The 56902-nt window shown below is 69.5% G+C and carries 49 protein-coding genes and 1 tRNA gene (2 of these 50 running past the window's edge); 21 read left to right on the top strand and 29 right to left on the bottom strand.

All coding sequences use genetic code 11. The annotated features are described in order from the left end of the window. From V7Z98_RS10275 to V7Z98_RS10220, 12 genes are all read right to left on the bottom strand, one after another. Positions 1-963: the 5' portion of a hypothetical protein gene (locus V7Z98_RS10275; protein ID WP_334157880.1), read on the bottom strand. 246 nt of this gene lie to the left of the window's left edge; 963 of the gene's 1209 nt are visible here — the first part of the coding sequence; its start codon is at positions 961-963; its stop codon lies off the left edge, out of view. Then, on the bottom strand, positions 960-1874 hold the full coding sequence (hybE, locus tag V7Z98_RS10270) for a [NiFe]-hydrogenase assembly chaperone HybE (RefSeq protein WP_334157879.1): 915 nt from the start codon (positions 1872-1874) through the stop codon (positions 960-962). The genes V7Z98_RS10275 and hybE overlap by 4 nt, the downstream gene beginning before the upstream one ends. 7 nt (positions 1875-1881) lie before the next feature. Next, entirely contained in the window at positions 1882-2091 is a 210-nt protein-coding gene (locus V7Z98_RS10265) for a rubredoxin (RefSeq protein ID WP_334157878.1), read from the bottom strand. After that, positions 2084-3112, bottom strand: coding sequence for a hydrogenase expression/formation protein (locus V7Z98_RS10260; RefSeq protein ID WP_334157877.1), 1029 nt, complete (start codon positions 3110-3112; stop codon positions 2084-2086). Before V7Z98_RS10260 ends, V7Z98_RS10265 begins: the two co-directional genes overlap by 8 nt. Before the next feature lie 51 nt (positions 3113-3163). Next, positions 3164-3664, bottom strand: coding sequence for a hypothetical protein (locus V7Z98_RS10255; RefSeq protein WP_293266309.1), 501 nt, complete (start codon positions 3662-3664; stop codon positions 3164-3166). Next, on the bottom strand, positions 3661-4035 hold the full coding sequence (hypC, locus tag V7Z98_RS10250; protein WP_334157876.1) for a HypC/HybG/HupF family hydrogenase formation chaperone: 375 nt from the start codon (positions 4033-4035) through the stop codon (positions 3661-3663). The genes V7Z98_RS10255 and hypC overlap by 4 nt, the downstream gene beginning before the upstream one ends. Further along, entirely contained in the window at positions 4035-4769 is a 735-nt protein-coding gene (locus V7Z98_RS10245) for a HyaD/HybD family hydrogenase maturation endopeptidase (protein ID WP_334157875.1), read from the bottom strand. The genes hypC and V7Z98_RS10245 overlap by 1 nt, the downstream gene beginning before the upstream one ends. A gap of 188 nt (positions 4770-4957) precedes the next feature. Next, on the bottom strand, positions 4958-5338 hold the full coding sequence (locus tag V7Z98_RS10240) for a HigA family addiction module antitoxin (RefSeq protein WP_293266303.1): 381 nt from the start codon (positions 5336-5338) through the stop codon (positions 4958-4960). A 2-nt stretch (positions 5339-5340) separates the two neighbouring features. Then, positions 5341-6048, bottom strand: coding sequence for a Ni/Fe-hydrogenase, b-type cytochrome subunit (gene cybH / locus V7Z98_RS10235; RefSeq protein WP_293266301.1), 708 nt, complete (start codon positions 6046-6048; stop codon positions 5341-5343). Between the two features lie 45 nt (positions 6049-6093). Beyond that, the gene (locus V7Z98_RS10230; RefSeq protein ID WP_293266299.1) at positions 6094-7887 is read right to left on the bottom strand and encodes a nickel-dependent hydrogenase large subunit; all 1794 of its coding nucleotides are present in this window, start codon (positions 7885-7887) and stop codon (positions 6094-6096) included. 3 nt (positions 7888-7890) lie between these two features. Then, a complete protein-coding gene (locus V7Z98_RS10225; RefSeq protein ID WP_293266297.1) occupies positions 7891-8985 on the bottom strand; it encodes a hydrogenase small subunit in 1095 nt (364 codons plus the stop codon). A gap of 315 nt (positions 8986-9300) precedes the next feature. Further along, a tRNA-Thr gene (locus tag V7Z98_RS10220) sits at positions 9301-9376 on the bottom strand. Positions 9377-9515: 139 nt separating this feature from the next. On the opposite strand from V7Z98_RS10220, the gene V7Z98_RS10215 reads away from it, so the two are divergent. Together V7Z98_RS10215 and V7Z98_RS10210 are read left to right on the top strand one after the other, a co-directional pair. Beyond that, entirely contained in the window at positions 9516-11360 is a 1845-nt protein-coding gene (locus tag V7Z98_RS10215) for a diguanylate cyclase (RefSeq protein ID WP_334157874.1), read from the top strand. A 121-nt stretch (positions 11361-11481) separates the two neighbouring features. Further along, on the top strand, positions 11482-13044 hold the full coding sequence (locus V7Z98_RS10210; RefSeq protein WP_334157873.1) for an MFS transporter: 1563 nt from the start codon (positions 11482-11484) through the stop codon (positions 13042-13044). Here V7Z98_RS10210 and V7Z98_RS10205 read toward each other — a convergent pair. Then, the gene (locus V7Z98_RS10205; protein WP_334157872.1) at positions 13041-13610 is read right to left on the bottom strand and encodes a pseudouridine synthase; all 570 of its coding nucleotides are present in this window, start codon (positions 13608-13610) and stop codon (positions 13041-13043) included. The two genes, V7Z98_RS10210 and V7Z98_RS10205, sit on opposite strands and share 4 nt — an antisense overlap. 71 nt (positions 13611-13681) lie before the next feature. After that, the gene (gene aceK / locus V7Z98_RS10200) at positions 13682-15475 is read right to left on the bottom strand and encodes a bifunctional isocitrate dehydrogenase kinase/phosphatase (RefSeq protein WP_334157871.1); all 1794 of its coding nucleotides are present in this window, start codon (positions 15473-15475) and stop codon (positions 13682-13684) included. A gap of 207 nt (positions 15476-15682) precedes the next feature. Between aceK and V7Z98_RS10195 the strand changes: the two genes are divergently transcribed. Together V7Z98_RS10195 and icd are read left to right on the top strand one after the other, a co-directional pair. After that, positions 15683-17920 carry an NADP-dependent isocitrate dehydrogenase gene (locus V7Z98_RS10195; protein ID WP_334157870.1) on the top strand — a complete coding sequence of 746 codons (2238 nt, stop codon included), beginning with the start codon at positions 15683-15685 and terminating at the stop codon, positions 17918-17920. A gap of 335 nt (positions 17921-18255) precedes the next feature. After that, a complete protein-coding gene (gene icd / locus V7Z98_RS10190) occupies positions 18256-19482 on the top strand; it encodes an NADP-dependent isocitrate dehydrogenase (RefSeq protein ID WP_293265525.1) in 1227 nt (408 codons plus the stop codon). A gap of 119 nt (positions 19483-19601) precedes the next feature. On the opposite strand, the gene V7Z98_RS10185 is transcribed toward icd, so the two are convergent. The 4 genes from V7Z98_RS10185 to V7Z98_RS10170 all read right to left on the bottom strand — a co-directional run bounded on the left by V7Z98_RS10185 (position 19602) and on the right by V7Z98_RS10170 (position 23121). Further along, entirely contained in the window at positions 19602-20189 is a 588-nt protein-coding gene (locus tag V7Z98_RS10185) for a rhodanese-like domain-containing protein (RefSeq protein WP_293265523.1), read from the bottom strand. A 581-nt stretch (positions 20190-20770) separates the two neighbouring features. Then, positions 20771-21862, bottom strand: a complete 1092-nt coding sequence (gene mnmA / locus V7Z98_RS10180; protein WP_334157869.1) for a tRNA 2-thiouridine(34) synthase MnmA — start codon at positions 21860-21862, stop codon at positions 20771-20773. Continuing rightward, complete coding sequence (locus V7Z98_RS10175; protein WP_293265519.1) at positions 21852-22541, bottom strand: hypothetical protein; 690 nt, start codon at positions 22539-22541, stop codon at positions 21852-21854. Before V7Z98_RS10175 ends, mnmA begins: the two co-directional genes overlap by 11 nt. A 124-nt stretch (positions 22542-22665) precedes the next feature. Then, complete coding sequence (locus V7Z98_RS10170; RefSeq protein WP_334157868.1) at positions 22666-23121, bottom strand: NUDIX hydrolase; 456 nt, start codon at positions 23119-23121, stop codon at positions 22666-22668. A gap of 146 nt (positions 23122-23267) precedes the next feature. Between V7Z98_RS10170 and V7Z98_RS10165 the strand changes: the two genes are divergently transcribed. From V7Z98_RS10165 to V7Z98_RS10130, 8 genes are all read left to right on the top strand, one after another. Next, on the top strand, positions 23268-24188 hold the full coding sequence (locus V7Z98_RS10165) for a branched-chain amino acid transaminase (RefSeq protein WP_293265515.1): 921 nt from the start codon (positions 23268-23270) through the stop codon (positions 24186-24188). A gap of 50 nt (positions 24189-24238) precedes the next feature. Continuing rightward, the gene (locus tag V7Z98_RS10160) at positions 24239-24451 is read left to right on the top strand and encodes a zinc-finger domain-containing protein (RefSeq protein WP_293265513.1); all 213 of its coding nucleotides are present in this window, start codon (positions 24239-24241) and stop codon (positions 24449-24451) included. 99 nt (positions 24452-24550) lie between these two features. Further along, entirely contained in the window at positions 24551-25645 is a 1095-nt protein-coding gene (waaF, locus tag V7Z98_RS10155) for a lipopolysaccharide heptosyltransferase II (protein ID WP_334157867.1), read from the top strand. Beyond that, complete coding sequence (locus tag V7Z98_RS10150; RefSeq protein WP_334157866.1) at positions 25642-26094, top strand: YybH family protein; 453 nt, start codon at positions 25642-25644, stop codon at positions 26092-26094. The genes waaF and V7Z98_RS10150 overlap by 4 nt, the downstream gene beginning before the upstream one ends. Further along, positions 26091-27113, top strand: coding sequence for a YheT family hydrolase (locus V7Z98_RS10145; RefSeq protein WP_334157865.1), 1023 nt, complete (start codon positions 26091-26093; stop codon positions 27111-27113). Before V7Z98_RS10150 ends, V7Z98_RS10145 begins: the two co-directional genes overlap by 4 nt. Positions 27114-27136: 23 nt before the next feature. Then, entirely contained in the window at positions 27137-28540 is a 1404-nt protein-coding gene (locus V7Z98_RS10140; protein WP_442951830.1) for a phosphomannomutase/phosphoglucomutase, read from the top strand. Between the two features lie 43 nt (positions 28541-28583). Next, complete coding sequence (locus tag V7Z98_RS10135; protein WP_334157864.1) at positions 28584-29831, top strand: EAL and HDOD domain-containing protein; 1248 nt, start codon at positions 28584-28586, stop codon at positions 29829-29831. Positions 29832-30003: 172 nt separating this feature from the next. After that, positions 30004-30978, top strand: a complete 975-nt coding sequence (locus V7Z98_RS10130) for a C-GCAxxG-C-C family (seleno)protein (protein ID WP_334157863.1) — start codon at positions 30004-30006, stop codon at positions 30976-30978. Positions 30979-31021: 43 nt separating this feature from the next. On the opposite strand, the gene V7Z98_RS10125 is transcribed toward V7Z98_RS10130, so the two are convergent. After that, the gene (locus V7Z98_RS10125; RefSeq protein WP_293265500.1) at positions 31022-31549 is read right to left on the bottom strand and encodes an NUDIX domain-containing protein; all 528 of its coding nucleotides are present in this window, start codon (positions 31547-31549) and stop codon (positions 31022-31024) included. A gap of 422 nt (positions 31550-31971) precedes the next feature. On the opposite strand from V7Z98_RS10125, the gene V7Z98_RS10120 reads away from it, so the two are divergent. Further along, positions 31972-32307, top strand: a complete 336-nt coding sequence (locus V7Z98_RS10120) for an STAS domain-containing protein (protein WP_293265498.1) — start codon at positions 31972-31974, stop codon at positions 32305-32307. 30 nt (positions 32308-32337) lie between these two features. On the opposite strand, the gene V7Z98_RS10115 is transcribed toward V7Z98_RS10120, so the two are convergent. Continuing rightward, a complete protein-coding gene (locus V7Z98_RS10115) occupies positions 32338-32676 on the bottom strand; it encodes a hypothetical protein (RefSeq protein ID WP_334157862.1) in 339 nt (112 codons plus the stop codon). Further along, a complete protein-coding gene (gene alaS, locus V7Z98_RS10110) occupies positions 32676-35294 on the bottom strand; it encodes an alanine--tRNA ligase (protein WP_293265494.1) in 2619 nt (872 codons plus the stop codon). Before alaS ends, V7Z98_RS10115 begins: the two co-directional genes overlap by 1 nt. A gap of 207 nt (positions 35295-35501) precedes the next feature. Here alaS and murI point away from each other — a divergent pair, with 207 nt between their 5' ends. The 4 genes from murI (at position 35502) to V7Z98_RS10090 (ending at position 39210) form a co-directional block, all read left to right on the top strand. After that, positions 35502-36386: a glutamate racemase gene (gene murI, locus V7Z98_RS10105; RefSeq protein ID WP_334157861.1), complete on the top strand. Its 885-nt coding sequence runs from the start codon at positions 35502-35504 to the stop codon at positions 36384-36386. A 109-nt stretch (positions 36387-36495) separates the two neighbouring features. Further along, the gene (locus V7Z98_RS10100; protein ID WP_293265490.1) at positions 36496-37758 is read left to right on the top strand and encodes an extracellular solute-binding protein; all 1263 of its coding nucleotides are present in this window, start codon (positions 36496-36498) and stop codon (positions 37756-37758) included. Between the two features lie 7 nt (positions 37759-37765). Then, complete coding sequence (ugpQ, locus tag V7Z98_RS10095; RefSeq protein WP_334157860.1) at positions 37766-38704, top strand: glycerophosphodiester phosphodiesterase; 939 nt, start codon at positions 37766-37768, stop codon at positions 38702-38704. A gap of 86 nt (positions 38705-38790) precedes the next feature. Further along, a complete protein-coding gene (locus V7Z98_RS10090; protein ID WP_334157859.1) occupies positions 38791-39210 on the top strand; it encodes a hypothetical protein in 420 nt (139 codons plus the stop codon). Between the two features lie 134 nt (positions 39211-39344). Here the strand turns inward: V7Z98_RS10090 and V7Z98_RS10085 are convergent, their stop codons facing one another. After that, positions 39345-40403, bottom strand: coding sequence for an aldo/keto reductase (locus tag V7Z98_RS10085; RefSeq protein ID WP_442951829.1), 1059 nt, complete (start codon positions 40401-40403; stop codon positions 39345-39347). 117 nt (positions 40404-40520) lie between these two features. On the opposite strand from V7Z98_RS10085, the gene rlmM reads away from it, so the two are divergent. The 4 genes from rlmM (at position 40521) to V7Z98_RS10065 (ending at position 49104) form a co-directional block, all read left to right on the top strand. Then, positions 40521-42419, top strand: a complete 1899-nt coding sequence (gene rlmM / locus V7Z98_RS10080) for a 23S rRNA (cytidine(2498)-2'-O)-methyltransferase RlmM (protein WP_334157858.1) — start codon at positions 40521-40523, stop codon at positions 42417-42419. 50 nt (positions 42420-42469) lie between these two features. Beyond that, complete coding sequence (locus V7Z98_RS10075; protein WP_293265482.1) at positions 42470-43783, top strand: hemolysin family protein; 1314 nt, start codon at positions 42470-42472, stop codon at positions 43781-43783. A gap of 90 nt (positions 43784-43873) precedes the next feature. Beyond that, the gene (locus V7Z98_RS10070) at positions 43874-45403 is read left to right on the top strand and encodes a DEAD/DEAH box helicase (protein WP_293265480.1); all 1530 of its coding nucleotides are present in this window, start codon (positions 43874-43876) and stop codon (positions 45401-45403) included. Positions 45404-45711: 308 nt separating this feature from the next. Continuing rightward, on the top strand, positions 45712-49104 hold the full coding sequence (locus V7Z98_RS10065; RefSeq protein WP_334157857.1) for an EAL domain-containing protein: 3393 nt from the start codon (positions 45712-45714) through the stop codon (positions 49102-49104). A 151-nt stretch (positions 49105-49255) separates the two neighbouring features. Here V7Z98_RS10065 and V7Z98_RS10060 read toward each other — a convergent pair whose 3' ends face one another. The 7 genes from V7Z98_RS10060 to V7Z98_RS10030 all read right to left on the bottom strand — a co-directional run. After that, complete coding sequence (locus V7Z98_RS10060) at positions 49256-50068, bottom strand: PP2C family protein-serine/threonine phosphatase (RefSeq protein WP_293265476.1); 813 nt, start codon at positions 50066-50068, stop codon at positions 49256-49258. 238 nt (positions 50069-50306) lie between these two features. Beyond that, positions 50307-51575: a glycolate oxidase subunit GlcF gene (gene glcF / locus V7Z98_RS10055; RefSeq protein ID WP_334157856.1), complete on the bottom strand. Its 1269-nt coding sequence runs from the start codon at positions 51573-51575 to the stop codon at positions 50307-50309. A 42-nt stretch (positions 51576-51617) separates the two neighbouring features. Then, on the bottom strand, positions 51618-52757 hold the full coding sequence (gene glcE, locus V7Z98_RS10050) for a glycolate oxidase subunit GlcE (protein ID WP_334157855.1): 1140 nt from the start codon (positions 52755-52757) through the stop codon (positions 51618-51620). A 32-nt stretch (positions 52758-52789) separates the two neighbouring features. Beyond that, positions 52790-54325 (bottom strand): FAD-linked oxidase C-terminal domain-containing protein, encoded by a 1536-nt coding sequence (locus tag V7Z98_RS10045; protein WP_334157854.1) that lies wholly within the window; start codon positions 54323-54325, stop codon positions 52790-52792. Positions 54326-54387: 62 nt separating this feature from the next. Beyond that, positions 54388-55176, bottom strand: a complete 789-nt coding sequence (locus V7Z98_RS10040; protein ID WP_334157853.1) for a FadR/GntR family transcriptional regulator — start codon at positions 55174-55176, stop codon at positions 54388-54390. A gap of 196 nt (positions 55177-55372) precedes the next feature. Beyond that, entirely contained in the window at positions 55373-56464 is a 1092-nt protein-coding gene (locus V7Z98_RS10035) for a YeeE/YedE family protein (RefSeq protein ID WP_293265466.1), read from the bottom strand. Positions 56465-56831: 367 nt separating this feature from the next. Beyond that, positions 56832-56902 carry the end of a glycerate kinase type-2 family protein gene (locus V7Z98_RS10030; RefSeq protein WP_334157852.1) on the bottom strand. 1243 nt of this gene lie beyond the right edge of the window, so 71 of the gene's 1314 nt are visible here — the last part of the coding sequence; the start codon falls outside the window, past its right edge — the gene reads right to left on this strand; it ends in the stop codon at positions 56832-56834.

Raw genomic sequence — 56902 nt, 5'->3', positions numbered from 1 at the left:
GTCGATTCTATACCCGGCCACCCGCTCTTCCCCATTGTCCCGGCTGCCCAGGCGGGCGGTATGGCGCAGCACGCCCCGGGCCGTGCTCACCTGCCCCACGCCCGGTGCCGGGCAGGCGAAACCCGCCTCCCAGACCAGGGTCGAGGCTTCGGCGGGAAAGGCGGAATCGGCCCGGGCCATTTCGTCCGCCTCGGCCAGGGCCAGGGCGGCGCGCAGCAGGGCGCGCCAGCGGCCGGCCAGGGCGTCGGCCACCGGCGTGGCAGGCGTGGCCGGCGTAACGAGCGCAGAACCGCCGCCCCAGGCCCGGTCCACACTGGCGGCCCAGGCCAGCTGGTGGCCGGCGAAGGAATCGGGCGATGCCGCCCGGGTGCCCCAGCTAGCTCCCTCTTCGGCCGCTCGCCAGGCCAGGGCGGGCAGCTCGCCTACGGAACAGCCCAGGCGGGCGGCCAAGGCCGCCGGCAGGCAGGCCGGTTCGGTGGCGGACGCCCGCACCAGGGCGGCGAAGCCGGCCCGGTCGGGGGCCGCTCCGGCCCGGGCCGGCCAGTCGAGAAAGAGGCGCCAAGCGTGCTCGCGCAGCATCTCCCGCACCACCGGCGCCGGGTCCAGGTCTTCGGGACCGGCCAGCCCCAGGGCCAGGCGGGCCGCCGCCCCCTGGGCCTCGCCACACAGGGCGTAGAGGCGCGGCAGGCGGGCGGCCACCGCCAGGGGCGGCAGTCCGGCGAAGAGGCGGGCCAGGTCGGGGCGCTCGACCCGGCAGGCGATGGCCGCCAGGCGGCCGCCGTCGGCTGTGCCGCGCCACTGGGCGCTCACGGTGATGCGCCCGGCGAGGAGACCGGCGGTGGTGGCTACAGAATTGGCCACAGTGCTGGCGGCAGTATCGATGGCAGCGTCGGTGGCGGGGGTGGCGGGGTCGGTGGCAACAGCGGCCCCGGCCGGGATGACCATGTTTTCGGCCGCGTTCATGGCCGGCCTCCGGCGGTGCCGGTCAGACGGCGGAAGAAGCCCCGGCGGGCGGCGTCCGCCGGAGCAGCGGCAAGGGCCGAGGCGCTTGCGGCGCTGGCCGGCTGGACGGCCGCCACGGCATCGGCGGAACCAGTGAAAACAGGCCCGCCCCCATTGCCCGTCGCCGCAGCCGTTTTTGCCGATGGAGCGAAACCCCGCGCCAGTGCTTGTTCTCCAACCATGCCCTGCGCAGACTGGCTTGCAGCGCCGGTTTCCGAGACACCATCGCCAAGGTCCGCGCCAGTCGCGGGGTTTGACGAGGTGGCTGAACCAGGGCCCGCCCCGCTGGCCGGGCTTGCGGCCGGCAGTTCCTCGGGCGCGGCGATGCCGCCCGGGGTGAACAGGGCGGCCAGGGTGGCCAGGGCGAAGCAGCGGGCGTCGGCCTGGGTGGCCAGGCCCTCCACCGGGGAGAGCAGGGAGACGGTGTGGTAGGGGCCGGTTTCCGGCGCTTCGCCGCCCATGGCGGCGAAGTCCCCGGCGGGGAAGGCCCACACCCGGGTGCGGTCCGGGCCGAGGGGGGCGAAGCCAGCGGCCGCAGCCGCCGCCTCGCCGGCGGCCAGGGGCAGCAGCATCAGGTTGATCGCCCAGGGGGTGACCAGCACGCCCACGGCCAAGCCCTGCCAGGGGCGAAAGCCGATGGCCTCCACGGTCAGGGCCGGGTGGTTGATCGGCAGGCCGGCCATGGCGGTGGCAGCGATACGAGCGAAGGCCCGGGCCAGGTCGTTGCCCCGGGCCTCGGCGGCCTCGGCGGCTTCGGCGCCCGATGCCTGCGCCGGCGCCAAGGCGTCCCGAACCGCCGCTCCGGCGTGGGCGGCATCGCCCTGCGCAGCGGACTGACGGGGAAAACTGGGGAAGCGGGGGTTGCGGCTCACCGGGGGCTCATCCGGCCAGCACCATGAACTGGGTCTTGGCCGCGTCGCACTCGGGGCAGCGCCAGTGGTCGGGCAGGGCGGCAAAGGGGGTGCCGGGCGGGATCTGCCATACCGGGTCCCCGGCCGCCGGGTCGTAGACGTGCCAGCAGATGCCGCATTCGAGCTTGGTGTCCGGGGCGAGGCGGGCGTCGTTGCCCAGGTAGGAGCCTTCAAACACCGCTGCTCTCCTGTTCCTCCTGCTGCTCCGGCTCATCCAGCCCGGCCTGGCCCAGGCGCGCCTCGGCGAGCAGGGCCTCCAGGGTGGCCGCCGGAATGCGGTCTGGGCCGTCGGCCGCCGGAGCCTCGTCGCCGTCGAGCACGCCGAGCAGTTCGCGCAGGCGCTCGGCGGTGTCCTCGAAGTCTTCCCGGGCGGCCAGGGCGGCCTCGGGCATGTCCACCACTTCCAGGGTGTTGAGGATCAGGGTATCCATGGCGTTGAAGTACTGCACCCACCAGACGTGGGGCAGGCCGGTGGCGGTGAGGCGGCAGTTGCCGTAGCCCCGGGAGAGCAGGCTGACCCGGCCCCGGCCCAGGCCCTCGTCCAAGTAGGACAGGTCGTCCGGGGTTACCGGCAGCAGGGTCAGGTTCATCACGTGGGCCGGCTGGCCGGGCCGGTAGCGGCGGGAGCGCTCCACCAGTTCCCGGTACAGGGCTTCGCCGTTCATCAGCCCGGGGCGCGGCGCCGGGGCCGGTGGAGGGGCCTCGGGAAAGGCGTCCACCAGGTCGGCGGGGATCGCCGCCACTTCCAGGCGGTGGCTGCGCATGGCGCCGGTTTCGTCGGCGTGGAGCACCTTCCACAGGCCGGCGAAGGCGGTTTCCTGGACGCGGAGACTGTCACCGCCACGGCCGCTGACCTCCCCCTCCCCCAGGGTCTCGTCGAGGAGCCGGGTGAGGTCCGCCGACAGGGGGGCCAGGTCGAGGCAGGGGGCCGGGGCCGATCCGGGGGCCGCCGAAGAAGCGGCCAGCCAAGCCTCCAGCCCGTCGGCCAACTCGGCGATGCAGGCCTTCAGCTGGCCGGCCAGGGCCGGCGCCAGGGCGTCGGGCTCGGGGGGCAGGGGCAGACGGAATACCCGCATGTCGCCCGGGCTGGGCATCACTTCGGGGCTGCCGCCCTCCTCCTGGCTGCCGGGGCCGATGGCGCCGCCGGCGACCACGGGAATGGGAAAGGGGGTGACGGTCTTGTCGGTGAAGAGGGCCATGGTCGCTTCCGTGCTTGCGTTCTTGTCGCGTGATCGAATGTTCGTGCGGGCTCAGGCGCCGCAGGAGGGGGCGGCGGAGGCCACCGGGATGGCGAAGCCCGGGGCCCGGCGCGTTTCGCCGTCCACCAGGGCGCCCAGTTCGCGCTGGTACACCGCCCAGTCGCGCATGCCCTCGATGGCCCCCAGGTAGGCGCCGTCGCGCAGGGCCACCACCGCCGGCCAGACGCGCACGCCGTAGCGGCCGGCCAGGGCGCGGGCCAGTTCCAGGGGCAGCACCGCCAAGCGCACCGGCCGGGGCAGGTGCTTGACCGCCTCGGGCAGCACCACCGCCACGTCGTGGCTTTCCGGCACCCGGTCCGGGGCCTCGGCGAACAGCACCAGGGCCTCCCCCGGAGCGGCGGCGAAGGCGTCGAAGGCCTCGGCGGTGGCGGGCACGGCAAAGCCGTGGCGGCTTTCCAGGCGGCGGATCAGCTCGGCCAGGGGATCGGCGGCCACCAGGCCGGGGATGGCCTGGCCGACGGCGTGAGGATCGAGGGTTTCGGTGGCGGTCATGGGCGTTTCAGGTGGTCGGGGAGTTCGGGTTCCCGGTTGGCCAGGTCGGGGAAGAAGGCGTCGAAGGCGGCCGGATCGATGGGCGCCCCGGAACCGGCGGCGTCCTGAGCGGCTTGCAGGGCCACGTCCAGGGCGGCGAGGGCGGCGGCGATCTGGGTGGCCTCGGCGGCGGAGATGCGCTCCCGGGCGGCGCCGAGGAAGGTGAGCAGCCACTCGCCCTCTTCCACCGGGCCGAGCAGCAGGGTGTCGATGGTTTCACTGCCGGCGCTGCCGTCGCCGGGCCAGGGGGCGCAGCAGGCGAGCAGGCGCTCACCCTCGCCGGCGCTTTCCGGGGCGATGGCCAGCACGCGCATGGGGATGCCGACGCACATCAGGCGGCTCCCTGGGCGTTCGTGCCGCCGATGTCGCCGGCGGCCCCCGCGATTTCATCGCGGCGGTTGAGGAAGCGCGGGTCGCCGAGGCGCCAGGCCAGAGTCTCGTCGGGGCGGCCGGCTTCGTAGATGGACTGGTCGAGGCTGGCGTCGGCCAGGGTCTCGGCCAGGGGTTCGGGGCGCCGTTCCGGGGCAAAACCCCAGGCGGCGAGTTGGGCCACGGCAGCGTCGATGGCCGCCGGGATGCGTGCCTGGATCAGGGGGCGCAGACTGCCGCCGTAGTCGGCCAGGTCCTCGGGCTGCACGCCGATCAGCACCATGGTGTCGGGCAACTGGCCGGTGAAGGCGGCGGCGGCCAGCACTTCCTGGAAGCCGGTCTGGTGCAGGCTCATCTTCTTGGCGCCCATGAAGCGGGGCACCTCGTCGTCGCGCACCACTTTCACCTCGCCGGGTTGCAGGCCGTAGTCCACCGCGTCGAACACCAGCAAGCGGCGGGCGCCCTGGATGTAGGGCAGCAGGTACATACCCTGGGTGCCGCCGTCCATCACCGCCACGCCGGGGGGCAGGCGCCAGTCCCGGTGCAGGGTTTCGGCGCAGCGCACGCCGAAGCCCTCGTCGGCCCAGAGCAGGTTGCCGATGCCGAGGACCAGCACCTGGGAATCGGTGCCCGCGGCAGGGTCGAGGTCGAAAGGGGTCAGGGCTGACGTGGCGGACATGGTGGATAGGGCAGACATGGCGGTGGTCGGGACCTTGGCAGGGGCGCGGCGCGCCCGTTGTAACGGTTAGCGTTACATATCAAGGTCCGTGCCACCCCGGCCTTGCGGGATGAAAGGCCGTGAAAACAGCAGGTTGCGCAAATCAGCAGGGATAAGCGCGGCAACAGGCCGTCAGGCCGGCTGCCAACCCGGCGGACAATTGGAAATCAGCTTTCCACCACCGGGCGGTGGCGGTGCTTCCAGGCCTGATAGAGATCCCATTCCAGTTGTAGATGCAGCCAGAAGCGGGCGTCCTGGCCGAAGTGCAGGGCCAGGCGCAGGGCGGTGTCGGCGCTGATGGCGCGGCGGCCGACGATGATCTCGTTGAGGCGGCGGCGGGAGATGCCCAGGGTGCGGGCGAGGGAATCCTGGGAGAGCCCCAGGGGCCGCATGAAGCGGGTATGGAGAAAATGGCCGGGGTGGGCAGGCGCCCGCCCCGGCGAAAAGGGGCGCCGGAGGAGGAGTGGCGTCCCAGTCGACCGGCCCGGGCGCGCCAATCCGGGAGCGGGGTCGCCGCTGGATTGTCGCGCCGGGGACGGTCGCACCATCGTCAATCCTTGAACATGCGGTGGCCGGAGACCATGGTCGAGATCAGGCTCTGCCGGCTCATGATGTCTTCGCGGATGGCCGCATAAACGTGGATCATGACGAACACCACGAAGGCCCACATGGCCAGCCGGTGCCAGGTGTGCACGTCCTGGCTCTGGCCGAACAGGGGGATCACCCAGCTGGTGAACAGGGTGTGGGTCCAGTGCCCGGCCTGGGCGCCCTCGCCGTACAGGGCCAGCCCGGTGACGATGAGGAAGGTGGCCCCCAGGGTGAAGGCGAAGAACATGGACAGCTGGGCCAGGGGGTTGTGGCCGATGTACTTCTTGGGCTTCGGTTCGAGGAACAGGTACCAGCGCAGCTCGAAGAACACCTCGCCCCACCAAGCCTTGTCCCAGAAGGGCAGGATGAACAGCTGGCGGGCATGGTGGTTGCCGACGAAGGCCCAGTAGATGCGCCCGATGAAGCCGAAGACGAAGACATAGGCGGCGGCGAAATGGGCGAAGCGGATGGTGCCCATGACGTAGTGGTCGCTGGCCTCGCCGCCCATGGAGGGCAGGGGCTTGCCGATGAAGTAGCCGGTGACGGCCAGCACCACGATGGCCAGGGCGTTCACCCAGTGCCACAGGCGCACCGGGGCTTCGTACACGTAGTACGAGAGCACCTGGCGCCCGCCGGGACCTTCGCCCCGGAATTCACGCTCGATATGCATGACGGACTCCTTTGCCGTATGAACCGGAACGCGCGACCGGGACGGTCAGCGCACCTTGACCGAGGTCATTTCCTGACCGTCGGGGCTCATCACGTGGGTGGAACAGGCCAGGCACGGGTCGAAGCTGTGCAGGGTGCGCAGAATCTCCAGGGGCTGGTCGGCCTTGGCCAGGGGCGTGCCGAGCAGGGAGGCCTCGAAGGCGCCGATGTTGCCGGCCGGGTCCCGGGGGCTGCCGTTCCAGGTGGTGGGCACGATGCACTGGTAGTTGTCGATCTTGCCGTCCTTGATCTGGATCCAGTGGCCCAGGGCGCCCCGGGGCGCCTCGGTGAAGCCGACGCCCTTGCTGGCCTGGGGCCAGGTGGACGGGTCCCACTTCTCGACGTTGGCGGTGGTGGAATCGCCGGCCTTGAGGTTGGCGATCAGCCGGTCCTGGAAGTAGCGCATCTTTTCGGCGGCCCACTGGCATTCCAGGCCCCGGGCAGCGGTGCGGCCTAGGGTGGAGAACAGGGCGGTGAGGGGCACGTCGAGCTTCTTCAGCACCATGTCCACCGGGTCCTTGAACTCCGGGTTCTTCTGCACGTAGCCGATGATGTAGCGCGCCAGGGGGCCCACTTCCATGGCGTGGCCGCGCCAGCGCGGGGCCTTCAGCCAGGAGTACTTGCCGCCCTCGTCCAGGTTCTCGATGTTGGTCTTGGTGCCCTTGGCATTCTTGCCCAGGACGAAATTGGGCTCGGTGACGCCGTCGAAGGGGTGCAGGCCCTTGGATTCGTCGGCGTACTTGTACCAGGAGTGGGAGACGAATTCCTGGATCTGGGCCGGGTCCACCAGGTCCACTTCATGGACCTTGGTCAGGTCGCCGTTGATGATGGCGCCCCGGGGCAGCAACAGGCTCTTGGCCGAGTAGTCGTTGGCGATGTCCGGCACGTCGCCGTAGGACAGCACGCTCTGGCTCGACAGGCCGCCGCCGTGCAGCCAGCCCTTGTAGAAGGAGGCGATGGCGAGCAGGTCGGGCACATAGACCTTCTCGACGAACTCGATGGTGCGGTCGATGATCGAGCTGACCAGGTTGAGCCGCTCCATGTTGATCGCGCCGACCCCGCCCACGTCGTTGATGTTGATGGCGCAGGGCATGCCGCCGACGATCCAGTTGGGGTGCGGATTCTTGCCGCCGTAGATGGCGTGGATCTTGACGATCTCCTTCTGGAAGTCGAGGGCTTCCAGGTAGTGGGCCACCGCCATCAGGTTGGCTTCCGGCGGCAGCTTGTAGGCCGGGCTGCCCCAGTAGCCGTTGGAGAAGGGGCCGAGCTGGCCCGATTCGACGAACTTCTTCAGCCGGTTCTGCAGGTCGCGGAAGTAGCCCGGGGAGGACATCGGCCAGTCGGAGATGCTCTGGGCCAGCTCCGAGGTGCGCTTGGGATCGGCCTTGAGCGCCGAAACCACGTCCACCCAGTCCAGGGCGTGCAGGTGGTAGAAGTGCACCAGGTGGTCGTGCACGTACAGCGCCATCTGCATGATGTTGCGGATACTGTTGGCGTTGTCGGGAATCTGGATGCCCAGGGCGTTTTCCACCGAGCGCACCGAGGTCAGGGCGTGGGTGCCGGTGCACACGCCGCAGATGCGCTGGGTGAAAGCCCAGGCGTCGCGCGGGTCGCGGCCCTTGAGGATGACCTCCAGGCCGCGCCACATGGTGCCGGTGGAAACGGCGTTGCGGATGACGTTCTTGTCGTCCACGTTCACTTCCACCCGCAGGTGGCCCTCGATGCGGCAGACCGGGTCGACCACGACCCGCTTGCCGGAGTTGTCCAGGCTGAAGCCGTTGGCGGTTTGTTGTGCGGCCATTGTTTACTCTCCCTGCTTCTGTTCTTGGCTGGCGTTGCCTTGCTTGACCTTGGCCCGGGACAGGGCGGTCACCGCAGCGTGGGCGGCGATCGCCGCGCCAACGCCGCCGGCCACGGCCATGCCCACCTTGTCGGCGTTGCTCTCGATGCCGAACTGCTTGATGTCGGTGATGCGGTCGTAGAACGAGCCCTTGTCCCAGAAGCCGTCCTCGGAGCAGCCGATGCAGCCGTGGCCGGACTGGATGGGGAAGGACACGCCGCCGTTCCAGCGCGTGGTGGAACAGGCGTTGTAGGTGGTGGGGCCCTTGCAGCCCATCTTGTAGAGGCAGTAGCCGCGGCGCGCCGCCTCGTCGTCCCAGCCCTCGACGAACTGGCCGGCGTCGAAGTGGGGCCGGCGGTAGCACTTGTCGTGGATGCGCTGGCCGTAGAACATCTTCGGCCGACCCTGGCGGTCCAGCTCGGGCAGGCGCTCGAAGGTGAGCATGTAGGTCACCACCCCGGTCATCACCTCGGCGATGGGCGGGCAACCCGGCACCTTGATCACCGGCTTGTCGGTGATCACCTTGTGCACCGGCGTGGCCCGGGTCGGATTGGGCTTGGCGGCCTGGACGCAGCCCCAGGAGGCGCAGGAGCCCCAGGCGATGATGGCCTTGCAGTCGGCGGCCATGTACTTGAGCTTTTCGACGAAGGGCTTACCGCCCTGGAAGCAGAACATGCCGTCCTCGTTGAGGGGCGGGTTGCCTTCCACGGCCAGGATGTAGTTGCCCTTGTACTTCTTCTTGATCTCGTCGAGGATCGCCTCGGCCTGGTGGCCGGCGGCGGCCATCAGGGTGTCGTCGTAGTCCAGGGACAGCATCGACAGCACCACGTCCTTGGCCAGGGGGTGGGCGGAACGGATGAAGGATTCGGAGCAGCAGGTGCACTCCAGGCCGTGCAGCCAGATCACCGGGGTGCGCGGCTTGTTCTCCAGGGCGTGGGCAATCTTCGGCGCGAAGGCCGGGGCCAGCCCCAGGGAGGTGGCGGTGAGGCTACAGAACTTCATGAAGCTGCGCCGGCTGATGCCCTGGCGGCGCAGGACGTCGTAAAAGGTTTCGGTCACGGACGGTCTCCCCTCTCTTGTTCGATTCGGATGAAACACCTCTATCGAACCCGAGGGCGCAAGACCTGTGCCACCGTCCGGCACGGCAATATTTCGCTTTTATATCAATCGGATGAAAATCCGCGCCGGCCATCCCGCCCGCAACACCTGCCGCCAGCTTTGCACTGGCGGCACACAGCCGGAAACCTGCTAACCACCCCACCAAACCAGTGTCGGCCCGGTGCCCTGCCCCGGCCACGGGGCGAAAAAAAACGTCCAGGCCAGGGCTGGACGTTTTTCGCGGGCCGCGCCAAAACAAACCGGCAGTGGCGGGGGTGGTGCCGGCATCAGGAATCGAACCCGAGACCCCCTGCTTACAAGGCAGGTGCTCTACCAACTGAGCTATACCGGCAAAACCGCAGGCGCGGATTATAGCCCAACCCGTCCGCATGGCGTTCCCCCCTCCACGGAAACCCCCACTCGCCCTTACAATCAGAGTCCATATACGTCGTCGGCGAGCGTTTCGCCGTACCCTGCGGTGACCATCCATCATGGCGAACGCCGAACCAACCCCACTCGACATTGCCCGCGAGGCCTTGCTGCGCCTGGCCACCCGGCGCATCCCCCCCACTCCCGCCAACTACCGCGCCCTCTATCACGAGATCGCCGGCACCCAGGACGACGGCAGCGACGCTCTGCCCGACAGCGCCCTGAAAAACCTGGCGACTGCCCTGCCCCGGGCCACCCCGGCCCAGTTGCGGCTGGCCCGGGCGCTCGAGGACAACATGCAGAAGGGCGGCTGGAACGGCCTGCGCGACGCCCTGGTCCAGCACGCCAAGGAGCTGGAGGACCGGGCCGGCTGGGGTACCCTGATCAGCGAGCTGCTGCGCCAATGGGAACTGCGCCAGCCCGGCCTGACCGCGGCCCGCAAGCGCGAAGGCCTGCAACGGGTGCTGGCCAGCCAGGACGACGACGCCCTCTACACCCGCCTGCAAGGCCTGGTCCGGGGTTGGAGCGAGGCCGGCGCCGGCATGGCTGCCGAACCTGCCGACGCCGAGCCCCTGGCCGACCTGACCCCGGCCGAGGCGCCGCCCGACCCGGCCACCACCAGCAAGAGCGGACTGACCGGCTCCCAGTTCCTGGGCGGCTTCGCCGGCATCTCCCAGTTCTTCGCCGGCGGCGACGAGGGGGACGTGGAAGCCTTCGCCGACCTGCGCGAACTGCTCGCCACCGCCCTGGACATGGCCCTGGCGCCGGTGGTGCGCGACAACCCGGCAATGGCCGCCCAAGTCGCCGAACTGGCCACGGCGATGCGCACCGCCCGCTCGGTCAAGGCCCTGCGCGGCCTGACCGCCAAGGTCAAGCAACTGGCCTTCAAGATCGAGGTGTTCACCGGCGAACAGGCCGAGATCCGCACCGAACTGCTGCACCTGTTCGGCCTGCTGGTGGAGAACGTCGGCGAACTGGTGCTCGACGACCAATGGCTGCACGGCCAGGTGGAAATCGTCCGGGAGCTGGTGTCCCGCCCCCTGGACATCCGCAACCTGGAAGACGCGGAACGGCGCCTCAAGGAAGTCATCTTCAAGCAGAGCCAGCTCAAGCAAAGCCTGCAAGAAGCCCGGGAAGCCCTGAAGCAGATGCTGGCCGGCTTCGTGGACCACCTGGCGGATTTCTCCGAAAGCACCTCGGAGTACCACGACAAGCTGGAAACCTTTGCCACCAAGATTTCGTCGACCAACAGCCTGGCCGAGCTGGGGTCGGTGCTCGACGAGGTGATGCACCAGACCCGGGTGGCCCAGCTCAACACCCAGCGCACCCGGGACGAGCTGCGCGTCGCCCGGACCCGGGTGGAACAGGCCGAGGCCCGCATCAACGAACTCCAGGCCGAACTGGAACGTACCAGCGCCATGGTGCGCCACGACCAGCTCACCGGCACCCTCAACCGGCGCGGCCTGGAAGAGGCCCTGGAAAAGGAACTGGCGCGCAGCCGCCGCTACCAGTCGCCCCTGTGCATCGGCCTGCTCGACGTGGACAACTTCAAGAAGCTCAACGATTCCCTGGGCCACCAGGCCGGCGACGCGGCCCTGATCCACATGACCCAGGTGATCCGCGACGGCCTGCGCCCCCAGGACGCGGTGGCCCGCTACGGCGGCGAGGAATTCCTGCTGCTGCTGCCCAACACCCCCCGGGACGAGGGCGTGCTGGCCATGCAGCGCTTGCAGCGGGAGCTGACCCGGCGCTTCTTCCTGCACAACAACCAGAAGCTGCTCATCACCTTCAGCGCCGGGGTCACCGAGGTTACCGACCTGGACAACGAGGAAAGCGCGGTGGCCCGGGCCGACGCCGCCATGTACGCGGCCAAGCAGGCGGGCAAGAACCGGGTGTTCGCCGCCTGAACCGGCGGGGCGCCATGGCCGGGAAGGCTCACCCCAGGGATGGCCGGCGCCCGCCGCTTCGGCCGTCCGGGCCGGGTGTTCGCAGCCGACTTCCAGCGCCCCCCGCCGCGGGGGCCGCGCCGTGATCGATCCGGCCCCTGCCGACCCCGCCCCCGGCCACCATCTGGCCGGCTGGCACGAGCGCAAGAAGCGCCTGCTGATGCTGCTCCTGCCGGCCATCGCCGGCGTGGAATTCCTCGAAAGCGGCATGTTCGTCTTTGCCGCCAGCCACATCGCCGGCGGGGTGGACGCCGCCCCCCGGGAATTCGCCCAGGTGCTGGCCGCCTACGCCATCGGCAGCATGATGATGATCGCCATGCAGCAGTGGCTTGCCCGCCACTTCGGCTACCGCCGCTACCTGGCCGCCGCCTTCGCCCTGTTCGTTGCCGGGGCCGTGGCCAGCGCCCTGGCCGAGGGCCTCCAGGCCCTGACCCTGGCACGGCTGGTGGAAGGCTTCGGCGGCGGCGCCCTGTTCACCAGCAGCCGCATCCTGGTGATGCTGCTCTTTGCCCCTGCCGAGCGCCCCCGGGCGCTGCGCCACTTCATCGTCGTGCTGTTCGGCCTGAGCGCCCTGGGGCCGGCCCTATCGGGCTGGCTGGTGGAAAGCTGGGGCTGGCGCTGGGTGTTCGCCGCCCCCGTGCCCCTGATGGCCCTGGCGGCGGCGGGCGCCTGGATGCTGCTGCCCGACGCCGTGGGGCGCAGCGGCGAGCCGGTGCGCTGGGCCGCCGGCCCCCTGCTGCTGTTCGCCGCAGCCATCACCCTGGTCCAGCTCGGTCTGTCGGAAGCCCGCTACGACGTCTTCCTCAACCCCCTGCACCTGATCGCCCTGGCCCTGGCCGGGCTGCTGCTCCTGGGCTGGTTCGCCGCCCACCAGTGGGGCCACGACGAGCCCCTGCTGCGGCTGCGCGAGCTGCGCCACCCGGCCTACCTGCTCGGTCTGGGCTTCTACTTCATGCACTACTGCATGTCCAACGCCAGCAGCTACGTCTTCCCTATTCTGGCGGAACGGGGGCTGGGCATGCCCCTCTCCACCGTGGGCCTGCTCAACAGCTTCGCCGCCGCGGTGACCTGGGCCGCGGCCTTCGCCTACGTCCGGTTCGGCTCCAAACTCCCCGCCAAGCGGCCCCTGATGGCCGCCGGCGCCGCCGCCCTGGCCCTGTCGGCCTGGCTGCTGGCGTCCCAGCCGCCGGACGTCAACGTCGCCGCCCTGCTGCCCGCCCTGGCGGCCAAGGGCGTGTTCGGCGCCTTGTTCGTGCTGCCGGTGGCCGGCCTGACCTTCCGCGAACTGGGGGAGGAACGCTTCGCCCCGGGCTACCAGGGCAAGAACCTGATGCGCCAGTTGGCCGGCTCGTTCGGCACCTCCCTGGCGGCCATTGCCCTCACCGACCTGCAATTTTCCGCCCACACCCAACTCGCCGGGGGCATGGAGCACACCGTGTCGGCCGGCTGGATCGCCGCCCTGGAGGCCGGCTTTGCTGCCCGGGGCTTTTCCCCAGGCGAGGCCCACGCCGCCGCCCTGGCGGAAGTGGCCCGCCTGATCGGCCAGCAGACCCTGCTGCTGGCCTGCGACGAGTTTTACCGGCTGCTGGCGGTCCTGGCCGCCCTGGTGCTGGTCGCCGTGCTGGCCCAGCGCCGCTTCCGCTAACGGCCCGCCAGCAGGGCCGACCCGTCGCCCTCGCGCAGCGCCCACTCCCCCGGGGCCAGCCCGTCCACCGAGAAGGGGCCGACGGCGGCCCGCACCAGGCGCAGGGTGGGATGGCCCACCGCCGCCGTCATGCGCCGCACCTGGCGGTTCTTGCCCTCCTTGATGGTCAGCTCGATCCAGGCCGTGGGGATCGCCGCCCGGTAGCGGATCGGCGGGGTACGCGGCCACAGCCCGGCGGGCTCGTCGATCAGCCGGGCCTGGGCCGGCCGGGTGCGGCCGTCCTTGAGGTCCACGCCGTGGCGCAGGGCGTCCAGGGCGGCGGCATCCGGCACGCCCTCGACCTGGGCCCAGTAGGTCTTGGCCAGCTTGAAGCGGGGATCGGCGATGCGCGCTTGCAGCGCCCCATCATCGGTGAGCAACAGCAGCCCCTCGCTGTCGGCGTCGAGCCGGCCGGCGGGATAGACGCCGGGCACGGAAATGAATTCGGCCAGGGAGCGCCAGCGCCCTTCCGGGGTGAATTGGGAGAGGACCCCGTAGGGCTTGTTGAGCAGCAGCAGGCGGGACATCGGGTGGAATCTGGATGGTCGGATGAAACTGACGGCGGCGGGGAATCCTGGAGAAACCCCGGGAGCGGACGTCAGGCGGTAGCGGGAGTGCCGGAAAAGCGCTGCGAAAAGCGCAGTTCCTCGGGATAGGGGAAGAAATCTTCGATGCGCCCCTCCCGGATCTTCTGCTGGGTGGCCTGCCAGAAGGCCGGGGCGAGCAGGTCCCGGTGGTACTTGAGGAAGGCGGCGCGGACGATGGGCGAGGAGCCGAGCAGGAAGGTGGCGAATTCCTCGGGGAAGACGTCGTTGCGCGCCACGGAATACCAGACTTCGCCGGACATTTCCATTTCCGGATAGGGGGCCTCGGGAATGGCGCGGAAGTTCACGTCGGTCATGTGCTCGATCTCGTCGTAGTCGTAGAACACGACGCGGCCGTAGCGGGTCAGGCCGAAGTTCTTCCACAGCATGTCGCCGGGGAAGATGTTGGCGGCGGCCAGTTCGCGGATGGCGTTGCCGTACTCGCGCACGGCGTGGTCCACCTGCTCCGGGGTGGCCCGGTCCAGGTGCATGTTGAGGGGGATCATGCGCCGCTCGATGTAGAGGTGCTTGATCACCAGCTGCTCGCCGTCGTCCGCCTCGATCTGGGAGGGGGCCAGGCGCCGCAGCTCGTCGATCAGCTCGTCCGAGAAGCGCTGCCGCGGCAGGGCGGCGTGGGAGAACTCCAGGGTATCGGCCATGCGCCCCACCCGGTCCACCTGCTTGACCAGTTGGTACTTGTACTTGACCGTGGCGTGGTCCACCTCCTTGGTGGCGCCGAACACGTCCTTGATCACCTTGAACACGTAGGGGTAGGACGGCAGGGTGAACACCAGCATCACCAGGCCGCGGATGCCCGGGGCGACGATGAAGCGGTCCTGGGAGTGGCGCATGTGGTGGATCAGGTCGCGGAAGAACATGGTCTTGCCCTGCTTGCCCAGGCCGAGCATGGTGTACAGCTCGGAGCGGGGCTTGTTGGGCATGATCGAGCGCAGGAACTGGACGTAGCCCGAGGGCACTTCCATATCCACCATGAAGTAGGCCCGGGACAGGGAAAAGAGGATCGAGATGCGCCAGGCGTCGAGCAGCACCGTGTCCAGGTAGAGCTGGCCTTCGGCGCTGTGCAGCACGGGAATGGCGAAAGGGTATTCCTGGTGGCCGTTGATGGCCTTGCCGATGATGTAGGCGCCCTTGTTGCGGTAGAAGGCCGAGGCCAGCACCTGGATCTGGAAATTGGCCTCCCGGTTCGGCCAGGCGCCCCCCAGGTAATCGAGGACGGCCCGGCAGACGTAATCCACGTCCCGGTCCAGGTCCTGCCACTCGCGCCGCCAGCCGAAATCCCGGACCACCTGGCGGATGGCGCCGTGCAGCCCGGTCAGGTGCGGGTAGTAGCTGCGGTAGTTGGGCGGATCGGACTCGATGAACTCGGTGGAGATGGCCGGCCGGGCGAAGATGAAGTCGTTGTGGAAGTAGGTGCGGTGCAGGATCTTGCAGCACACCGAGTTGAAGAAGGTCTCGGCCAGCTCCGGCTGCTTGTGGTTGAGCAGGAGGCCGATGTAGAGCAGCTTGACCTGCTGCCAGGTGGCATCGTCCAGGGTCTCGGCCTTGAACTCGTGGCGCAGGCGCTCGACGCACTCTTCCACCCGGTCGTCGTAGAAGCGGATGCGCTCCTTCACTGCCGCGTGCACCGCCGGCCAGTCGGCCCCCTCGAAACGCGCCTTGGCCTCCCGGCTGGTCTGGCGGAACAGCCGGTAGTGCTTGTCGAAACCGTCGATCAGGGCCTGGGCGATGCACGGAGCGATCGCCGCCGTGGCGCCGGCGAGGGGGTTCGGGACAGGAGACACATCCATGGCGGTGAGGAAGAGCGGAAGGAAAAAAAAGGGGAGCAAACCGGAGGCAGCGGAAATCTTAGCACCGGCCCGGCCCGCCCTTCGGCGCGCCTGTCCGGCCGGGGCGTCTCAAGGGCTGCGTTGCATACGGCGGGATATTGTTTCGGTGGGTGAGATATAATTCATAAGACTTCTGTCGCACCGACCAAACCTGTTCGAGGAATTAGCATGACTGCTGGGAAATCGAAAATCATCTACACGCTCACGGACGAAGCTCCCCTGCTGGCGACCTGTGCGTTCTTGCCGGTCATCCGGACCTTCACCGCGCCGGCCGGCATCGACGTCGCCGAAAGCGACATCTCCGTGGCCGCCCGCGTCCTGGCCGAGTTTTCCGATTACCTGACCGAAGAGCAGCGCGTCCCCGACAATCTGGCCGAGTTGGGCAAGCTGACCCTCCAGCCCGACGCCAACATCATCAAGCTGCCCAACATCAGCGCCTCCGTAGGCCAGCTGATGGCCTGCATCAAGGAATTGCAGGGCAAGGGGTACGCCCTCCCCGACTACCCGGAAAACCCCACCAACGAGGAAGAGAAGACCCTCAAGGCCCGCTACGGCAAGTGCCTGGGCTCGGCGGTGAACCCGGTGCTGCGCGAGGGCAACTCCGACCGCCGTGCTCCCGCCGCGGTCAAGAACTACGCCAAGAAGCACCCCCACTCCATGGGCGAATGGAAGCAGTGGTCCCAGACCCACGTGTCCCACATGGAACACGGCGACTTCTACCACGGTGAAAAGTCCCTGACCCTGGACAAGGCCCGGGACGTGAAGATGGAGCTCACCACCAAGAGCGGCAAGACCATCGTGCTCAAGCCGAAGGTCGCCCTCCAGGCCGGCGAGATCATCGACTCGATGTTCATGAGCAAGAAGGCCCTGTGCGAGTTCTACGAGAAGGAACTGGAAGACTGCCGCCAGGCCGGTATCCTCTTCTCGCTGCACGTCAAGGCCACCATGATGAAGGTCTCGCACCCCATCGTCTTCGGCCACTGCGTCAAGATCTACTACAAGGAAGCCTTCGAGAAGCACGGCAAGCTGTTCGACGAACTGGGCATCAACGTCAACAACGGCATGGCCAACCTGTACGAGAAGATCGACACCCTGCCCGAATCCAAGCGCGACGAGATCATCCGCGACCTGCACGCCTGCCAGGAGCACCGTCCCCGCCTGGCCATGGTGGATTCCGCCAAGGGCATCACCAACTTCCACTCCCCCAACGACATCATCGTCGACGCCTCCATGCCGGCCATGATCCGCGGCGGCGGCAAGATGTGGGGCGCCGACGGCAAGCCCTACGACGCCAAGGCCGTGATGCCCGAATCCACCTTCGCGCGCATCTACCAAGAGATGATCAACTTCTGTAAGTGGCACGGCAACTTCGACCCGCGCACCATGGGCACCGTGCCCAACGTCGGCCTGATGGCCCAGAAGGCCGAGGAATACGGCTCCCACGACAAGACCTTCGAGATCGCCGAAGACGGCGTCGCCAACATTGTCGATCTGGCTACCGGCGAAGTGCTGCTGACCCAGAACGTGGAACAGGGCGACATCTGGCGCATGTGCCAGGTGAAGGACGCCCCCATCCGCGACTGGGTCAAGCTGGCCGTCACCCGCGCCCGCAACTCCGGCATGCCCGCCGTCTTCTGGCTGGACCCCTACCGCCCCCACGAAGCCGAGCTGATCAAGAAGGTGGAAACCTACCTGAAGGATCACGACACCAGCGGCCTGGAAATCCACATCATGTCCCAGGTGCGCGCCATGCGTTTCACCCTGGAACGTGTCGCCCGCGGTCTGGACACCATCTCCGTCACCGGCAACATCCTGCGCGACTACCTGACCGACCTGTTCCCCATCATGGAACTGGGCACCTCGGCCAAGATGCTGTCCATCGTTCCCCTGATGGCCGGCGGCGGCATGTACGAAACCGGTGCCGGCGGCTCCGCCCCCAAGCACGTGCAGCAGCTGGTGGAAGAAAACCACCTGCGCTGGGATTCCCTGGGCGAGTTCCTGGCCCTGGCCGTGTCCCTGGAAGACCTGGGCATCAAGACCGGCAACACCCGCGCCAAGCTGCTGGCCAAGACCCTGGACGAAGCCACCGGCAAGCTGCTGGACGAGAACAAGTCCCCGTCCCGCCGCACCGGCGAGCTGGACAACCGGGGCAGCCAGTTCTACCTGTCCCTGTACTGGGCCCAGGCCCTGGCCGCCCAGTCCGAGGACAAGGAGCTGGCCGCCAAGTTCGCCCCCCTGGCCAAGACCCTGGCCGAGAACGAGGAAAAGATCGTCGGCGAGTTCAAGGCCGTCCAGGGCAAGCCGGTGGACATCGGCGGCTACTACCTGGCCGACCCGGCCAAGCGCGACGCGGTGATGCGCCCCAGCGCCACCTTCAACGCCGCGCTGCAAGCCGCCCTGGCCTAAGCGCCATCTAAGTACCACGCAGCGCAGCATCCGGCCCTGGCAGGCTCCGCCCGCCAGGGCCTTTTTCTTTGCCCGCCGCCCGCCGCGGCGCAGCATGGCGGTGCCGCCAAGCCCCGGATTTTTCATCCATAATGCCTCGCAGCCGGCGCTGGGCACGCCCCCGCCGGCAAGCGCATGCGGGTTCGCAATCGGGGCAGACGCAGAAGGCGGAGCGTCAAAACGTCGAAACGTCGGAACGTCGAATCATCGCCCGGAGTGTGGAGCCGCATCCGCCAGGATCTCAGCGCAATGTCCTGGCATTCCATTACAAAGCCTCTACTCGCGAGGAGATGGAAATGAGCTCTCACATCAAGGTTCCCCAAGGCGGCCAGAAGATCGTTGCGGGCCAGCCGATCCCCGACCAGCCGATCATTCCCTTCATCGAAGGCGACGGCATCGGCGTGGACATCACCCCGGTGATGATCAGGGTGGTGGACGCGGCGGTGGCCAAGGCCTACGGCGGCAGGAAGAAAATCCACTGGATGGAGGTCTATGCGGGCGAAAAATCCACCCGGCTATACGGTTCCGACCAGTGGCTGCCCAAGGAGACCTTCGACGCCCTCAAGGAATACTCGGTCTCCATCAAGGGCCCCATGACCACGCCCGTGGGCGGCGGCATCCGCTCCCTCAACGTGGCCCTGCGCCAGGAGCTGGACCTGTACCAGTGCGTGCGCCCGGTGCGCTACTTCAAGGGCGTGCCCTCGCCCCTGAAACAGCCGGAACTGACCGACATGGTGATCTTCCGCGAGAACACCGAGGACATCTACGCCGGCATCGAGTGGGCCAACGGCAGCGAGCAGGTGAGGAAGGTGATCAAGTTCCTCCAGGAGGAGATGGGGGTGAAGAAGATCCGCTTCCCCGAAACCTCCGGCATCGGCATCAAGCCCATCTCCGTGGAAGGCACCGAACGCCTGGTGCGCGCCGCCATCAAGTACGCCATCGACAACGGCCGCAAGTCGGTGACCATCGTGCACAAGGGCAACATCATGAAGTTCACGGAGGGCAACTTCCGCGACACGGCCTACGCCCTGGCCAAGCGCGAGTTCGGCGGCGTGGAGATCGACGGCGGGCCGTGGCTCAAACTCCCCAACGGCATCGTCGTCAAGGACGCCATCGCCGACGCCTTCCTGCAACAGATCCTGCTGCGCCCGGCCGAATACGACGTGATCGCCACCACCAACCTCAACGGCGACTACATCTCCGACGCCCTGGCGGCCCAGGTGGGCGGCATCGGCATCGCCCCGGGGGCCAACATCTCCGACCAGTACGCCTGCTTCGAGGCCACCCACGGCACGGCCCCCAAGTACGCCGGCCTGGACAAGGTGAACCCGGGCTCCCTGATCCTGTCCGCCGAGATGATGCTGCGCCACCTGGGCTGGAAGGAAGCGGCGGACCTGATCATCAAGTCCATGGAAGCGGCCATCGGCGACAAGGTGGTGACCTACGACTTTGCCCGTCTCATGGACGGCGCCAAGGAGGTTTCCTGCTCCGAGTTCGGCGAGGCCATGATTGCCCGCATGTAAGCCCATATGTAAGCCCGCAGGCCCCAACGCAAAACGCCCCGCAGCGGCAGCGCTGCGGGGCGTTTTCATTCAATGCCGAAAATAGCCGGAAAGCTGCCGGCCGGAGCTGGGGGTGCGGCTTACAGCTCCCCTTCCACCGTGGTCAGCCCCAGGGCCTCCCAATCGAGCATGCCGCCCCGGTAGTAGTGGATGCGCCCGGCGGGAAAGCCCTCCCGCACCATGGCGGCGATGGCCGTCGGGCTCTGGGGGCACATTGGCCCGTTGCAGAAAGCCACCACCTTACGGGCCTTGGCGCAGTCCCAGCCCTTGCCGGCCTTGGCGCACCCCAGTTCGCCGAGGCGGGTGGCCACCTCGGTGTAGGGGATGTTCACTGCCCCGGGGATGGTGGCCTTCACGTACCACTCCGGCTCGCGCATATCCACCAGCACCGCCTCCGGGTCATTGTAGAAGCCAAGCAGTTCCACCTCGCCGATCGGCACCACCCCGGGCACCGGCACCAGGGGTTGCAGCCAGCCCTTGACCTTGGCGCTGGGGGTCAGCACCCGGGTGATGGCGATCTTGCCCTGGGCCGTCTGGACCACGAATTCGGTTTCCTGGCCCACCAGGCGCAGGCGCTCCGGCGCGGCCTGCTGGGCCAGGCCCAGGGCGGCGTAGGCCAGGCCGGCAAGCAGGGCACAGCCACGGAGGAAAGGTTTGGCGAAGGTCATGGCGTCTCCTTTGTCGTTGTCGTGGGTGGCGATTATTTCATAGGAATCGCATATTCACGCCCGCTGATGAACCTAGCCGGAGCAAGGCAAGGCGCCCCGGCCGATGCCAGCCGATCACGGTGAACTGCGGCAAATTGCGGCGGATTTCCCAGGCGCGAGGACAAGTCCAGCGATGACCGCGACAGGCAGAGCCAGCCCCCTCCCCACGCCCTATCCCATGGACCGCTCGGCACATCATGCCCGCCTCAGCCATCGTCAACCGCGATGGCTGTTTTTCGCCCCCTCTGGAACTCCGCGACTGGCGCGGGGTTTGGCGGTGCGCCAAAAAGTGCCATCGCCGTTGACGATGGCATTGCCGCACCTCGGCCGCTCCTAAGGCAAAACCGGCCCCGACGTTCCCGCCATTGCCGCCCTTCGGTGCGATGCCACGGCCCTAGCGCGGATACTCGTCCGAACCAAACAGGTCGGCCGGCAGGCAAGCCCCCTCTGCTGCCGCATCAAGCAAAACGCCGCCCGGAAAATCCGGGCGGCGTTCGGCCGCAACTGGGGAATCGAGGGGGCGGCCCCCCGTGGCAAAGCGCTTACTGGATGATGCCGCCGCCCAGGCAGACCCGGCTTTCGTACACCACCACCGACTGGCCCGGGGTCACCGCCCACTGGGGTTCGGCGAACTTGAGGGTGGCGGTGCCGGCTGCCGCATCGAAGCTGTCGATCTCGCAGGGCGCATCCGGGGTGCGGTAGCGCGGCTTGGCGGTGTACACCCAGTGGGTCTTGGGCGCCTCGCCGGCCACCCAGGACAGGTCGCCGGCCACCAGGGTGTCGGTTACCAGGGCCGGGTGGTCGTGGCCCTGGACCACGTAGAGGATGTTGCGCGCCATGTCCTTTTTGGCCACGAACCAGGCGTCGTGATCGCCACCGCCGCCCTTCTGGCCGCCGATCTTGAGGCCCTTGCGCTGGCCCAGGGTGTGGTACATCAGGCCCTCGTGCTCGCCGATCACCCGGTCGTCGTCCAGCACCCGGATTTCCCCCGGCTGGCGCGGCAGGTAGCGGCTCAGGAATTCGTTGAAGGGCCGCTCGCCGATGAAGCAGATGCCGGTGGAGTCCTTCTTGGTGGCCACGTGCAGCCCCGCCTCCTCGGCGATCTTGCGCACGTCGCGCTTGTAGTGGTCGGCCAGGGGGAACAGGGTCTTGGCCAGTTGGGCCTGGTTGAGGCGGTGCAGGAAGTAGCTTTGGTCCTTGGTGCCGTCCTCGGCCTTGAGCAGCTGGAACTTGCCCTGGAACTCGCGCACCCCGGCGTAGTGGCCGGTGGCGATCTTGTCGGCGCCCAGGGTCATGGCATGGTCGAGGAAGGCCTTGAACTTGATTTCGGCGTTGCACAGCACGTCCGGGTTGGGGGTGCGGCCGGCCTGGTACTCGCGCAGGAATTCGGCGAATACACGGTCCTTGTACTCGGCGGCGAAGTTGACCACCTCGACGTCGATGCCGATCACGTCGGCCACGCTCATCACGTCGATCAGGTCCTGGCGGGACGAGCAGTATTCCTCGGTGTCGTCGTCCTCCCAGTTCTTCATGAACAGGCCCACCACCTTGTAGCCCTGGCGCTTGAGCAGCAGGGCCGCCACCGACGAGTCCACGCCGCCGGACAGGCCCACCACCACAGTTTCAGTCGACATCGGGTCCTTCTCCCTTCAACCAATTCGCAAGAGGCAGCACCAGCGGCGCCGCCCCGGGTAAAACAAACCAGCTATCCACCACGTAACGCCCTCCGGGATGGCGCTCGGGCTGCACCGGGGGCGGCGGTGGCGCCGGCAGGTCGGCAAGCACGGCCTGGCAGTCGCACAGGGCCAGCATCGCCGGAATGTAATCGGGCACCGCCGGGGCGCGCCGGGGCGGGGCCGGGGCCAACGCCGCGGGCGGCGGGCCGTCCGTTTCTTCGAGCAGGGCGGCGTAGTGCTGGTTGACCAGGAAGGGCGCGCGCCGCGCCGGTTCCAGCACCTTATGCCAGCGCAGCCAGCCCCGGGCCTCCATCATCCGCAGCAGGCGGGTGGTGGAGGTGGAATGGTCGATGCAGTCCATGCGCCCGTCGCTCTCGGCGTCGGCGCCGTTGCCCGGCCGGTCGGCGCCGATCGGGCTCTGCCGGGCCGCCTCGGCGTACAGGCGCCCCACCGCCAGGGCGATGCGCTCCCGCTCGTCGGCGGCGCTGGTGGCATCCCGCAGCAGCAGGGCCACTCCCGCCAGGACCGGGTCGGTAAACGACACCGGGGCCTCGTTGGCGCAGCTCCAGTTGTAGCAGATGTCCACCGTCTCGCCGCACCAGCCGGTGAGGGGCGCCAGGCACAGGAGCAGCGCCACGCCCCAGCCGGAGCTTCGCCCCCCTTGCCGCCCCCGGCTCGGGGTTCGCCCCGGGCGGAAACGCACAAACAGCGCAAGCAGCGCAGACAGAGGACGCGGCAGGCGCAGCGCGGGCATGGGCCGGTCAGTCGTAGTGCCGGATCAGGTCCAGGGGGAAGCGCCGCCCAGCCAGGTAATCCTCGATGCACTGGAGGATCAGGGGGCTGCGGTGCCGTTCCCGGGTGGCGCGCACGTCGTCGACGGTCAGCCAGCGCGCGGCGACGATGCCCGTATCCAGGGCCCGGCCGATTTCCTCGCCGGTGACTTCGCAGGCGAAGGCGAAGCGCAGGTAGGTGATGTCCCGGGCCGGCCGCGGCCACTGGTACACCCCCACCAAGGCGGTGGGGCGCACGTGGTGGGCGGTTTCCTCCAGGGCCTCGCGGATGCAGGCATTGACCAGGGATTCACCCTCGTCCAGGTGCCCGGCCGGCTGGTTGAAGCGCAGCCCCTGGTCGGTTTCCTCTTCCACCAGCAGGAAGCGGCCGTCCCGCTCCACCACGGCGGCCACCGTCACGTTGGGCTTCCAGATCCTCGCGTTCATCGTCGTTGCTCGCGTCGTTGTTCGATCGAAAGCCGGGATTTTACCCTTCGCCGCCCCGTTCGCGGCAGCGCAGCATGGCCGGGGGCGGGGGTTTTCCGTTACAATTTTCGTTTTCGTATTTTTCAAGCGGTAACGGAGAACACACCATGTCGATGGCGGATCGCGACGGATTCATCTGGTACGACGGCAAGCTGGTGCCCTGGCGCGATGCCACCACCCACGTCCTGACCCACACCCTGCACTACGGCATGGGCTGTTTCGAAGGGGTGCGCGCCTACGCCACCGACAAGGGCGCGGCCATCTTCCGCCTCAAGGAACACACCGACCGCCTGTTCGGTTCCGCCCACATCTTCCAGATGAAGATGCCCTACGACAAGGCGACCATCATGGACGCCCAGCGCGAGGTGGTGCGGGCCAACAAGCTCGATTCCTGCTACATCCGCCCGATCGTCTTCTACGGTTCCGAAGCCATGGGCATCGCCGCCAAGACCCTGTCGGTGCACGTCGCCATCGCCGCCTGGCCGTGGGGCGCCTACCTGGGCGCCGACGGCATGGAGCGCGGCATCCGCGTCAAGACCTCGTCCTTCACCCGCCACCACGTCAACATCAACATGTGCCGGGCGAAGTCGGTGTCCACCTACGCCAACTCCATTCTCTCCCACCAGGAAGCCGCCAACGACGGCTACGACGAGGCCCTGCTGCTCGACGTGGACGGCTACGTGGCCGAAGGCTCCGGCGAGAACATCTTCATCGTCAAGAACGGCAAGCTGTACACCCCGGACCTGACCTCCTGCCTGGAAGGCATCACCCGCGCCACGGTGATCCAACTGGCCGAGGAAAACGCCCTCCAGGTGATCGAAAAGCGCATCACCCGCGACGAGGTGTATTGCGCCGACGAGGCCTTCTTCACCGGCACCGCCGCCGAAGTGACCCCGATCCGCGAACTCGACGGCCGTCAGATCGGCGAGGGCAAGCGCGGCCCGATCACCGCCAAGCTGCAAGCCCAGTTCTTCGACGTGGTGCAGGGCCGCTCGGTCAAGCACGCCGAATGGCTGACGGTGTGCTGAGCTGACCCGGCCACCTTCCCACCTCACCCTTTCATTTCACGAGGCACGCCATGAGCGAGGCGAAAGACGTCCAGGCCCCCGAAAGCCGCACCATCGAAATCACCGCCGGCGACCTGCCGCTGCACTGCCCCCAGCCCGGCGCTCCGCTGTGGGCGCGGCATCCCCGGGTGTTTCTCGATGTGACCAAGACCGGCGAAGTGACCTGCCCCTATTGCAGCGCCCACTACGTCCTCACCGGCGAGCTGCCCAAGGGTCATCACTGACGCCTGCGCCGCGCCGCTGAACAACGACGGGAAGCCCGGGGACCTTTCTCTGCGCTTCCCGTCGTTCCATCCACGCCCGATCTCCCGCCTCCCGCCCCGATGTCCGCTCACTTCGCGCCCCGCCGCGGCCTGATCGTCGCCCCCAGCTGGGTCGGCGACGCGGTCATGGCCCAGCCCCTGTTCATGCGCCTGCATGAGCGCCACCCCGGGCTGGTGCTGGACGCCATGGCGCCCTCCTGGGTGGCCCCGGTGCTGGCGCGCATGCCGGAAATCCACGCCGTACTGCCCAACCCCTTCGCCCACGGCGTCCTCAACCTCAAGGGCCGCCTGGCCCAGGGGCGAGAATTGCGCGCCGCCGGCTACGACGCGGTGTGGATACTGCCCAACTCCCTCAAGTCGGCCCTGGTACCGTTCTTCGCCCGCATCCCGCACCGGGTCGGCTTCACCGGCGAATCCCGCTACGGCCTGGTCAACGTCCGGCACCGGCTAGACAAGCAGAGGACGCCCCTGATGGTGGCCCGCTTCGCCCAGCTGGCCGAACGCGCCGGCCACCTGCCGGCCGAGCCCCTGCCCCGGCCGCGCCTGGCCTCCTCCCCGGAAGACCAGGCCCGCACCCTGGCCCAGCTGGGCGTAAAGCGCCCGGAAAAGCTGGTGGCCTTCTGCCCCGGCGCCGAGTACGGCCCGGCCAAGCGCTGGCCGGCGGTGCACTTCGCCGAACTGGCCCGCCGGCTGCACCACGCCGGCGTGGCGGTGTGGATTCTCGGCTCCCCCAAGGACAAGGCCATCGGCGAGGAAATCGTCGCCCTGGCCGGACTGGCCACCGAGGCCTGCCGCAATCTGTGCGGCGCCACCGCCCTGGACGCGGCCATCGACCTGCTGGCCCTGGCCGACGCAGTGGTGTGCAACGACTCGGGCCTGATGCACGTGGCCGCCGCCCTGGACCGCCCCCTGGTGGCGGTGTACGGTTCGTCCTCCCCCGGCTTCACCCCGCCGCTGTCGGACCGGGCCACGGTGGTGTCCCTCAAACTGTCATGCAGTCCGTGCTACAAGCGCGAATGCCCCCTGGGCCACCTGGACTGCCTCAACAAGCTCCTGCCCGAGCAGGTGTGGCAGGCCCTGCCCGCCGGGCTGACCGATCCCCACCCCGGCACCCGCACCATCTCCATCGTCCCCATGACCGGAGGCACGCCATGAGCGAGCAGACCCGCCACCGCCCCCGCGCCCACTTCCCCACGCCGGAAGACGCCGAGGCCGCCTTCTACGACGCCATCGAGCGGGGCGACCTGGAGGCCCTGATGGCCGTGTGGTGCGAGGACGAGGAAATCGTCTGCATCCACCCCGGCGGGCCGCGCCTGGTCGGGCTGGCGGCGGTGCGCAGCGCCTGGCAGGCGATCTTCGACGGCCCCCGCTTCCGCCTGCGCATTGCCCAGCGGGCCCGTTGGCAGAGCGGCCTGATGGCGGTGCACAACGTGGTCGAAGTCCCCACCCTGGCCGACGATCCCAACGCCCAGGAGCCGGTCTTCGCCACCAATGTGTTCGTGCGTGGCGCCGACGGTTGGCGCCTGGTGGCCCACCACGCCGGCCTGGGCCCGGACACAGACGACGCTCCGGGCGCCACGGACGCTCCCCGGGTGCTCCATTGACCGACGGCGACCGCACCGCCATCCCGCCCTACCGGGCGCCGCGCTGGCTGCCCGGCGGCCACGCCCAGACCCTCTGGCCCCTGCTCATCAAGCCCGCGCCGCCGGCCTACCGGCGCGAGCGCTGGGACACCCCGGACGGGGATTTCATCGACGCCGACTTCCTCGACGCCGCAGCCGGCAGCGCGGATGGCGCCGCGAAGGCCGCCGAACCGGCGCCTACGGCCCCGCTGGTCATCCTCTTCCACGGCCTGGAAGGCAGCTCCCGCAGCCATTACGCCGTCTCCCTCGCCCTGGCCTGCCAGGCCCGGGGCTGGGGCTTCGTGGTGCCCCACTTCCGCGGCTGCTCGGGAGAGGCCAACCGGCTGCCCCGGGCCTACCATTCCGGCGACTCCGCCGAGATCGGCTGGGTTCTCGCCCGCCTGGCGCAGCGCTTTCCCGGCCGCCCCCTGCACGTGGCGGGAGTCTCCCTGGGGGGCAACGCCCTGCTCAAGTGGCTCGGCGAACAGGAAGAAGCCGCCGGCCGCCTGATCCGCTGCGCGGCCAGCATCTGCCCGCCCCTGGACCTGGCCGCCGCCGGCTTCAACCTGGGCCGGGGCTTCAACCTCGTTTACACCCGCCACTTCCTCGGCACCCTGAAAGCCAGCGCCCTGGCCAAGCTGAAGCACCACCCGGGCCTGTTCGACCCAGGCAAGGTGCGCCAGGCGCGCAACCTGTACGATTTCGACGAGGTGGTGACCGCCCCCCTGCACGGTTTCCAGGGCGCCCTCGACTACTGGACCCGGGCCTCGGCCAAACCCCTGCTCGACCGGGTCCGGCTGCCGACCCTGCTCATCAACCCGGCGAACGACCCCTTCCTGCCCGCCGCCGCCCTGCCCAGCCGCCACCAGGTGTCCGCCGCCGTGCGCTTGGAACAACCGGCCGAAGGCGGCCACGTCGGCTTCGTCACCGGGTCCCCGCCGGGGCGCCTGGACTGGCTGCCCCGGCGCCTGCTGCACTTCTTCGACGAACACCAATCCTGACCGCAAGAATCACGACAATCGCCATGACCGAGATGACCACCACCGCCCTGCCCCCCGAAATCTTCAAGGCCTACGACATCCGCGGCATCGTCGGCACGACCCTCACCCCGGCCATCGTCCGCGCCATCGGCCAGGGCATGGGCACCCTGGCCCTGGAGAAATCCGGCCCCGGGGCGACTATCGCCATCGGCCGCGACGGTCGCCTGTCCGGCCCGGAATTCGCCGCCGCCCTGGCCGACGGCATCCGCAGCACGGGCGCCGGCGTGGTAGACGTGGGCTGCGTTCCCACCCCGGTCACCTATTTCGCCGCCCAGCACCTGGGCTGCGGCTCCTGCGTGTCGATCACCGGCTCCCACAACCCGCCCGAGTACAACGGACTGAAGATGGTGATCGCTGGCGAGACCCTGGCCACCGACGCCATCCAGGCCCTGCGCCAGCGCCTGGTGGACCGCCGCGTCGCCAACGCTGCCGCCCCCGGCCCCTTCCGCACCGAGAACGTGCTGCCCGCCTACCTGGCGCGCATCCTCGGCGACGTGAAGCTGGCCCGGCCGATGAAGGTGGTGGTCGATTGCGGCAACGGTGTGGCCGGCGCGGTGGCCCCCGAGCTGTTCACCGGCCTGGGCTGCCAGATCGTGCCGCTCTTCTGCGAGGTGGACGGCACCTTCCCCAACCACCATCCGGACCCATCCAAGCCGGAGAATCTGGAAGACGTGAAGCGCGCCCTGCGCGACACCGACGCCGAGATCGGCCTGGCCTTCGACGGCGACGGCGACCGCCTCGGCGTGGTAACCAAGGACGGCGAGGTGATCTTCGCCGACCGGCAGATGATGCTGTTCGCCGAGGACGTGCTGGCCCGGGTGCCGGGCGGCGAGATCATCTACGACGTGAAGTGCTCGCGCCTGCTCGCCGACCACATCCGCGCCAAGGGCGGCCGCCCCCTGATGTGGAAGACCGGCCACGCCCTGGTCAAGGCCAAGCTCAAGGAGACCGGCGCCCCCCTGGCCGGCGAGATGAGCGGCCACATCTTCTTCAAGGAGCGCTGGTACGGCTTCGACGACGGCCTCTACGCCGGCGCCCGGCTGCTCGAGATCGTCTCCCGCAGCCCGGACGCCAACGCCGTGCTCAAGGCCCTGCCCAACAGCACCGCCACCCCGGAACTGAACATCAAGATGGCCGAAGGCGAGCCCTTCGTCCTGGTGGAAAAGCTCCAGGCCGGCGCGGTCTTTCCGGCCGCCCGCGAGGTGGTGGGCATCGACGGGGTGCGGGTCGAATACGCCGACGGCTTCGGCCTGGCCCGGGCCTCCAATACCACCCCGGTGGTGGTGCTGCGCTTCGAGGCCGACACTCCGGCCGCCCTGGCGCGCATCCAGGACGAGTTCCGCGCCGCCCTCGCCGCCGCATGGCCCGGCCTGGTTCTGCCCTTTTGAGGGTTACACTCGCGCAACGCCGCCCGACCACCCCACGCCGCCCATGAGCACCCACTCGTTCTATCTCGCCCGCCAGCCGATCCTGGACCGGAACCAGCAGGTCCAGGCCTACGAGCTGCTGTTCCGCACCAGCGAGACTAACCAGGCCACCTTCGACGATGGCGGCCAGGCCACCGCCACGGTGCTGGCCAACGCCTTCGGCGAACTGAGCCTGGGCGACGTGGTGGGGCCCTACAAGGCCTACATCAACGTGGCGGCGGATTTCCTGATGCAGGAACCCCTGGAGTTCCTGCCCGGCCCAAAGGTGGTGCTGGAGCTGCCCGCCGACGCCCTGCCCGACGCCGACCTGATCGCCCGCTGCCGCGCCCTCAAGGCCAAGGGCTTCACCCTGGCCGCCGGCAACGTGGCCAGCCTGGACCCGGAACGGCTGCCCCTGCTCAAGGAGGTGGACATCCTCAAGGTGGACCACCAGCAGCTCAACAACCGGGAACTGTTCGTCCTGTTCTGCCACCTCAAGCCCCTGGGCCGGGAACTGCTGGCGGAAAAAATCGAGGATGTGGAGCAGTTCGAGCATTGCCTGGACCTGGGCTTCACCCTGTTTCAGGGCTACTACTTCGCCCGCCCCACCCTGATCGCCGGCAAGAAGCTGGAGCGCTCCACCCTGGCCCTGGTCAAGCTGATCGGCCTGCTCATGGAAGACGCCGAAACCGCGGCCCTGGAAACCACCTTCAAGCAGGAACCCGGCCTCACCCTCAACCTGCTGCGCCTGGTGAACTCGGTGGCCAGCGGGCTGGCGGTGCGGGTCGGTTCGGTGCGCCACGCCATCACCCTGATGGGCCGGCACAAGCTGCTGCGCTGGCTGCAACTGCTGCTCTACTGCCAGCACGGCGGGCCCGACGCCCCGCCCTCGCCCCTGCTGCTCACCGCCGCCACCCGGGGGCGCCTGCTCGAACTGATCCAGCTGCGCCTCGCCCCGCGCCTGCGCGACGCCGCCGACCGGGCCTTCATGACCGGCATCCTGTCCCTGCTGCCGGCCGCCCTGGGCATGCCCATGGACGAGCTGATCGCCCCCTTGCCCCTGGCCCCGGACGTGCGCCAGGCCCTGCTCGAAGGCAAGGGCGACCTGGGCCGCCTGCTCGGCCTGGCCGAAGCCATGGAGCGTAGCGCCGGCCGGGAAACGCCGCCCGAACCCGAGGCCCTGGCCCACGCCGCCGGCCTGCCCCTGAGCGTCCTCAACGCCTGCCTGGCCGAAGCCCTGGGCTGGGCCAACAGCCTGGCCCAGGAAGTCTAGGGCGCCCCAGGCGGCGCCGACCGTTGCGACGGTCCAGCCGCCCGGCCCCTCCTCCCCTGCCCTTGCCGTAGCCCGCCGGCCACGGTATAACTCCCCCACACGCCGGCGCAGACCGGCCGCCGCCTCCGCCCCTGTCGGCGGAGATCGGGGAGGCAAGAACGAGGAGACCATCATGTGGGAGCTTCGCCCTGCCCGGGAGGATGAGGCCGCGTCCATCGCCGCCCTCTTCGACCTTTGTTGCAGCCTGGCCGCCCGCGTCCCGCCCCGGGACGACGACCTGCTGCTGGTCGCCACCCACGGCGCCCATATCGCCGCCGCCGCCTGCTTCCGCCCCCTGGACCCGCACCACGGCTGGATCTACGGCCTGGCCGTGCGCCCGGGCTTTCGCAAGCAGCGCCTGGCGCGCAAGCTTTACCAGCGCCTGCTCGACGAAGCCGGCCGGCGCCGCCTCAGCCACCTCTACGCCACCGCCAGCGCCGGCAGCTCCTACTTCCAAGCCCTGGGCTTCAACGTGGCGCCGGAAGCCGGCCACCCCGCCCTGCATCCGGTACTGAACCAAGCCCTGAGCGAATACGGCCTGCACGACGACGACGCGGTGGTGCTGCACCAGCCCCTGCTCCAGCCCGAGGGCATCTCCCCCGCCGGTGAGGCCACCGCCCTGTTCGACGCCGGCTATTTCTGCGCCGAGAGCGTGCTGCTCGCCACTGCCCGGGCCACCGGGCTGGACGAGCCGGGGCTGGCCCGGCTGGCCACCGGCTTCTGCACCGGTATGGCCCAGACCTGGAATACTTGCGGCGCCTTGTCCGGCGGCGTGCTGGCCGTCAACCTGGCCTGCGGCCGGGACCTGCCCAGCGAATCGGTTTCCGCCAACTTCCACGCAGTGCAACGCCTCACCCGGGAATTCACCAGTGCCTGCGGCGGGTGCCGGTGCAGCGAACTGAACGGCTTCGACCTTTCCACCCCCGCCGGCCGCCACGCCTGGGCCCAGGACGGCGGCCATGCCCAATGCCGGGAATACGTAGCCATCGCCGCCCGCCTGGCCACCGCGGTGATCCGCGAGGCCCGCCAGGAGGACGAGGCCCGGGGCGGCCTGCTCAATCTATTCCCCGCCGGGGACGAGGAAGAACGCCGCCTGCCGGCGGGTTGAGTCCCGGCCTGTCGCGGCCAGCCCTTCCCCGCGCTCTCTTCCCTCAGCCGGTGCGGCGACGCAGCCAGTCGGCCACCGCCAGGCCGGTGCCGAATTCCCAAGGTTGCAGACGGTTCGGCGGTACCAGGCGGATTTCCGCCAGTTCCTCGTTGAGCGCGATCTCTCCCTCCGCCGGCACGTAATAGGCGATCAGCAGTTCGTTCTTGCGCGAAAACGGATAGAGGCCGATCAGTTCGGCCCCGGTGGCGGTCAAGGACAACTCTTCTGCCACCTCCCGGCACACCGCGTCGTGGGGCGCTTCGTCCCGTTCGAGAAAGCCGGTGATCAGGCCGAATTTGCCCTCGGGCCAGGCCTGGTTGCGCGCCAGGACGATCTGCCCCTGCCACTCCACCAGGGCCGCCACCACCGGTACCGGGTTGCCCCAGAACACATAGTCGCAGGCGGTGCACACCGCCCGCTCGTGACCGCCGATCTCGGCGCTGGCCAGGGGCGCCCGACAGCGCGGGCAATAGCGGTGCAGGGGATCGAGAACGGCAAGCGGCAGGGAAGGATTGGCGGCAGGCTGGGACATGGCGCGGCGGGAGCAAAGACGAAAGGCCACAGCATAGGGCCTCGGCGCAAGCGCCGCCACCGTGCTTGTGCAACGCGCCGCACACACCACGCCAGGAGGCGGCCTTCTTGCCGCACGCCCGCCGCCGCCTCGCTACACCATGGGCCACCCCTGGCCCGATAAAGCCGAAGCGACCGTTCGGCAGCCACCCCGGCTGGCGTACCCGTTCATCTTGGCCCACTGCCCCCCCGCGCATCGGGCGATGCGCCGAAGGCCACGCGCCCTCGGACGTTTCCGCACAGCCCATGTAAGCGCTTCCCGACGACAAGATCAGCCGCCGCACCGCCGACATTCAGCTATCGCCGACGGCGAGGGATGCACACTTTGGCTGTAATGGGTGTGCAGCCACCCGGATCGGAGTGGCCCCCGAAAAAGAGAGCATCATGGTCATCTTCTACCAAACCTCGGAAAGCGAAGGCGGTGTGACCCGGCTGACGTGCCACGGGGAGTTTCACAGCAACTCCAGGATCGACCGGCTGCGGCTCCACACGCTGTGCTCGGCCGCCAACGTTGAGTTGGACTTGCGCCAGGTCGAGCCCATCGACCCCGCCGGCGTCCAGTTCCTGCTCCTGCTGCTCCACCACGCCCGGGTCGAACGGCGCCGGCTGGTCATCCTCGGCATCGGCCCGCACCTGTTCGAGTTATTTGGCCTGCTGGGCCAGCGCCTGGGCCGCCCCGCCCGCGCCCGGGCGGTCCCCGTCATGAAAAACCGGCCTTGAAGGCCGGTTTTTCATGACTTCCTTACTGGCTTACTTGCGCCCCAGGCTGCCCCGGTTGTAGTCCGGATCGCCAGGCATGATGGTGCGGCCGACGCCGAACACGCCGCCCTGGGCCGCCACCGGCCGGGTGTGGTTTTCCGGGAACTGGTCGGCCACCGTCTTGGCGGCCTTGGCCTTGTCCGCATCCACGTATTCCCAACGGCCGTTGGGCAGCAGGCGCACCGGATCGCCGGCGGCGGTGGTGGCCTCGATGGGCGTGCGGTCCAGGGCCTTGGCCGGAACACCAGCACTGGCGCCACTTTCCGCGGCATGGGCCGAGAACGCCGCGACCAGCGCGGCGCCCAGGGCAAGGACCTTGGAAAGGCGCATCACAGCTTGCCTTCGACCCAGGCGGCCACGGAAGCCAGGGCCGCCGGCAGGTTTTCAGGCTGGGTGCCGCCGGCCTGGGCCATGTCCGGCCGGCCGCCGCCCTTGCCGCCCACCTGCTGGGCCACCTGATTGACCAGCTCACCGGCCTTGACCTTGCCGGTGAGGTCGGCGGTGACGCCGGCGATCAGGGTGACCTTGCCGTCGGCCACGGAGGCCAGGACGATGGCGGCGGACTTGAGCTTGTCCTTGAGCTTGTCCATAGTCTCGCGCAGGGCGGTGACGTCGGCCCCGTCCAGGGTGGCGGCCAGCACCTTGGCACCCTTGACGTCGGCCGCCTGGTCCGCCAGATCGTCGCCCTGGCTGGAGGCGAGCTTGGACTTGAGCTTGGCCAGCTCCTTTTCCAGGGCCTTAACGTTGTCGAGCACCTGGGCGATCTTGGCCGGCAGTTCAGAAGCGGGGGCCTTGAAGGCGCCAGCGGCTTCGCTGATCAGGGCCTGCTGCTGCTGCACCAGGGCCAGGGCGTTGTCGCCGGTGACGGCTTCGACGCGGCGCACCCCAGCAGCCACGCCAGATTCGGAGACGATCTTGAACAGGCCGATGTCGCCGGTGCGGGTGACGTGGGTGCCGCCGCACAATTCCTTGGAAGAACCGATGGTCAGCACCCGCACCTCGTCGCCGTACTTCTCGCCGAAGAGCATCATGGCGCCGGTCTTCTGGGCGTCCTCGATGGCCATCACCGAGGCGTCGGTGGCGGCGTTGGCCAGGATCTCGGCGTTGACGATGGCTTCGACGCGACGGATTTCCTCGGCGGTCATCGGCGCGTTGTGCACGAAGTCGAAGCGGGTCTTGTCCGGATCGACCTGGGAACCCTTCTGCTGCACGTGGTCGCCCAGCACTTCGCGCAGGGCCTTGTGCATCAGGTGGGTGGCGGAGTGGTTGCGCACGGTGCGGGCGCGGGCCACGGTATCGACCCGGGCGGTGACGGCATCGCCGACCTTGAGGGTGCCGGTGGTGACCACGCCGTGGTGGCCGAACACGGTGGCCTGGATCTTCTGGGTGTCTTCCACGGCGAACAGGCCGGCGCCCTTGATCTCGCCCCGGTCGCCCACCTGGCCGCCAGACTCGGCGTAGAACGGGGTGTGGTCGAGCACCACCACACCCAGGTCGCCCTCGTACAGTTCGCCGACCGGGGCGCCGTCCTTGTACAGGGCCAGCACGGTGCCCTTGGCTTCCAGGCTGTCGTAGCCGTGGAAGGTGGTGGGGGCGCCTTCGTATTCCAGGTTGGCGGCCATCTTGAACTTGCCGGCGGCCCGGGCCTGCTCCTTCTGCCGGGTCATGGCGGCGTCGAAGGCGGCCTCGTCCACGGTCACGCCGCGCTCGCGGCAGACGTCGGCGGTCAGGTCCAGGGGGAAGCCGTAGGTGTCGTGCAGCTTGAAGGCGGTCTCGCCGTCGAACACCTTGGTGCCGGCGGCGTCCATGGCGGCCAGGTCGGCCTCCAGAATGGCCATGCCGTGCTCGATGGTGGTGAAGAAGCGCTCCTCTTCCTGCTTGAGCACCTCCATGACGCGGGCCTGGTTAGCCTTCAGGTCCGGGTAGGCTTCGCCCATCTCGGCCACCAGGTCCGGCACCATCTTGTGGAAGAAGGCGGCCCGGGCGCCCAGCTTGTAGCCGTGGCGGATGGCGCGGCGGATGATGCGGCGCAGGACGTAGCCGCGGCCCTCGTTGCCCGGGATGACGCCGTCGGAGACGAGGAAGGAACAGGCGCGGATGTGGTCGGCCAGCACCTTGAGGGACGGGCTGTCCAGGTCGGCGCCGGAGGTTTCCCGGGCGGCGGCGGCGATCAGCTTCTGGAACAGGTCGATCTCGTAGTTGCTATGCACGCCCTGGAGCACGGCGGAGATGCGCTCCAGGCCCATGCCGGTGTCTACCGAGGGCTTGGGCAGCTTGTGCATGACGCCGGCTTCGTCCCGGTTGTACTGCATGAAGACGTTGTTCCAGATCTCGATGTAGCGGTCGCCGTCTTCCTCCGGGCTTCCCGGGGGGCCGCCCCAGATGTGCTCGCCGTGGTCGTAGAAGATCTCGGTGCAGGGGCCGCAGGGGCCGGTATCGCCCATCATCCAGAAGTTGTCGGAGGCGTAGCGGGCGCCCTTGTTGTCGCCGATGCGGATCACCCGCTCGGCCGGCACGCCCACTTCCTTGGTCCAGATGTCGTAGGCTTCGTCGTCCTCGGCGTACACCGTCACCCACAGCTTCTCGGTGGGCAGCTTGAACACCTGGGTGAGCAGTTCCCAGGCGTAGCTGATGGCGTCGCGCTTGAAGTAGTCGCCGAAGGAAAAGTTGCCCAGCATCTCGAAGAAGGTGTGGTGCCGGGCGGTGTAGCCGACGTTCTCTAGATCGTTGTGCTTGCCGCCGGCGCGCACGCATTTCTGCGCCGTGGTGGCCCGGGTATAGGGGCGCTTGTCGAAGCCGAGGAAGACGTCCTTGAACTGGTTCATCCCCGCGTTGGTGAACAGCAGGGTCGGGTCCTCATGGGGAACCAGGGACGAGGAGGCCACGATCTGGTGGCCCTTGCTCGCAAAGAATTCCAGGTACTTGCGGCGGATTTCGGCGGTATTCATGGTGGTCGGAAACTTCCGTCGCCGCGCCCGGCAACGGCCGGACGGGCAAAATTGGGCGGATTGGCTAAAGGCGGAATATTACCAAACGGGGGTATCATGGCGGCCTTTTTATCGCTTTTTCCCAGGGTTTACGCCCGCTTCGGCTCCCCGCCGGCCCCGTTTGCGGAGCCGCGTTGCGAAGCCGTCCCGCCGCCCCCGTCGTCCGCCATGGCCTCCCCCACCGCCCACCGCTCCAGCCCCCTGCCCTCCCTCATTCCCCCGGAAGTGGCCGAGGTGGCGCGGCGCTGCCCGATCGGCGTGTTCGACTCCGGCATCGGCGGCCTGACCGTGGTGCGGGCGCTGATGGAGCGGCTGCCCCTGGAAAACATCGTCTATTTCGGCGACACCGCCCGGGTGCCCTACGGGGTCAAGTCGGTGGCCACCATCGAGCAGTTCACCGGCCAGATCGTCGACTTCCTCCTCAAGCACGAAGTGAAGATGCTGATCGTCGCCTGCAACACCATGGCGGCAGTGGCCTCCCACGTGGTGCGGGCCCGGGCCGAAGCCGCCGGCCACCTGCCGGTGCTCGACGTGATCGAGGCCGGCGCCCGGGCGGCGGCCGCCGCCACCCGCGACAACGCGGTGGGGGTGATCGGCACCCCGACCACGGTCAACAGCAACGCCTACGCCCGCCACCTGCACGCCCTCAACCCGGGGTTGCGCGTCTATTCCCAGGCCTGCCCCCTTTTCGTGCCCCTGGTGGAAGAAGGCTGGCTCGACCACCCGGTCACCCGCCTCACCGCCCAGGAATACCTGAAGCCGGTGCTGGCCGAGAACGTGGACACCCTGGTGCTGGGCTGCACCCACTACCCGCTGCTCAAACCCCTGCTCGCCGACGTGGCCGGCCCGGACGTGACCCTGGTGGATTCGGCGGTGACCACCGCCGAGCAGGCCGCCCGGCTGCTCCAGGAAATGGGCCTGGCCAACCCGGGCGACCCGGCCAGCCCGGCCTCCTACCGCTACTTCGTCACCGACGTGCCGCTGCGCTTCACCACCATCGGCGAGCGCTTCCTCGGCCGCAGCCTGGGCCGGGTCGAAACCGTCGCCTGGTAGACCCCGGCACCGGTCTGCGGCACCCGCATCGGCGCAGGGCGGCAAGCGCCTCCCCCCTCGGCGGCCGGCGGCGTTAGAATCGCCGCTCCCTCTCAGCCGTGAGTCCGTCATGCCGCACTTTAGCCGTACCCTGGCCGCCGCCGCCCTGCTGGGCTGCCTCGCCGCCCCGGCCCTCGCCGTCACCGACATTCCCCTCTCCCACCAGCTCGACGAGGCCCGCGCCAGCCGCCTCCAGGAAGTGGTGGACCGCTTCAACGCCAGCCAGAAGGACTACCACGTGGTCACCGTACGCCGCGGCGATAGCGACGCCCCGACGGTGCTCAACCTGGCCGTATCCGAGGACATCTCCCTGTTCTCCGCCAACCGCGGCAGCTTCCGCCCCATCGTGGACGTGATGAAGGAAGCCAAGGAGCGCATGGACACCAGCAGCTTCCTGGCCGACTACCGGGGCCCCCTCACCGAGGGCAACAAGCTGATGGCCCTGCCCGTGGCCTTCGCCACCCCGGTGCTGTACTACAACAAGGCCGCCTTCAAGAAGGCCGGCCTGGACCCCGAGAACCCGCCCAAGACCTGGTGGGAAGTGCAGAACGCCGCCGGCAAGCTGGTCGATGCCGGCGCCTCCTGCGCCTACACCACCTCCTGGCCGGCCTGGGTGCTGATCGAGAACGCCAGCGCCCGCAACGGCGCCCCGGCCGCCACCGCCTCCGGCACCTTCGCCTTCAACGGCCTGGCCCAGGTCAAGCAGATCGCCCTGCTCACCACCTGGTACAAGAGCAAGTACTTCTCCTACTTCGGCCGCCGCGACGAGGCCGACGCCAAGTTCGCCGCCGGCGAGTGCGGCATGCTCACCTCCGGCTCCGACATCTACGCCGCCATCAAGTCCGGCGGCAAGGTGGACGTGGGCGTGGCCCCCATGCCCTACTTCGACGATGCCTACGGCGCGCCCCAGCGCACCCTGGCCGGCGGCGGTTCCCTGTGGATCGGTTCCGGCAAGAAGCCCGTCGAATACAAGGGCGCGGCCAAGTTCATCAGCTTCATCACCGCCCCGGACATGCAGATCGAGCTGGCCAAGGCCGGCGGCTTCCTGCCCCTGTCCGACACCGCCTGGCGCGCCGCCCGCAGCAAGCTGCTCAAGGACGACCTGGTGAACCAGGAAGTGGCCCACGCCACCCTGGCCGCCCGCACCGACAAGTCCGCCATCCCGGCCCGCATCTCCTTCCATCCCCAGGTGCGCCTGATCGTGGAAGAAGAGCTGGAAGCGGTGTGGAAGGAACTGAAGACCCCGAAGGAAGCCCTGGACACCGCCGTGGCCCGGGCCAACGCGGTGGTACACGGCCTGCCCAAGGGCAAGCTGGCCATGCTGCTCAAGTAACACGGCCATGAACGGGGACGCCTCTTCTCCCGGCGCCCCCCGGGCGGCGGCACCGCAACAGGCCGCCGCCGGTCAGGCTGCTGCGGGCAATGGTCCGCGCCAGCCGGACCCACCCGGTGCAAGCGCCCGCGGCGCCACCCTCGCTTTTCCCACATCCCCCTTTCCCTACCCCCGCCTGATCGCCCACCGGGGCGGCGGCGCCGGCCATCGCGGCACCGCGCCGGAAAACACCCTGGCCGGACTGGCGGCGGCCCACGCCGCCGGCTACCGGGGCGTGGAGGTGGACGTCATGCTGTCCGCCGACGGCGTGGCCTTTCTGCATCACGACGATACCCTGGAGCGCACCACCGACGGTCGCGGCCCGGTGGCCGGCACCCCGGCGGCACAACTGGAACGCCTCGACGCCGGCGCCTGGCGCGGCCCGGCCTTCGCCGGCGAAAGACTGCCCCGGCTCACCGCCGCCCTCGACCACTGCCAGGCCCTGGGCCTGTGGCTCAACCTGGAAATCAAGCCCACCCCGGGCCGGGACGCCGCCACCGCCCAGGCGGTGGCCGACCACCTGGCGGCCCGCTGGCCGGTCCTGGCAGCGCCCGAGGCTGCCCATGCCCTGCCGCCCCTGGTGATCTCGTCCTTTTCCACCGTCGCCCTGGCCGAGATCGCCCGGCGCCTGCCCGCCGCTCCCCGGGCCCTGCTGGCGGAACGTCTGCCACCGGACTGGCGCGACCGGGTGGACGCCCTGGGCTGCGCCGCCCTGCACCTGGACGCGGCCCGCCTGGAAACAGGCGCCCTGGCCGCCCTGCGCGCCGCTGCCCCAGGGCTGGTGCTGGCGGCCTACACGGTGAACGAGCCGACCGCCATGGCCGCCCTGTTTGCCGCCGGCATCGACGCCCTTTTCACCGACCGGATCGACCTCGCCCCGGCGGCCCTGCTCCCACCCGCCCCGTAGCGCGCGTCCGGCCCCCGGCGGGAATGTGGTTTAATCTGCGCCACCGCCCATCGAATCCATCGAATCCATCGAATTCGCCGCCCATCATGGCCAACTCCGTCCCCGTCCGCGCCACCGCCCTCGCCATCTTCCTTGCCGCCCCCCTGCTGCTCACCGGCTGCGACGAGGTGCAAAGCAAGCTCGGCATCGAGGACGCCGCCGCCAAGGCGACGCGGATCGAGAACGAGGGCAAGGCCATCGGCGGCGCCTGCCGTCAGTCCGGCCGGGCGATCGAGGACTGCTACTCCCTCTACCAGTGGGTGCCCAAGGCGGCGGTCTATACCGGCTGGCGCGAGATGGACGCCTACATGCGCGAAAACCAGCTCCAGACAGTGAGCCCCGAACTGCCCCCGGCCCCGGCGCCGGAAGACCCGCGCAAGAAGAAGAAAAAACCCAAGCCGCCGGTGGACAGCGACAGCGCCGATAGCACCAAGGCAGCGGACGCCACGGCCGACGCGGCCAAGTAAGCCCACGCCCAGCGGCCCACGAAAAACGGCCCGGCGGACTCACGTCCGGCCGGGCCGTTTCGTTTCCGGTGGAGCGGCGCCACGGGCCAGGGCGGCCCGAACAAGGCCGAACAAGACCCGATCAGGGAGCCGGATTAAGGTGCCGGATTAGGGTGGCGCAGGTGGATGGCGTCGATCTTGTCCAGCACCTCGGGTGCCAGGTCGATATTCCAGGCCGACAGGTTCTCGTCGAGCTGGGCCAGGGTGGTGGCGCCGATGATGGTGCTGGTCACCGACCAGCGCCGGTAGCACCAGGCCAGGGCCAGTTGGGCCGGGGTGACGCCAGCGTCCCGGGCCAGGGCGACGTACTCGGTCACCACCGCCTCAAGGCCGGGCTTGCTGTAGCGCTGCCCGAAGCCGGCAAAGCGGGTGATCCGGCCTTCGGCCTGGGGGTTGGCCAGGTACTTGCCGGACAGATGGCCGAAGGCCAGGGGCGAATAGGCCAGCAGCCCCACGTTCTCCCGGTGGCAAACCTCGGCCAGGGTCAGGTCGTAGGTGCGGTTGACCAGGCTGTAGGCGTTCTGGATCGAGACGATGCGCGGCAAGCCCGACTCCCTGGCCAGCCGGGTGAATTCCATGACGCCCCAGGGGTGCTCGTTGGACACGCCGACGTGGCGAATCTTGCCCGCCTTGACCAGTTCGGCCAGGGCCTCCAGGGTTTCGGCGATGGGGGTGATGATGCCGTCGCCTTCGTCCGCCGGGGCGTACTGCCAGCCACCGAACATGGGCTGGCGGCGGGCCGGCCAGTGCAACTGGTAGAGGTCGATGTAGTCGGTTTGCAGGCGCTTCAGGGAACCGTCCACGGCCGCATTCAGGTCGGCCTTGCCGAAGCCCTTGGGGCCGCCCCGAATCCATTCCAGGGTGCGGCCCGGGCCGGCGGCCTTGGTGGCCAGCACGATCTTGCTGCGGTCCTGGCGCTTGAGCCAGTTGCCGACGATGGTCTCGGTGGCGCCGTAGGTCTCGGCCCGGGGCGGCACCGCGTACATCTCGGCGGTGTCGATGAAGTTGATGCCGGCGGCCAGGGCCCGGTCGAGCTGGGCGTGGCCGTCGGCCTCGCTGTTCTGCTGGCCAAAGGTCATGGTGCCCAGGCACACGGCGGACACGTTCAGGTCGCTGGTGCCGAGGCGGCGGTAGGCCATGGGGGAAACGCTCATGGGGAATACTCCTAATGCTCTCGTTCTTGTCGGGGCAAGGCGGCGCGACGGCGGGCCAAAGGCCGGCGATCAAGGGCCGTCACCATGCCGCCCGAAACAATACGCTATCCTAGCCGGATGACCGAATTCACCGCTTCCCCTGCTTCCTCCGGCCCAGCCGGGCGCCCCAACGGGGCCGGCGCCGCCTTCACCCCCCAGTTCGCCCAGGTGCTGCTCTACTGCCGCCCCGGCTTCGAGAACGAGTGCGCCGCCGAGATCAGCGACGCCGCCACCGGCCTCAACGTGGCCGGCTACTGCCGGGCCAAGCCCGATTCCGGCTACGTGCTGTTCGTCCCCGCCGACCCGGCCGACATGCGCGTGCTGCGCCGCGGCCTGCGTTTTGCCGACCTGGTCTTTCCGCGCCAGCTGCTGTTCGCCGGCGAGATCGTCGCCGACCTGCCGGTGACCGACCGGGCCGGGCCGCTCGCCGCCGCCGCCAGCGTGCTGGCGCCGCGCTTTTCCGACCTGCTGCTGGAAACCGCCGACACCAACGAGGCCAAGGAACTCTCCACCTTCCTGCACAAGTTCGAAAAACCCTTCGCCAAGACCCTGCGCGACTGCGGCCTGCTCGGCGACGGCGACGAGGCCCTGGCCAAACCCCGCGCCAGTAAAGGGTTTCCGGGCAATGCCTCCGAAACGCCGCGCCAGGAGCCGATCTACGAAGGCCCGGCCATGAAATTCACGGCCGACGCGCCTTCCCCGCTGCCCCGCCCCGAAGGCGCCGGCCAGCGTGGCGTCCGGCTGCACGTCTTCTTCCTCTCGTCGTCGGCGGCCATCTGCGCCATCTCCGACGCCGGCAACCGCTCCGACTGGCACCTGGGCATCCCGCGCCTGCGCATGCCCAAGGACGCCCCGTCCCGCTCCACCCTCAAGCTCGCCGAAGCCTTCCTCGCCTTCGATCTGGAGGACCAGCTGCGCCCCGGCCAGACCGCGGTGGACCTGGGCGCCGCGCCGGGAGGCTGGACCTACCAGCTGGTGCGCCGCGGCATCCACGTCACCGCCGTGGACAACGGCCCCATGGACAAGGCCCTGCTCGGCTTCGAGATGGTCGAGCACCTGCGCGAGGACGGCCTCAAGTACCGGCCCAAGCGTCCGGTGGACTGGCTGGTGTGCGACATGGTGGAAAGCCCGTCGCGCATCGCCCGGGTGATCGCCGACTGGCTGGCCGAGGGCAAGGCCGCCGCCGCCGTGTTCAACCTCAAGCTGCCGATGAAGCGCCGCTACGACGAGCTGGAAACCTGCCGCGCCCTGATCGAAACCCGCCTCGACGAGGCCGGCTTCACCTACACCCTGGCGGCTCGGCAGCTCTATCACGACCGGGAGGAAGTGACCGTCTTCGTGCGCGCCGAGCCCCCCGTCGGCGGCATCCGCCCGGCGGAGAAAAAGCCGGAAAAGAAAGCGGAGAAGAAACCGGCCAAAGCCAGGGCCGAACACCCGGCCCGCGCCCCCGAGGCCGCCCCGGCAGCCGCCGACTACGCGGCCTTCTCCGCCGCCCCGCGCGCCGCCAAGGCAGGCAAGTCCGCCGGCCAGAGCGCCGGCAAGGGCGCCGCCGCCCCCCGGGCCCGCAACTACTTCAGCGACGCCGACGACAGCGCCTTCGACGCCCTGGGCGAATTCTCTGCTTTCACTCCAGGCCGCCCGGCCGGCAACAAGGGTAGCGGCAAGCCGCCCCGCAGCGGCGCCGCCCCGGCCGCCAAGTCCAAGGCCGGCCGTCCCGGCCCGGCGGGCAAGGCTCCATCCCGCCCCGCCGCCGGCAAATCCCCGGCCCGGCCCGGGGCAAAGCCCGCCGCCAAGCCCGCCGCCAAGCCCACCGCCAAGCCCACCACGCAGTCCCCCGCAAAATCCGCCGCCAGATCGGCGGCCAAACCCGCGGGCAAGCCGGCGCCCCGATCCACCCCGAAACCGGGCTCGAAACCCACCGCCCCCCGCCAGGGCGCCGGCAAACCCCGCGCCGCCGCGCCGCGGCGCAAGGGCTGAACCGCCTCGCCCTCGCCCCCGCCCCCGCCCCCATCGCCAATCCCCCGCCCATGCTCGACCACCTGCTCGTCATCTTCGCCCTGATCGCCGCCAGCGCCTTCTTCTCCATGGCGGAGATCGCCCTGGCCGCCTCCCGCCGCCTCAAGCTGCAACAGCTGGTGGACGTCCCGGGCCCCCAGGGCGAGCGGGCAGCCCGGGTGTTGCAGTTGCAGGCCGAGCCGGGCTACTTCTTCACCGTGGTGCAGATCGGCGTGAACGCGGTGGCCATCCTGGGCGGCATCGTCGGCGAGGGAGCCTTTTCCCCGGCCTTCGCCCAGGCCCTGGCCTGGGTGCTGCCGGCGGAGCAGGCGGCCACCGCCGGCTTCGTGCTGTCCTTCGCCCTGGTCACCTCCCTCTTCATCCTGTTCGCCGACCTGGTGCCCAAGCGCCTGGCGATGATCGCCCCGGAGACGGTGGCCCTGCGCATCGTCGGGCCCATGGGCTTCTTCCTCGCCCTGTTCCGCCCCCTGGTGTGGCTGTTCGGCGGCCTGGCCGCCCTGCTCTTCCGCGTCTTCAACCTACCCGCCGCCCGCCGCGACGACATCACCCCGGACGACATCGTCGCCCTGGCCTCCGCCGGTGCCCAGGCCGGGGTGCTGGACAAGGAGGAGCACGCCCTGATCGAGAACGTCTTCGAACTGGAATCGCGCACCGTGCCGTCGTCCATGACGCCCCGGGAGAGCGTGGCGTTCTTCACCTTGCAGGAATCGGAAGCCAGCGTGCGCGAGAAGATCGCCGCCCACCCCCACGGCAAGTACCCGGTGTGCGACGGTGGCATCGACCGGGTGATCGGCTACGTGGACGGCAAGGACCTGCTGGTGCGCGCCCTCAACGGCCAGCCCCTGGCCTTGAAGAGCGAGCCCCTGCTCAAGACCGTGCTGATCATCCCCGACACCCTGACCCTGTCCGAGGTGCTCAAGCGCTTCAAGGCCGCCGGCGAGGACTTCGCCCTGATCGTGAACGAGTACGCCCTGGTGGTGGGCCTGATCACCCTGGAGGACGTGATCAGCACGGTCATGGGGGACCTGATCAGCCCCCTGGACGAGGAGCAGATCGTGCGCCGCGACGCCGATTCCTGGCTGATCGACGGCATCGCCCCGGTGGACGACGTGATGCGCGCCCTGGGCATCGACGAGTTTCCGGACACCGAGCACTACGAGACCATCGCCGGGTTCATGATGTACACCCTGCGCAAGATTCCCCGCCGCACCGACACGGTGACCCACGCCGGCTTCAAGTTCGAAGTGGTGGACATCGACAACTACCGCATCGACCAACTCCTGGTCACCCGCCTGCCGGCCCAGGCTGCCCCGGACGGGCATTGACAAAACGGAAAATCGCCGCAGCGGCCCGGCGGGGCATGTATAATAGTCGCCCTATGTTTCTGATCCCATTCGATTTCCGGAGTCCCGCCCATGCGCTTTGACGAGCTGGGCCTGGCCCCCGAACTGCTGAAAGCCGTTGCCGAGCAAGGCTACGAGAACCCCACCCCGATTCAGGCCGAGGCCATTCCCCTGGTGATCCAGGGCAAGGATCTCAAGGCCTGCGCCCAGACCGGCACCGGCAAGACCGCCGCTTTCACCCTGCCGCTGCTGCAGCGCCTGCTGCACCACTCCAGCCCGAGCGCCTCCCCGGCGCGGCACCCGGTGCGCGCCCTGATCCTGGCCCCGACCCGGGAACTGGCCATCCAGGTCCATGAGAACCTGACCGGCTACGCCAAGCACACCCACTTCCGCACCCTGTGCGTGTACGGCGGCACCGACATCAAGCCTCAGATCGCCGCCCTGCGCACCGGCATCGAGTTCCTCGTCGCCACCCCGGGCCGCTTCCTCGATCTGGTCGAGCAGAAGGCCGTCAGCCTGCACGCCGTCGAAGCCCTGGTCCTTGACGAAGCCGACCGCATGCTCGACATGGGCTTCATCCCGGACGTGCAGCGCATCATCAACCTGCTGCCCAAGACCCGCCAGGGCCTGCTCTTCTCGGCCACCTTCAGCACCGAGATCCAGAAGCTGGCCGACACCATGCTGCGCAACCCGGTGATGGTCGAAGTCGCCAAGCGCAACGCGGTGTCCGACACCATCACCCACCGGGTCTACCCGGTGGGCGAATACCGCAAACTGGCCCTGCTCACCCGCCTGCTCAAGAACGGCGAGGTCACCCAGGCCATCGTCTTCACCCGCACCAAGCTGATGTGCTCCCGGCTGGCCCGGGAACTGGTGCGGGCCGGCCTCAAGGCCGAATCGATCCACGGCGACAAGAGCCAGTCCGAGCGCATCAAGGCCCTGGACGCCTTCAAGGCCGGCGAGATCCAGGCCCTGGTGGCCACCGACGTGGCCGCCCGGGGCATCGACATCGAAGACCTGCCCTTCGTGGTCAACTACGAGTTGCCCCACGTCCCCGAGGACTACGTGCACCGCATCGGCCGCACCGGCCGGGCCGGCAAGCAGGGCAACGCCATCTCCCTGGTGAGCACCGACGAAGCCGGCTACCTGGTGGAAATCGAAAAGTTGATCAAGCGCCCGGTCGAACAGATCATCGTCCCCGGCTTCGAGCCCGACGCCGACTGGGAATACCCGCCCACCGGCAAGAAGCGGCGCAGCGAATCGCGCACCGATCCCCGCCCCCCGCGGGAGTCCGAAGGCCGTCGCGACAGCCATGGCCGAAGCGACAGCCGGGAACGCAGCCATCACGGCGAACGGAGCGAACGTCCCGACCGCGGCGAGCGGCGCGAGCGCCGCCCGGCCCCGGCAACGCGTCTGGGCACCGTCGCCGCCGACGGCTTCGACTTCAACAAGCCCTACGAGGCCAAGGCCGCCATTCCCCACGTGCCCAACGAGGGCCACGTCACCGACGACCACGGCCAGCCCCAGGGGCAGAAACCGGACCTGCGCAAGCCGCGCCGCCCGGTGGCCGCCCTCCTCGGCGGCCTGGGGCGCAAGGCCTGACGCCCCCTCTCGGCGCCTCCCCAGCAAAACCCGTCTTCGGACGGGTTTTTGCTTTTTGGCCGCCCCGGAAATACCTCGCGGCCCACACATCCCGGCGTGCCAGAAATGAGGCTAGGCCGAACCAGAAGCGCAAAACCCGCCATCTTAATGACATAAAAAATAAAGAACTTCGGGCAGAACTTACTGCCTGACAATGGGTTAACACAAAACGACAACGCCAATGCCATGAGGCATCGGCATCGGATCGAGCAAAGGAAATCCCGAGCCAAACCGGCATCGTTCGCATACCAGCCTCCGGAAACCCTGTCGTGACTCCACGTACCAGCTTTCATGCCAAGGTGTTGACCGCCTTCAGCGCGGCGACCCTGGTCGTCGCCGCCCTGTGTCTGGCGGACTGGAAACTCGCCTACGACGCCCGCGATGCCGTGCGCTGGGTGGAACACACCCAGGAAATCCGCAGTGCCCTGGCGGAAATCCGGGCCGAATCCCTGGCCATCGAACTCAGCACCCAGAATTTCCGGATCACCGGCAATCCGCTCCATCTGGCCGAACGCAACGACGCCATCGCCAAGCGCAAGGAGGCCCTGGAGCAGATTCACCGGGGAACGGCCGACAACCCCCTCCAGCAGGAACGCTGGCGCGCCCTGAACGAAGTGGTGGAGCAGCGCCTGGCGATTTCCCGGCAGATCGAAATCCTGCGCCAGCGGGACGACACCGAAGCCGCCAACACCTACGCGGCCCAGGCGCCCCTGAAGGAAACCCGGGAGCGCATGTACCAGCTCATCGCCGCCATGGCGGACGAGGAAAATCGGCTCCTCGCCCAGCGCGACGCGACCCGCCTGCGTACCGGCACCTTCCTGACCACCATCGGCGCCCTCACCGCCATCGCCCTTTTCATCCTGCTGGCCGGCAGCTACATGCTGATCCGCCTTCAGCTCCAGCTTGCTGAGAGCCAGCGGCAGGCCTTGGCCGAGAGCGAGCAGAGCCTGGCCACAACCCTGCATTCGATCGGCGATGCGGTCCTGGCCACCGACGCGCAAGGCCGCATCACGCGCATGAATCCGGTTGCCGAACGGCTCACCGGCTGGCGCCTGGCCGAGGCCCTTGGGCGCAAGGTGGAGGAGGTCTTCCGCATCATCCACGAACGGACCCGGGAGCCCGCCGAGATACCGGTGATCCAGGTGCTGGCCAGCGGCGAGGTGCGAGGGCTGGCCAGCCACACCGCCCTGATCGCCCGGGACGGCCGGGAATGCCCCATCGCCGACAGCGCCGCCCCGATCCGGGACGGGGACGGCAAAATCCACGGCGTGGTGCTGGTGTTCCGCGATGAAACCACGGAACGCCGGGCCCAGTTCATGATCCAGGAGCAGAACGTGCTGCTCGAACAGCGGGTGCGCGAGCGCACCGAACAGCTCAACGAAAGCGAGGACCGGCTGCGCAACGTGATCAACAACGTCCCCGCCCTGATCGCCTTCGTCGACACCCAGCAGCGCTACGTCTATGTAAACAACCAGTACCGGCAGAACTTTGCCCCCGAGCACACCGACATCACCGGCCGCACGGTGCGCGACATCCTCGGGGAGCGCTACGCCACGGCCGCCCCCCGCATCGAACTGGCCCTCCAGGGCCACTCCCAGACCTACGACTGGGAGCCCTTCCCGGGCATCTGGCAGGTGATCAACTACGCTCCCCAGCGCGACGCCCAGGGGCAGGTGGTCGGCTATTACGTGCTCGGCACCGACATCACCGAGCGCAAGCAGGCCGAAGCCGTGATCCAGGACCTGAACACCGAACTGGCCCGCCACGTGCACCAGCTGGAACACGTGAGCCGGGCCCTGCGCACCCTGAGCGCCGGCAACCGGGCCATGCTGCGGGCTACCGACGAGCAGGCCCTGCTCGACAGCATGTGCGCCGCCATCGTCGATGCCGGCGGCTACGACACGGCGGTGGTCTGGTACTGCCTCGACGACATGGCCAAATCCCTGCTCCCCATGGCCCAGAGCGGCTACCCCGGCGGCCTGACCGCCCTGGACGGCCTCGGCAGCACCTGGGCCGACGACGACTATGGTCACGGCGCCGTCGCCACCGCCGTGCGCAGCGGCACGTCCCGGCACGTGGGCAACATCCCCGCCGATCCGGGCTATGCCCCCTGGCAGGAGCACCTCAGCCGCTATGCCTCGACCCTGGCCTGCCCCCTGCGGGTCGGCCACCAGGTGATCGGCGCCCTGGCCATCTACGACACCGAAGTGGATGCCTTCGGCCCGGACGAAATCCAGCTGCTCGGCGAGTCGGCCGACGACCTGGCCTTCGGCATCGCCACCCTGCGGGCGCGGGTGGAGCAGCAGCAGAACCAGGAGACGGTGCATCGCCTGAGCCACTACGACACTCTCACCGGCCTGCCCAACGAAACCCACTTTTCCGAAGCCCTCAATGCCGCCCTGGACACCGGCCAGCGCCTGCAACGCCCCTTCGCCATGTTCCAGGCCAACATCGAGCGGCTAAGCGAGATCAACGACGCCCTCGGCTTCGCCCAGGGCGACCAGCTGCTGTGCGAATTCGCCAGCCGGCTGCGGACCGCGGTCCCCCAGCCCAACACCGTGGCTCGCCTGCGCGGCGACGAATTTTCCGCCCTGCTCCCCGACGCCGGCGCCGGGGAAGCCCTGGCCATGGTGTTGCGCCTGGAAGAGGCCCTGGCCCGCCCCTTCCGCATCGCCGACATCGGGCTGGAGATCACCACCCAGATCGGCATCGTCCTCTACCCGGAGCACGGAACCAGCACCCACGACCTGTACCGCAACATGGACATCGCGGTGCACCAGGCCAAGAAGGATGGCGCCCCCCACCGGGTATTCATCCCCGAACCCTCGCCCGAGCGCTCCCGCCGCCTCACCATCGCCAGCGAGCTGCGACGCGCCATCGAGGGCGGCGACCTGCGCCTTTACCTGCACCCCAAGGTGGACATGACCACCGGCCGGATCAGCGGCGCCGAGGGGCTGGTGCGCTGGCAACATGCCCAGCGCGGCCTGATCCCCCCGGGAGAATTCATCGGGCTGGCCGAGAACACGGGCCTGATCCGCCCCCTGACCGAATGGGTGATCGAAACCGCCATGCTGCTGCTGCGGGACTGGCAGGGCCAGGGTTGCGCCCTGCCCATCGCGGTCAACCTGTCGGCCCGCAACCTGCGCGACGACAACCTGCTGGAACGGATACGCCGTCTCCAGGCCGACTTGGGCGTGGCCCCGGGCCTGTTCGAGATGGAGCTCACCGAGAGCACGGTGATGGAGGACGCCGAGTTCGCCCTGCGGGTACTGCACGGCCTGCGCGACACCGGCATTCCCCTGTACATCGACGACTTCGGCACCGGCTATTCGTCCCTCGCCTACTTGCAGAAACTGCCGGTGGACTACATCAAGATCGACCAGTCCTTCGTGCGCGGCATGGACAGCAAGGACTGCGCCTGCATCGTCCGGTCCACCATCGACATGGTCCACGACCTGGGCCGCAAGGCCGTGGCCGAAGGCATCGAAACGCGGGAAAGCTGGGACCAGCTGGCCCGGCTGGGCTGCGACTACGCCCAGGGCTACTTCATCGCCCGGCCGATGCCCGCCGAAGAATTTCCCGCCTGGGTCGAGGCGTTCCGCCCGCCGGCCGATTCTCCCCAGGAACACGCCCCGGCGGGACGCCAGACGACGCTCCATTGACACCGGCAGGCACCATCAGCGCTTCGGCGCCCGACCCACTGCCAACAAAAAAGCCGGGAGCATGCCTCCCGGCTTTTTCTATGGCGCGGCCCGCCGCTGTCCTGCTTGTCCCACTTGTCTCGCCTAGTGACCGCCCCGCCCGCCGGCCCGCTCAGGCCGGGGTGACCGGCGCATTGCCCAGCGGCCGGCGCACCGGCGGCGGCACGGGCTTGACGGCGGGCATTTCCTCCAGCCGCACCAGGGCCAGGGACAGGTTGTCGCCCTCGCCACGGCCGCGGCTGCGCGCCCGGCGCATCAACTCGCCCGCCGCGTCCCGGGCCGACTGGGCAGCGATGATGCCGCCCATCTCGGCCTCGCCGAAGTAGCCCCACAGGCCGTCGGAACAGATCAGGAAGGCGTCCCCCGCCGCCAGGGACTCGCAGCTGCCCACGTCCACCATGGGCGCCTCGCGGCCCCCCAGGGCGGTGAGCAGCACGTTGCGGTTGGGGTGGAAGGAGGCTTCTTCCTCGCTGATGGTGCCGTCCCGCACCAGCCGGCCCACGTAGGAATGGTCGTCGGTGCGCTGGCGCAGCTCGCTGCCGCTGAACCAGTAGAGGCGGGAATCGCCGCAATGGGCCCAGGTGGCCCGGGTCGGTTCGAGCAGCAGCAGCACCCCGGTGCTGTGGGGGTCCTTCTCGTTGATGAAGCGGCCGGCCCGGATCAGGGTGTGGGCCTCGTCGAGGATGGTGCGCAGCAATTCCTCGGGCGTCTCTTCGCTGGGGGCGTAGCCCTCCAGGCACTGGCGGGCGGTGTGCACCACCTGCTCGGCGGCCAGGGCGCCGCCCTCGTGCCCGCCCATGCCGTCGGCCACCACCGCCAGGACCACCCCGCGCAGGCGCGGATGGGGCACCAGGGCCACCCGGTCCTGTTGCTCGTGGCGGTCGCCGATGTGCTGGGAGACGCAGACGTCTAACTGCAAGGGCATGGTCGGCGCGAAGGAGAGGAAGGCGGAGGAAGGAAGAAGGTTTGTGACCGATTTCTGACTAGCATAGCACGCTTCACCGCCGCCCCTCCCCCGCTTCCCGCCCGCTTCCCCCTACCCCGCCCCGGGGCGAAACTCCGCGCCAGTATTGGCTTTCCGGCCACCCCCCGGATTCCGCCCGGCATGTTTTCCCGGGCAGCCGGGGCGTACCGCCGCCTTCCCGGCCGTCAGCCTGCGCCGGTCATACCTCGCCCAGGCGCTCGTCGAGCAGTTCGATCCAGTGCCGCACCGGGGTGGCGGTGCCGGCCGCCAGATGGTTGAGGCAGCCGATGTTGGCGGTGACGATCGCTCCCGGATTGCCCGCCTCCAGGGCCGCCAACTTGTTGCTGCGCAGCTGGAGGGACAGTTCCGGTTGGGTCAGGGAATAGGTGCCGGCGGAACCGCAGCACAGGTGGCCGTCGGCCACCGGGGTGAGCGCGTAACCGGCGGCGGCGAGCAGCCGTTCCACCACGCCGCGAATCTTCTGCCCGTGCTGGAGGGTGCAGGGGGAATGGAAGGCCACTCTGGCCGGGGCCGCGGCAGCGCTCCCCGCGTCCCCGCCGTGCGCCTTGGCCAGGGCGGCGGCAATGGCCGCCTCCTCGCCGGCCACCACTTCGGCCACGTCCCGGGCCAGGGCGCTGACCCGGGCGGCCCGCTCGGCGTAGGCCGGGTCGTGGCGCAGCAGGTGGCCGTATTCCTTGACCTGGGCGCTACAGGCCGAGGCCGTCACCAGAATGGCCTCGGCGCCGGCCTCCACCGCCGGCCACCAGGCGTCGATGTTGGCGCGCATGTCGTCCAGGCCGCTGTCCTGGTCGTTCAGGTGGTAGCGCAAGGCGCCGCAGCAACCGGCCTTCTTCTCGCCCTCGCGGACGATGGCGATACCCACCCGGTCGAGCACCCGGGCAGCGGCGGCGTTGATGTTGGGGGCCAGGCCGGGCTGGACGCAGCCTTCGAGCAGGATCACCCGGCGGGCATGGCACTCCGGCGCCGGGCGGGCCTTGGCCGGTGCCGGGGGGCGCAGCTTCTCGGCCAGGGCCACGGGCAGGAAGGGCCGGGCCAGCCGGCCGGCCTTGAGCACCGCCTCGAAGGCCGCCCGGTTGGGCAGCACGGTGCGCAGCGCCCGGTAGAGCAGGCGCTGGCCGGCGGGGCGCGGCACCCGGGCTTCGACCACGCCGCGGCCGATGTCGAGCAGCCGGTGGTACTGGACCCCGGAGGGGCAGGTGGTTTCGCAGGAACGGCAGGTCAGGCAGCGGTCCAGGTGCAGGCGGGTCTTTTCCGTCACCTCCTGGCCTTCGAGCACCTGCTTGATCAGGTAGATGCGCCCCCGGGGCCCGTCCAGCTCATCGCCGAGGAGTTGGTAGGTGGGGCAGGTGGCGGTGCAAAAGCCGCAGTGCACGCACTTGCGCAGGATGGTGTCGGCCTCCCGGCCTTCCGGGGTGTCGCGGATGAAATCGGCGAGTTGGGTCTGCATGGCGGATGTCTCGTCAGGGCGTTCGGGTCGTCGGGCGCGGGCTTAGAAGTCGGGGTAGAGGCGCCCCGGGCCGAAGACGCCCTTGGGGTCGAACTCGCGCTTGAGGTTGCGGTTGAGCGCCGCCATGGCCGGGGACAGGGGCTGGAAGGCCCCGCCGGCGCGGACCTTGGCCTCGTCGCCGGCCCGGTACAGGGTGGCGTGGCCCCCGGCGGCCAGGACGGCGGCACGCACCTTGTCGGCGGGCAGATCGGCGGCCAGCCAGCGCAGGGCTCCGCCCCACTCCACCAGGGTTTCCCCGGGCAGGTCCAGGGGCTGGGCCGTGGAGGGCACCGACAGGCGCCACAGGGGGGTTCCCGCTGCGCCGGCCGACGCGAAGAAGGCGTGAGTCTGATCGCGCAGGGCCTGCCACAGGGCGCGCCCGGCCCCGTCGTCCACCGCCTCGCCGCCGAGCACGGCCCGGGCGGCGGCCACCGCCGCCTCGGCGCCGGAGAGGCGCACCCACAGGGCGCCGCCGTGCCAGGCGGTGGCCGAGATGGGCAGGGGCTGGCCGCCCCAGCGATTGACCCGAACGATGCCCTCGGCCGGGTCGCAGGCAAAGCGCAGGGTGGCCTCGGCCACCGGCACCGGCAGCACCTTCAGGGACACCTCGGCGATCAGCCCCAGGGTGCCCAGGCTGCCGGCCATCACCCGGGAGACGTCGTAGCCGGCCACGTTCTTCATCACCTGGCCGCCGAAGGTGAGGATGCGCCCCTGGCCGTCGATGATGCGGGTGCCGAGCACGAAGTCGCGCACCGCGCCGGCCTGGAGGCGGCGCGGCCCGGACAGGCCGGCGGCGACCACGCCGCCGATGGTGGAGGTGGGCGAAAAGCGCGGCGGCTCGAAGGCCAGCATCTGCTGCCGTTCCGCCAGCACCGTCTCGATCTCGGCCAGGGGCGTGCCGGCCCGGGCGGTGATCACCAGCTCGGTGGGTTCGTAGGCGATCACGCCGCGGTAGGCGGCGGTGGACAACACCTCGCCGTGCAGCGGGCCGCCGTAGAAGTTCTTGCTGCCGCCGCCTTCGATGCGCAACGGCGTGCCCGCCTCGGCGGCCTGGCGGATGCGGGCGGCGAAGCCTTCGAGGATGGCGTCGTAGGCCGCGGACGGGGGCGCGGATGGAGTAGCGGGGGTAGCGGTAATGGTCATGGTCGTGTCCGGAATCGGGTCGGTCGGCGGCATCAGAAGCGCGGCAGGTCGGGGAAGGGCATCTGGCCGAAGGAGACGCGCATGCGGCCGTACTCGGCGCAGCGGTGCAGGGTCGGGATGGCCTTGCCCGGGTTGAGCAGGCCGCGCTTGTCGAAGGCCCGCTTCACGGCGAAGAAGAAGTCCCGCTCGTCGCGGTTGAACTGGACGCACATCTGGTTGATCTTCTCGGCCCCCACCCCGTGCTCGCCGGTGATCGAGCCGCCGAATTCCACCGACTTCTCCAGAATTTCGGCGCCGAAGGCCTCGGCCCGCTCCAGCTCCCCCGGCTCGTTGGCGTCGAACATGATCAGGGGGTGCAGGTTGCCGTCGCCGGCGTGGAAGACGTTGGCGCAGCGCAGGCCGTATTTCTGCGACAGGGCGGCGATGGCGGTGAGCATCTCGGCCAGGCGCTTCCTCGGAATGGTGCCGTCCATGCAGTAGTAGTCGGGGGAAATGCGCCCCACGGCGGGAAAGGCGGCCTTGCGCCCGGCCCAGAACTTGAGCCGTTCCTCCTCGCTGCGCGACACGGCCATGGCCCGGGCGCCGCAGCGGTCGAGCACGGCCTTGACCCGGGCGATCTCCTCGGCCACCTCTTCCGGGGTGCCGTCGGATTCGCACAGCAGGATGGCCTCGGCCTCCAGGTCGTAGCCGGCTTGGACGAAGGGTTCCACCGCCAGGGTGGCGGGCTTGTCCATCATTTCCAGGCCGGCCGGGATGATGCCGGCGGCGATGATCGCCGCCACCGCGTCGCCGGCCTTGTTCACGTCGTCGAAGGAAGCCATCACCACCTGGGCCAGCTGGGGCTTGGGGGTGAGGCGCACGGTGACCTCGGTGACCACCGCCAGCATGCCCTCGGAGCCGATCATCAGGGCCAGCAGGTCGTAGCCCGGGGCGTCCAGGGCCGCCGAGCCGAATTCGACGACCTCGCCGCTGATGGTCACACCGCGCACCTTGAGCACGTTGTGCACCGTCAGGCCGTACTTGAGGCAGTGCACCCCGCCGGAGTTCTCGGCCACGTTGCCGCCGATGGTGCAGGCGATCTGGGACGACGGGTCCGGGGCGTAGTACAGCCCCAGGCTGGCGGCGGCCTCCGAGATGGCCAGATTGCGCACCCCGGGCTGGACCACGGCGGTGCGGGATGTGGCATCCATGGACAGGATCTGCTTCATGCGCGCCAGGGACAGCACCACGCCGTGGGCGTGGGGCAAGGCGCCGCCGGACAGGCCGGTGCCGGCGCCCCGGGCTACCACCGGCACCTCCAGCTCGTGGCAGATCGCCAGCACCGCCGCCACCTGGGCTTCGTCGGCGGGCAGGGCCACCGCCATGGGCACCTGGCGGTAGGCCGACAAGCCGTCGCACTCGTAGGGGCGCAGATCCTCGGCCTCCACCATCAGGCTGCCCTCGGGCAGGGCGGCGCCCAGGCGGGCGAACAGGGCGGCGCGGGCCACCGCGTCCCGGGCGAAGTCCCGGTCGGCGCCGGCGTAGTCGGGGGCCGGCCGCAGCGGGGGCGGCGCGTTGTCGTGGCTCATGGATGTCTCCTCCGGATTCGTGTCGTCATGGATTCAAGCGGGCCTGGCTCCGGCAAGCGGCGTCATGGTCCGGACTCCTGGCGCAGGCACGCCGCGGCCAGGTCGCTGGCGATGTCCTCGCCCAGGGCGATGTCGAGGCGGGCGGCGGTGGCCGACAGGTGCTGGAAACTGGCCGCCCGGGCCGCCGCCGGGTCGCCGGTGGCGATGGCGTCATAGATGGCCCGGTGCTCGTCCTGCAAGGCCTGGGTGCGGCCCAGGGCATGCTGTTCCGGGGCCCAGGAGAGGCGCCGGGATTCGGAGAACTGTTTGGACAGGAAGCCCACCAGGTCGCGCATCATGGGGTTGCCGGTGGCGGCGGCCACCGCACCGTGGAAGGCGTCGTCGTCCCGCCCCCCGTCGCCGTGGGCCGCCACCGCGCCGGCCATGCGCCCCAGGGCGGCGGCCATGGCCTTCAGGTCCTTGGGGCGCCGCCGCCGGGCGGCCAGCTCGGCGACGCCGATCTCCACCAGGGTGCGCAATTCGAAGATGTGGGCAAGACGCTCCCGGGCGCCACGCCGGTCCTGGTCGGCGGGCACGTCGAAGGCCAGCCGGCTCGGGGTGTCGGCCACGAACACGCCGGCCCCCTGGCGGGAAATCACCAGCCCGTCGGCCTTCAGGCGGGCCACGGCCTCCCGCACCATGGGACGGGAGACACCGAACTCGGCGCACAGGTCCTTCTCGGTGGGCAGACGGGCCCCGGGGGCCAGGTCGCCGCTACGGATGCGCCCGGCCAGGGCCAGGTGCACCGCCTCGGAGCGGCGGGTGCCGGCGGATTCGGGAGCGGAAAGGGGATCGGGAACGGCGACGGCCATGGATGAGCAACTTGTCTGACAAGTTGCTCATTTCAGCACGTACTTACGATTACGTAAACACCAAAAAGGCCAGAGCCAAGCCCCGCGCCCGGCCACGGATGGGCAGCCCCAGCCGCCCCGCGGGCCCACCGGGGACCGGCGCAACCGCAGTAACCCGACTGCTGGGGTGCGGATCTACATCATGAGCGGCGCCGGCTCAGCCGGCCTGGGGCGCCAGGCGCCCCCGGGGCTGGTCGATCCAGTAGTCGGCCAACACCGCGCCGAGCCACATGGCCACCAGGGTGAGCCAGGACGTGAGGGCGAAGATGGCCGCGCCGGAGATGCCCGCCCCCACGGCGCAGCCGCCGGCGAGCATGCCGCCGAAGCCCATCAGCACCGCCCCGGCGATGTAGCGGCGCATCATCTCGCCGCCCTGGAAGCCTTCGAGCTTGAGTTCGCCGCCGCGCCAGGCGGCCAGGAAGGCGCCCAGCACCACCCCGGGCACCAGCCCGGTGTCGAAGCCCAGGGGCTTGGTCAGGGGGGCCAGCACCTGCATCAGCATGTCCGCCGAGGGGCCGGTGAACGACAGGCTCTGCACCGGCAGGGGTTCGAAGCTCTGGCCGGCCAGGGTGGCGGTGAACCACCAGGCGGCGGCCACCACCGCCCCCACCCCCACCGCCGCCAGGCTCATCGGCACGGACAGCCGGGCGCGGCGTAGCGCCACCCCGGCGGTGCCCAGCCACAACAGCCCCACCGCCAGGCCGCCGCCGTGGCCCAGGGAGGCCAGGGCGAGCAGGTCCCGGGCGCCGCCGTCCACGGTCCACCAGCCGGCCAGGGCGTTGCGCAGGGGAGCCAGGAGGCCGGACAGGGAGGCCTGGGCGGCCACGGCGAAGACCAGGCCGGTGAGCAGGGCGCGCAGGTTGCCGGTGGCGGCCACCACCAGCTGGCGGCTGGCGCAGCCCCGGGCCAGGATCATGCCGGCGCCGAACAGCAGCCCGCCGATCAGGGCGCCGGACAGGCTGCCCCGGGCGGCCAGCTGGCGCGCGCCGGATACGTCGAGCCAGCCGGCCAGGATCAGGGCCTGAGCGGCCACCACGGCGGTGGCGAAGGTGAGCAGCCACACCGCCACCCGGCGCGCGCCCTCGCTGCCTGGCGCCAGCCATTCGCCCCGGGCCACCGCCACGGTGGCGGCGCGCAGGCAGAAGCGGGACCGCTGGGCCAGAGCGCCGAACAGCACCCCGATGCAGGCGCCCCCGGCCACGGCCACCGGGCGCTCGCCCAGGGTTTCCAGCAATCCCCACCAGTCCATGCTCCACCTCGTCCCGGCCGGGCCGGGAAAATCATTACATTAGGAAATCATGATAATTCAGGTGCCGCCGTAGCGTTTGAGGTAACGCAAAGCGAGCGGCCGCAGCAGGTGGCCGCGCACCGGGACGCCGCTGGCGATACTTGAATTTTCTTCATGTATTGCAGCAGCAAGATCGCCAAGGTCCAATACTGGCGCGGACCTTCGTTTTTTCATCGGCCCGATGTATTAATTTTATTAATACATGGCCCGGCCGGCACGGCCGATGCCGCCCGCCGGCCGTGACGCGTCGAGGCCAGATCAGTCCGAGCGCGTCTAGGCATTCCCTGATACGTCCAGACGCCTTCAGGCGCGCCCCGGCCAGCCCAGGTCAGAGCACCAGGATGGCGCGGAAGTCGTTGACGTTGGTACGGGTCGGGCCGGTGACGAGCAGGTCGCCGG

It is taken from the genome of Oryzomicrobium sp. (assembly GCF_036820405.1).
Taxonomy (GTDB): domain Bacteria; phylum Pseudomonadota; class Gammaproteobacteria; order Burkholderiales; family Rhodocyclaceae; genus Oryzomicrobium.
This window is presented reverse-complemented; position numbering and strand designations above follow the sequence as displayed.

What these genes read in the sequence shown, in the direction of transcription:
- mnmA (WP_334157869.1), bottom strand. Translation starts at nt 21,862, where the DNA reads ATGTCGACTGAAACTGTGGTGGTGGGCCTGTCCGGCGGCGTGGACTCG.
- V7Z98_RS10230 (WP_293266299.1), bottom strand. Translation starts at nt 7,887, where the DNA reads ATGGCCGCACAACAAACCGCCAACGGCTTCAGCCTGGACAACTCCGGC.
- cybH (WP_293266301.1), bottom strand. Translation starts at nt 6,048, where the DNA reads ATGCATATCGAGCGTGAATTCCGGGGCGAAGGTCCCGGCGGGCGCCAG.
- V7Z98_RS10215 (WP_334157874.1), top strand. Translation starts at nt 9,516, where the DNA reads ATGGCGAACGCCGAACCAACCCCACTCGACATTGCCCGCGAGGCCTTG.
- hypC (WP_334157876.1), bottom strand. Translation starts at nt 4,035, where the DNA reads ATGTGCGTCGGCATCCCCATGCGCGTGCTGGCCATCGCCCCGGAAAGC.
- V7Z98_RS10070 (WP_293265480.1), top strand. Translation starts at nt 43,874, where the DNA reads ATGCGCTTTGACGAGCTGGGCCTGGCCCCCGAACTGCTGAAAGCCGTT.
- ugpQ (WP_334157860.1), top strand. Translation starts at nt 37,766, where the DNA reads ATGAACGGGGACGCCTCTTCTCCCGGCGCCCCCCGGGCGGCGGCACCG.
- V7Z98_RS10120 (WP_293265498.1), top strand. Translation starts at nt 31,972, where the DNA reads ATGGTCATCTTCTACCAAACCTCGGAAAGCGAAGGCGGTGTGACCCGG.
- V7Z98_RS10085 (WP_442951829.1), bottom strand. Translation starts at nt 40,403, where the DNA reads ATGAGCGTTTCCCCCATGGCCTACCGCCGCCTCGGCACCAGCGACCTG.
- waaF (WP_334157867.1), top strand. Translation starts at nt 24,551, where the DNA reads ATGTCCGCTCACTTCGCGCCCCGCCGCGGCCTGATCGTCGCCCCCAGC.
- alaS (WP_293265494.1), bottom strand. Translation starts at nt 35,294, where the DNA reads ATGAATACCGCCGAAATCCGCCGCAAGTACCTGGAATTCTTTGCGAGC.
- V7Z98_RS10090 (WP_334157859.1), top strand. Translation starts at nt 38,791, where the DNA reads ATGGCCAACTCCGTCCCCGTCCGCGCCACCGCCCTCGCCATCTTCCTT.
- V7Z98_RS10125 (WP_293265500.1), bottom strand. Translation starts at nt 31,549, where the DNA reads ATGTCCCAGCCTGCCGCCAATCCTTCCCTGCCGCTTGCCGTTCTCGAT.
- V7Z98_RS10115 (WP_334157862.1), bottom strand. Translation starts at nt 32,676, where the DNA reads ATGCGCCTTTCCAAGGTCCTTGCCCTGGGCGCCGCGCTGGTCGCGGCG.
- V7Z98_RS10255 (WP_293266309.1), bottom strand. Translation starts at nt 3,664, where the DNA reads ATGACCGCCACCGAAACCCTCGATCCTCACGCCGTCGGCCAGGCCATC.
- V7Z98_RS10165 (WP_293265515.1), top strand. Translation starts at nt 23,268, where the DNA reads ATGTCGATGGCGGATCGCGACGGATTCATCTGGTACGACGGCAAGCTG.
- V7Z98_RS10140 (WP_442951830.1), top strand. Translation starts at nt 27,137, where the DNA reads ATGACCGAGATGACCACCACCGCCCTGCCCCCCGAAATCTTCAAGGCC.
- V7Z98_RS10240 (WP_293266303.1), bottom strand. Translation starts at nt 5,338, where the DNA reads ATGGTGCGACCGTCCCCGGCGCGACAATCCAGCGGCGACCCCGCTCCC.
- glcE (WP_334157855.1), bottom strand. Translation starts at nt 52,757, where the DNA reads ATGACCATTACCGCTACCCCCGCTACTCCATCCGCGCCCCCGTCCGCG.
- aceK (WP_334157871.1), bottom strand. Translation starts at nt 15,475, where the DNA reads ATGGATGTGTCTCCTGTCCCGAACCCCCTCGCCGGCGCCACGGCGGCG.
- V7Z98_RS10040 (WP_334157853.1), bottom strand. Translation starts at nt 55,176, where the DNA reads ATGGCCGTCGCCGTTCCCGATCCCCTTTCCGCTCCCGAATCCGCCGGC.
- V7Z98_RS10260 (WP_334157877.1), bottom strand. Translation starts at nt 3,112, where the DNA reads ATGGCCCTCTTCACCGACAAGACCGTCACCCCCTTTCCCATTCCCGTG.
- V7Z98_RS10195 (WP_334157870.1), top strand. Translation starts at nt 15,683, where the DNA reads ATGACTGCTGGGAAATCGAAAATCATCTACACGCTCACGGACGAAGCT.
- V7Z98_RS10205 (WP_334157872.1), bottom strand. Translation starts at nt 13,610, where the DNA reads ATGTCCCGCCTGCTGCTGCTCAACAAGCCCTACGGGGTCCTCTCCCAA.
- murI (WP_334157861.1), top strand. Translation starts at nt 35,502, where the DNA reads ATGGCCTCCCCCACCGCCCACCGCTCCAGCCCCCTGCCCTCCCTCATT.
- rlmM (WP_334157858.1), top strand. Translation starts at nt 40,521, where the DNA reads ATGACCGAATTCACCGCTTCCCCTGCTTCCTCCGGCCCAGCCGGGCGC.
- V7Z98_RS10135 (WP_334157864.1), top strand. Translation starts at nt 28,584, where the DNA reads ATGAGCACCCACTCGTTCTATCTCGCCCGCCAGCCGATCCTGGACCGG.
- V7Z98_RS10130 (WP_334157863.1), top strand. Translation starts at nt 30,004, where the DNA reads ATGTGGGAGCTTCGCCCTGCCCGGGAGGATGAGGCCGCGTCCATCGCC.
- V7Z98_RS10245 (WP_334157875.1), bottom strand. Translation starts at nt 4,769, where the DNA reads ATGTCTGCCCTATCCACCATGTCCGCCACGTCAGCCCTGACCCCTTTC.
- V7Z98_RS10185 (WP_293265523.1), bottom strand. Translation starts at nt 20,189, where the DNA reads ATGACCTTCGCCAAACCTTTCCTCCGTGGCTGTGCCCTGCTTGCCGGC.
- V7Z98_RS10060 (WP_293265476.1), bottom strand. Translation starts at nt 50,068, where the DNA reads ATGCCCTTGCAGTTAGACGTCTGCGTCTCCCAGCACATCGGCGACCGC.
- V7Z98_RS10160 (WP_293265513.1), top strand. Translation starts at nt 24,239, where the DNA reads ATGAGCGAGGCGAAAGACGTCCAGGCCCCCGAAAGCCGCACCATCGAA.
- V7Z98_RS10045 (WP_334157854.1), bottom strand. Translation starts at nt 54,325, where the DNA reads ATGAGCCACGACAACGCGCCGCCCCCGCTGCGGCCGGCCCCCGACTAC.
- V7Z98_RS10150 (WP_334157866.1), top strand. Translation starts at nt 25,642, where the DNA reads ATGAGCGAGCAGACCCGCCACCGCCCCCGCGCCCACTTCCCCACGCCG.
- V7Z98_RS10170 (WP_334157868.1), bottom strand. Translation starts at nt 23,121, where the DNA reads ATGAACGCGAGGATCTGGAAGCCCAACGTGACGGTGGCCGCCGTGGTG.
- V7Z98_RS10035 (WP_293265466.1), bottom strand. Translation starts at nt 56,464, where the DNA reads ATGGACTGGTGGGGATTGCTGGAAACCCTGGGCGAGCGCCCGGTGGCC.
- V7Z98_RS10100 (WP_293265490.1), top strand. Translation starts at nt 36,496, where the DNA reads ATGCCGCACTTTAGCCGTACCCTGGCCGCCGCCGCCCTGCTGGGCTGC.
- icd (WP_293265525.1), top strand. Translation starts at nt 18,256, where the DNA reads ATGAGCTCTCACATCAAGGTTCCCCAAGGCGGCCAGAAGATCGTTGCG.
- glcF (WP_334157856.1), bottom strand. Translation starts at nt 51,575, where the DNA reads ATGCAGACCCAACTCGCCGATTTCATCCGCGACACCCCGGAAGGCCGG.
- V7Z98_RS10075 (WP_293265482.1), top strand. Translation starts at nt 42,470, where the DNA reads ATGCTCGACCACCTGCTCGTCATCTTCGCCCTGATCGCCGCCAGCGCC.